Source organism: Lysinibacillus sp. LK3 (assembly GCF_001043675.1).
GTDB classification, from domain to species: domain Bacteria; phylum Bacillota; class Bacilli; order Bacillales_A; family Planococcaceae; genus Lysinibacillus; species Lysinibacillus capsici.
The window spans coordinates 173,014-230,684 of the sequence record NZ_LDUJ01000007.1; the positions used below are offsets into that span (position 1 = coordinate 173,014).

Here is a 57,671-nt window from a genome sequence, read left to right on the forward strand (position 1 = left end):
TGTATCAAAAAATGATGTTTTTTAGACTTATCTTGGTCGTTCATCAGGAAACGATGAAGACTCTAACACATACCTGCCTTCTCCTTCAGGACTTGAAGAGGAGCTAGAACTAGAGCTTGATGAGGATGAAGATGAACTTTCATCATTAAGGCTCCAATCTTCTTCATAGTCTAGTGGATGGACACTAATACAAATTGTTGTTTCACCCATTACCTCAACAACTACTTCACGTTCCACTACAATTTCAAACTTTGTACCACATGGAGAGATAATCGCTTCAATACAATTTGGTTCTTGTATCACACGTACACGAACATCATCACCAACGCTAATTTCACCGTCTCGATAGTGAAGCTTCACTTTGTCTTTATAGTGAATCGTTTCAGAAAACACAGCTGTTTTCGAATGATTACTATAGGCATACCAAACATTGACATCAAATTTCCCTGTTACTTCTACAAATTTCCCGACTCTTTTTGCAGAGCAAGTGTGATTGATTACCCAGCACCCTAAAATACTTGTCGGTTTATTTGTTGGTGATAATGTTACACGTTCTTCCGTTCTCTTCTTCCCTTTGGCAACTACTGCTTTCGTCACGATTTGTCGTAAACGTTTCAGCGCAATTCCTCCTTCGACTCTTTTCACTCCATCATATGCAGGTAGCGCCCATTGGGTGAACATATATTTTTAGAGAATGAAATGGATCATTTAAAACTTTTCGATGAGAGGTCTATTATAGCAGCTGAATGCTTCAATAGAAGAAGACGTAAAAAAAGCTCGAATGACAGCATTCGAGCTTTGATTTCTATAATCTGTTAAGAGCAGCTACCTGGTTGACTATTTTCTACGTATGAACCCGTTTCACCACGAAGAACATCGCCACCAGTTGAGCGAATAATTTCATTTGTAACATTATTTGCGATCGTATTTGAAACAAGTTGCAATAAATCATTCACATCGCCTTGTGATTCTTTAAATTGTTGCACAACTGGGATGGCATTAATTTCTTCCTCGATTTTAGCAATTTTATCTTCAATCATTTTTAATGCTTTTTCTTTCCCTAGGTGTTGGAAATTAACCGCTTGTTTTTGTAAGCTTTTTAAGCTTGCAATACGTTCACGTACTTGTTGATTTTCGTTAATTTGCGCTTCTGCCTTTTTGAAAAATTCAACCTCTGGCGTATTTGCAATCATATGTGCAATTTCATGTGATTTTTTAATTAAATCTTCTTTTGTATATAAGACTTGTGTCATTTATGCTTCCACCTTTTCATTTTTTACGACTTCCACAAATTCACCAGTAAGTGAATAGGATGTAGTCTCTGTTATTTTTACTTTCACTAATTGACCAATTACTTCTGCTGGTGCTTTGAAGTTAACTAAACGATTTTTCCTCGTATAGCCCGCTAACACATCGTCGCGTCGTTTACTTGTGCCTTCAACTAATACTTCTACAACCTGACCATTTAAACGCTCTAATGCTTTGCGAGAGTATTCACCCACCACTTCATTTAAACGTTGAAGACGCTCTTTTTTCACCTCTTCAGGTACATTGTCAATCATTTTTGCAGCTGGTGTACCTTCACGCGGCGAATAAATATACGTAAAGGCTGCGTCAAAGCCAACTTCACGGTATAAGGACAATGTTTCCTCAAACTGTTCCTCTGTTTCATTCGGATAGCCAACGATAATATCTGTTGTTAAGGTTACTTCAGGTATTGCCGCTTTAATTCTATCCACTAAACCAAGGAAATGCTCGCGTGTGTATTTACGCGCCATAATTTTTAGCACGTCATTCGAGCCCGATTGTACTGGTAAATGGATATGCTCCACTAAGTTGCCACGCTTTGCAAGAACTTCGATTAAATGGTCATCAAAGTCACGTGGATGACTCGTTGTAAATCGAATCCGAGGAATATCGATCTTTCTTAATTCATCCATTAAATCGCCAAGACGATAATCAATATCCTCAAAATCTTTACCGTAAGCGTTGACATTTTGCCCCAATAACATAATCTCTTTGTAGCCCGCTGCCGCTAGCTCACGAACTTCAGCAATGATTTCCTCTGGTCGGCGACTGCGCTCTTTACCACGTGTATATGGAACGATACAATACGTACAGAATTTATCGCAACCATACATAATATTAACCCAAGCCTTAATGGAGCCAAGACGTTTCTTCGGCAGATTTTCAATGACATCGCCTTCTTTAGACCAAACCTCTATGACCATTTCTTTTGACATGTAGGCTTCTTTTAAAATGTTTGGCAGACGGTGAATATTGTGTGTACCAAACACCATATCAACATGTGGGTAGCTTCTTAAAATTTTATTAACCACAGATTCCTCTTGCGACATACAGCCACAAACCCCTATTAGCATCTCAGGGTTTTTTCGTTTATATTTCAGCAGGAAACCAAGTTCTCCAAATACTTTGTTTTCTGCATTTTCACGAATAGCACATGTATTTAGCAAGACAACGTCAGCCTCTTCAATCACCTCTGTTGGTGTGTAGCCTAGCTGCATAAAAATCCCGGCCATTACTTCTGTGTCATGCTCATTCATTTGGCAGCCATAAGTACGAATATAGAAGGTGCGATCTTTGCCCATTCCTGCGAACTCTTCTGCAATGCTAAAATCCTTATGATACTTCACATCTTCTTTCCCACGTTTTTTAGCATCTTTTAAGGATGGAGCTGTAAAGACCCTCTCAAAATATTTACTATAATCCTTTTCAGGCTTGTCTTCTTTTTTTGGTTGATTGACTTGTTGATTAGCTAAGCGTTGTTCCTCATTCATCGCAATCAGGTAACTCCTTTCAAACGAAATCCATGCACTTGAATTCCCATTTTATTATTATACTGAATAGTTGATACTTCCTACAAGGTTTGCGCCTCAAATGTCGAGGTTTCGACTTAATTATATGAAGATAGGCGTAATTATCCATCAGCTCTGGCGTTCTATCCTGAAAGTTTTAATGTCCTATCCATCAGTTCACATTTGCTAACTATTGCTCTTATTAAAATACTTGCTGTATTTTACCTGTAAATATGAATGATACAATTTCAGCTTTATCCAACGCTTGATATTCATATCTTCTTTATATAGTAATGCATCCGTGTATTGCCCTTCTTTCATTAATTGCTTTGCTTCTATTTTTAATTTTTCATTCTTCATGTATTTAAATAGTGTTTTTGAAGGAAGTAATGACCATACATGCTTCGTCTGGACATATGTTCGTTCATGATTAACCTGGTATAAATAATCATCCACCACATATTGCATTAAATTATACCCGCTTGCGGTCACATAGTAGCTTGAAGCCCCTGCTCGCAAATTCATTTCAAATAGCTTGTATTTACCGTCCCTTGCATCATATTTCATATCAAAATTAGCAAAGCCCGTATAGCCGATGTCCTCTAAAAAATGCCGAATGGATTCCATTAGCTGTTCATCATAATCGATCATAACAGCTAAAGAAATACCTTTGTTTTGTGGAGATGGATCTTCGAGTAGCTTGTTGCTAAGACACATTAATTTTACTTTTCGATCTCTTCCTACATATACATCTAGAACACGGATATAGGAATCGTCGCCTGGAATAAATTCTTGAACGATTAAGGTGTCTTGATAGCTAGAACGATAAATACAGCGAATAATGTGCTGCATCTCATCTGCATCATGCACTAGATATATTTTTTTCTTTTCAGGAAAGGAACAGTTCGTATAGGCAACGGTATTGGAGGGTTTAATAATAATGGGATACTGGATTGGAATTTCTCTATTTGGATGATGTTCCTTTGTTATAATGATGGTTTTGGGGTATTTTAACTGATATTTATCACAAAGCCTGTAGAACTTCTCCTTTGTTTGCACCCTATTTAGTAAAGCCTGATCAATGTAAGGTAAAATAAAGTACTTTTCAAGCTGCTCTTTATTTTCAATGATAAGCTCTGCATAGTAGCAGTCACAAACTAATAAAATCAATTTCTTTTGTTGGCACTGCATGGCCAATCCCACTAGCGCTTGTACAAAACGGGTAGGATCATCTAAATGTTCAACGTATTGAAAATCCAGAATACCGCTATTCTGCGTGGCAATTCCCTGTGAGCCTTTCAAAAGGAGTGAGCGCATCGTCCTCCCTTTTTTTGCTGGCTCAATGACAAGACTTTTCATGCGGTAGGCTGCATAAAATGAGCGTGCTACCCCGTACGCATGCTGACCCGATTGTATAATAATAGGTAAAAAGGGTTGTTCTTTAATAGATGTCAATCTGAATCGCCTCACATTATAAAAATGAATTTAATCATTTGTATGCGAGTAAAATTGTACTTATGTAATACGAATAAAAGGCACTACATTGAAGCTTTAGTGCCCTTTACTCAACCTATAACGTCATCATTTTTTTCACTCTCTGTTCAAAGGAGGCAATAGCTTGAACGCCATAACCCTTTAGCAGCTCTGTATTGGCAAATGTATATTTACCTAAATCATCTGGGAAATGTGCATCAGAGGATACAGTAAAAGCAACTCCATGCTCAAGTAAGGTTTGTAAAAAACGAGGACCCGGGCACATTTCCTGTACAGGGTAACGATAATACAGCCCGGCATTGATTTCAGTGGCGGTTTCAGTAGACGTTAGTGCCTTTGCAATACGTTTATACCAAACTTCAAGAAACGCACGATCCTCCACCTGATAATTAAATACTTTAAAATTATCTAAATGGGCAACAAAATCAAACATATTGGAAAGAATCATTTTCTCTACTACTTTAAAAAAACGCTCATAATTTTGTTGTAAAGAGGGTTGATCCATTTGCTCAAAAAGATACTTTGTTTGTGGATTATCAAAGCCCCACCCATCAACAAAATGAACAGAACCAATTACATAATCCCAAGGATAACCTGCTAGCAAAGCAGTTAATTCCTCCTCACCACCAACAAAATAATCTGCCTCTATACCAAGTCTCAGTGTAATGCCATGTTGACGCCATTTTTCCTTTGCCTGCTGAATGGTCGTCACAAAAGCATCCATATTTTCTGTCATCACACGATCCAGCCAATAGCGCTGAATTTGTCCAATTTTACTTTCATCCAGCCTCATAAATCGCTCAAAATAGGCACGCGTTTCTTGAAAACGATATAAGTGATCGACAATCCCCACCTCACGTAAGCCGAGCTGCTTTGCCTGTTCAAGATATAAATCCAACCATTCCTCACTATAACAGCCATTTTTCACACGCCTTGCTAGACGCTGTAAATGACAAGTTATTTGTTGTTTGGAGCCTTTTTCCGTTTCATCATCCGGATAAAAAAACTCCAGTGCCTGCGATGTACGCTCTAGCCAGCGAAATGAATAAGGTCCCTCTTCTAAATGTACGTGATAATCTATTGTCATCCACTCTTCCCTCCATTACATATCGTCCATTTTTCCTCATAAGCCTGCCATTCTAATGGACAAGTGCTTTCGCAAAGAATTTCTGTACATTCATCAAGATGACAGATTTGAAAAAATGATTTGCCATTAATTTTAGATGCATCGGCTAATAAATAACTCACTTTGCTATGCTTGAGCATTTTCTTTGAAATAAGAGATTCATCCAAATCGTAATCATAAACAATGCCCTCACTCATGCCACCACACGATAAAAAGGCCTTATCAAAATTCATATTATCTAGCATTTCTAACGTCATAGCACCTGCAACAGAAGATTGTTTTGGATTCGCCGTACCTCCTAGTAATATGACCTTGCCTGTCATGCGTCGTTCTTCTATGGCTAAATTAAATTGAATAGCTGCTGCAATTGAATTCGTTACAACTGTTATATCTTCCACAGCTAGTAAAAAATCGGCTATATGTACTGTTGTAGTACCTGTATCTACTGCAATAGTATCGCCGTCGCAAATGCGTTTTGCAGCAATACGAGCAATTTGTCTCTTTGCGTCCTTGTGCATTTGTAGCTTGCGTAAAAATACCGGTTCATTACGTACATTCGTATATTTAATAGCCCCGCCATGAACTCTTGATAATAAATGCTGTTGTTCTAATTCATCAAAGTCTCGGCGAATTGTTTCTGGTGCTACCTGAAGGGCATCGGCAATATTGGCAACAATAATTTTCCCTTCAGAATCTAATTGTTTTAAAATAAATTCAAATCTTTCCAGTTTAGCGTAAGTCATGATAGCGCAATCACATCTTCTTGTGCGACATAACACTTATAGGATTTTCCCATTTCAATCGAATACCCTTGTTGATGCAGTTGTTCCATTGTAAACGCCATTTCTCCTTCAAACGTAGTACGAATAATATTGCCGCTCATTAATGATTGTTTGGCAACCCCAAAGAGACATAAGTCCCCATCTCGTTGATCGAGATGTAACGCCTCAGGTCGTATAGCAAATTTCGTGGCTTGCTCTATTAAAGATGCTCCAAGCATTTTTTCTAAAGTTTGGCGTGGAAAAACATTATAATGACCGATAAAATTAGCAATAAATTCATTATTTGGTTTCGTATAGATTTCCGTTGGCGTACCATTTTGGGCAATGCTGCCATTATTCATGACAAATATTCTATCCGAAACAGCCATTGCCTCTTCCTGATCATGAGTAACTAGAATCATTGTCATATTTAATTTTCGCTGAATTGCTCGTAAATCTACTTGAAGTTTTTTGCGAATTTGAGCATCGAGCGCACTAAGCGGCTCATCTAATAACAGTACTTTAGGTCGGACAATTAATGCACGGGCTAGAGCAACACGCTGCTGTTGACCTCCCGATAATTCTTTCGGGTACGCATTAGCTTTCTCACTTAGATGAACAAGCGCTAGCATTTCATGAACACGCTGCTCTATATCTGCCGTATTAACTTTTTGCATACGCAAACCAAAAGCAACATTTTCGAGCACAGTCATATTAGGAAAAAGTGCATAGGATTGAAAGACCATACCCACTTGACGATCCTTCGGTTGTACGCCACTCATATTTTTTCCTTCAATCAAAATCTTACCTGCCGATGCATCTGTTAAGCCTGCAACAATACGCAAAATCGTACTCTTTCCACAACCACTAGGACCTAATAGTGTGATAAATTCTCCTTTTTGAATTTCCATATGAATATTGGTTAAGACAGATACTTGTCCATATTTTTTATGAAGCCCTTCAATAACAAGATAATTCATAGATTTGTAGCACCTTTCGATCGTTTCGTTACGATAGCAATGACGAATGTTAAAAGACCCATTAGCACGAGATAGATGAAAACAACAGCACTAGCAATATGTCCACTTGTGCTAAGCTTTTTCATTAAATAAATTTGAACGGTTTCAAAGCGAGAACCTACAACAAGATTAATTAAGACAAACTCACCAAATAAGACAGAGAAGGATAACAATGCCCCTGCAAATAAGCCTGGATAAACGGTAGGCAGTAAAATTTTTGTGAATGCCTGCCTTTTGGATGCGCCTAGTAATTGAGCGGCATCAAGTAGCTGCCTCGCATCTATATTTCTTAAACTATTTCGTGTACCTTGATAGATATAAGGAAGAATTCCCACAACATAGGCACCTAAAACAACAAATATCATCGGTATACCTATTTGGCTATAAACGCGTATAAGCCCTACAGCTAAAATGATTCCTGGAAAAGAATACACCATCACCACTGCCATCTGTATCCATTTTTCATATCTTGGAAAGTATAGGACGATGACGAAAATGGCTGGCACAATGACAAGGAGTGCAATGCTAACTGCCCCCCCTGCTAAAAATACTGAACGACCAAATGCCTGAATAAAATCGGTATCCTGAAACAATGTGGAAAGCCATTTTAGTGTGAGTCCTTCTGGCAATATCGTTTTATTCCATTTTGTTGCAAACGCATAGAGCATTGTTGCTAACACAGGTAATAGTAAATATCCCACGAGCAGAAGGAAAAAGAAATCAGCCAAACCACGCTTTTTCATTTTACTTTCCTCCTTGTTTTAGAGATGCTCCACTCACTGATCAGCATGGCCGTTACCATTGTCACTGCTAATATAACTGCAATGGCACTGGCTAGCTCTGGCTGAGCAAAAATATCACCTTTTATTAAGGAGCCTATACGAATCGCCACTAAATTATAATTACTACTTGTTAATGCATAAGCAGAGGCATACGCGCCCATTGCATTGGCGAACAATACACTAAAGGTTCCCACAATTCCTGGGAGCATAACAGGGAGACCAATTTTCATCCAAAACTGCCAGCTAGATGCACCAAGAAGAGCTGCCGCCTCCTTCCACTGTTGCTGAATTCCATCATAAATGGGATATAGAAGCATTAGTGATAATGGCAGCTGAAAGTAAATGTAAATAAGTAACAAACCGCTCCAACTGTATAATGAAAAGGATGTCAACGCCTCAATATCCCATTTGTCAAATAACAATGTAAATAAACCACTATTGCCAAGTAAAACGATAAAAGCAAATGCTAGCGGAATACCTGAAAAATTGGAGGTTAAGTTCGTAAGTATTAAAATCTTCTCCCGTACTGGCTCTGAAAACTTCATCATGGCATAAACTGCAAACAAGGTGATAAGTAACGCAATCATAGCTGAGATAACAGATAAAGTAATACTATTTTTAAAACCTTGAAGAATGTAGTCGTTCGTAAAAATTGATTCATACTGCTTCAGAGTAAAGCCCTCACTATTTTGAAAGCTTGTAATGAGCATATATAGGAGCGGTACTAAGAAAAACAGTAATAGTAATACAAGAAAAGGCGAAAGCCAAGCAATGGATTGCCGCTTCGATATCAACACACTCACTTCTTTCTATAAATGACTTGCGGCTCATGGGGATAATAGCCGCTCCTTATAATAAGAGCGACTACTATTATTTAAACCTCTTTTGCTGTAAACACACCTTCTAACAGGAGTGGTACCATATCTTCAGCAGGCTTGATATTTAATAAATGACAGCACAGTGGTGCAACTTGTAATTGAGAAATAATGCCTTCTTTTATGCCAGCCTTTACAGCATCTGAAATGACAAATAGCGGGACATGACGATCCTCATGTGTGGTACCGCCATGATTACCATCTCTTGTCATGCCATGATCAGCCGTAACGATAACCTCATAGCCCAGCGCCATACACTTTGGAATAAACAAGGATAGTAAAGCATCCATCGCTAAAACTCGATTGCGATATTGAGCAGAATCTGCCGTAAATTTGTGACCATCATCATCAACATTCATTGGATGAATATACAGGAAATCAGGCTGCTTTTGAGCCATTAACCATGCTGCATCGGCAAATACATGACTATCTGGATAATGATCCTCAAAATAGAACATACCATTGTCAATTGGTAAATGTGTATCGAGTTGTAGCCTGTCCTCCATATGATTAAATGGCGCTCTATTATAAAGCTCACTCACCCAATAATAGGCGGAGGCTGCTGTAGTTAAACCATGCTCCTTTGCGATATGAAAGACACTTTGCCCTTTCGATAAACGCACTGTCATATTGCTGGTAACGCCATGTACAATAGGGGGTGTACCTGTTAAAATCGTCTCATACAATGGTCTTGATAAAGAAGGCACCTCTGAGCAAACCTTATAGCGAGCAGCTACCTGACGCTCGACTAAATGGTGCAAGAACCCCATATGTGTGCAGGCTGTGTCAAAGCGCAAGGCATCGATAACAATGAGAACCACTTTGTTATTTTGCATGGATTAACACCTGCTCTTGATAGAGTTGAGGGATTTGCTTTGTTGTATCTTCCCATTTCTTTTGGTCTTTAACAGGTTGTGCATTCGTATACATATCAGCAGGTAATAGTAAATCTTTTACATCCTGTGGTAATTTCACTCCGTCCCGAATTGGACGCGCATAGCCTTTTGCTAAATTTTCTTGACCTGCATCAGATAAAATATATTCACGTGCTAGCATGGCAGCATGTGGGTTTTTGGCATATTTATTAATTACCGTTGCATAACCAGAAGTGACAGATCCCTCCTTAGGTATCACTACATCAAAGCGGTCCTCATCAATTTGATGACGATAACCTAATGCATTAAAGTCCCATAAGATCGCAACATCTATTTCACCTTTTTCTAGGTTTGCTACTGATGGATCTCCCTGTAGACGTCCTTGCTTCGCTAATTCAGCAAAGAAATCTATACCTGGCTGGATGTTGGACTCATCTCCACCAAATGCTATAGCCGCTGCTAAGATGGCAAACTGTGCTTGGTTAGCTGTTAATGCATCCCCAATACTTACTGTGTAATCTCCATTTTTTAGGTCTTCCCATGATGTTGGAGCATTCTTCACATTATTTTTATCTGTCAAAAAAGAAATGGTTCCTGTATAGCCAACAATCCAGTGTCCTTCATCATCTTTAGCCCAATCAGGTATTTCATCCCAATAAGACGTTTTGTATGGTAATGTTAAGCCCTTGTCCTTAGCGATTGGTCCAAAAGCAATCCCGACATCTCCAATATCTGCCGTAGCATCATCCTTCTCTGCTTCAAACTTCGCTAACTCCTCTGCACTCGACATGTCCGTATCCTTGTGTTTGATGCTATATTCGGTCCCGAGTTCCTCCCAGGTTTCTACCCAGTTCGCCCATGTATCTGGCATACCGACAGAATTAACAGTGCCCTCTTCCTTTGCTTTTTCTGTAATGTCCTCAAGCGATAAATCCTTGTTTACCTCATTTGCACTAGATGAACTGTCAGAACAAGCTGCCAACATGGAAATAGTTAATGCACCAATTAGACCTTTTTTCCACAGTTTTTGAATTGCCATGTGTTGGACCCTCCATTTGTTTTGCTTTATTTTTATTTGCTTACAAACGTTATGTTATAAAACAAACATTAAGCAAGTATGGAGGTGTTAAGAATATTTAGTAAAAATTATTGAGGAATTATAAATATCTATGAATTTAATGAATAAATGAAGTAGGCTTGTAAAGCTAGCGGGGGAAGATAAGAAAAATCTAAGTATGTGTACGTTTGCTTTACAGACGTACACATACTTAGATTATGTGGAGAGACCTAAAAAATCAGCATATGTATGCGGCTCATTTTCCTTGAGAATTGTTAAAAATGTAAATGCCAATTGCACAACTGACCACCATCTCATATTGTAGGACATTTCAAAACGAGAGGGCTCTAATGAAAAGACATCTTGAAAAATATCTAACGGTTCTATTTGCTCATCCTTTAAAATGGATAGAAAGCCAAGAAATAACGTATGATCTTTAACCTCAATCAATTTGTCCTCTACAAGAGCATCAATATTTTCAGGGTGTTGAAAATTACATTGTGTAGCTACATAACGTTCTAAATCCTGAGCACGCTTTCGGTCTTCACGTTCCTTTTTTTTTGCAATAAAATCAATGACGTTATTCACGTACATCGCCTCTTTTTTTCTTTTATTGTAGCATTTTTTTAAAGAATATTGCCTGCACCGCCCCCTACAATTTTTACATGAAACCTTTAATTGTGCTTTTACTTGCGGTTGATCGCTAAATACTAGCGAATCCAATAAAAAAAAGACATCTTATAATTAAGACGTCGCAATGGTGATTATCACTTTTCCTCCTCCCGTTATGGAATCATTAGCCAACGTTAGTGTTCCACCATGTTTTTGAATGATGGACTCGACAATATAAAGACCCATGCCATGATGATTTGCTGTATTTCTACTTGGATCTCCCCGATAAAATTGCTTTGTGGCTTCCTTTACATCTTGCGGTGAAAAACCAGCACCACTATCTATCACAGTAAAATGAATAACATCTGCCTCTCCCTGAACAGATAATGTGACTTTGCTATTATATGGCGTGTGCTCTATAGCATTGACAATCAAATTTAATAAAGCCCGATAAAAAAGCTCCTCCTCTATCATAAAGACATCAGGCAGTTTATCCTTTTCTACACTAACTTCAATATTTTTTTCTAAAGCAAGTGCCTTCATTTGCTGTTCTAGCTGTTGAATAAATGAAGCCATCTCTACAGTTGTTTTTACACCACCAACACTTTGCTCCATATTGGAAATATCTAATAATTGCTTTGTGAATTTTTCAATTTCTAGTGTATTTTTTAATATATAAGTGTTGTATTCTTTTTGTACTTCATCTTGAACAGTATCCAATAAAAGTTCCGCATTTCCTCGAATAATCGTAAGAGGTGTTTTCAAATCATGGGCAAGGGCAGAAATTTGTTCTCTGCGTGCGCGCTCTGCTTGCCATTGTTGTGTCAATGAAGTATTTAATGCTTCCTTCATCTGCTCAAAAGAAAGTGCAATATCATCAATTTCTCGAATCCCAGATGGTTTTAAATGAAAATCTAAATTTTGATGTTGGATTTTTTCAATGGCTTCTTGTAAGCCCATCATTTTTCGTTTAAGTCTTCTGCCGAAATGCACAGCAAGCACCGTTGCCTGTACGATAACGCCCATAATAAACAATAGTAAAACCGTTAATTGAGGATTAGGTAAATATTTTCTCATAACAGGTGTGCGATACTCAGGGACTAAACCATAGCGTAAAATGCACACTTCCTGTTCTCGCTCAACGAACGCATAAAATCGAGCATTACTTTTCGTCTCTCCCCTCTGCTTTAAACGCCATGCATGGGAAGCCTCTTTTTCTGTTAAAGTACCAGAAAGAAATTCACCCTTATTAGAAATCACTGCGTAGTCTACAAGATCAGGGATCATCTCGTCCGTTACCGAGCTGCTTGTAGCAATTCTGTCTTTTGCTAAAGTGATTTGTGTCTCTGCATAATTTGCAGGTAAAATAATATTAGCTGAAAAGGCAAACATAAATAGACCGATTAATAGTGCCACTAATAAAATGATACCTAAGCAAAGAAAGAATAAATATCTCAGGAAAAATGTATGAAGATGTGTTCCTTTCCTCGGTTTTATCGTCTCCATTTATAGCCGATCCCCCAAACCGTATCAATGACTTCTATGTCAAACGCATGTAGCTTTGACCGAATATTTTTGACATGCTCTGTTATCGCTGTACTGTCACTTTTGCCATCAAACCCAAAAATCGTTTCGTATATCTGCTCTTTTGAGAAAACCTGCCCGCGATGACGTGCTAAAAATTCACATATTTCATACTCACTTTTAGTTAGCAGAACGCGCTCATTCTGAACAAACAGTTCTTTACCAGAAAGATTAAAGTGAACTTTATCGCTATAAAGGATGTTCCGCTTCTCTCTGCTTTCCCTTCGGATATGCGCATTCACCCTTGCCCGTAGCTCTCCAATGCCAAACGGTTTAATCAAATAATCATCTGCGCCTAGGCCTAAACCATACATCACATCTTCTTCTAAGGATTTAGCTGTAAGAAAAAGAATAGGACAATCTACAGCATGCCTAATTTGCCCACACAATGTAAAGCCATCCATAATAGGCATCATCACATCAAGCAAAATTAAATCAAAGGAACCTAAATCCATCTTGCCTACTTCTGTCGGTTTAGACACAATGGTTACCAAGTGATCATCTTTATAAAGTGCATTTTTTATCAGCATTAAAATATCCACTTCATCATCCACTACTAATATATTTGCCATAATTCACCCTCTAATTTTCAGATGCTCTACCTTCCCATCTCCAAAACCATAAACAAGACAGCGTAAAAGTCAATAGGATACCCCCTAAGCACGCCATTATGCCCGTCTGGATACTTGTTTCGAGCAATGTTAAATTTGTTCCTGTCGATGATAAAATCCATAAAGAAACAAAATGACCGCTCCATCCATAAGGTAAAAAGGGCCAAATACGATCCCCTAAGCCTGTAAGCAATAGGGCGACCAGCAGAGCTTCTACAATACCTAAACCAATCGAAGCGCCTTTACCAAATTGGAAGCTTACAAACAAATGTAACATATAGAAAATCACATGACTGCCGAATAGAATACAAGCAGCCATACTATAAAATGAATAGCCCAAATCTACTTCATGTAATAGTTCTCTAAAGCCAAAACTAAAAATAGCTATAGATAGAAAGATGGCTCCAATGCTAAACAATAATAATAAGATAAGCTTGCTCATATATGTCTTTATTTTTATGTTTGTTGTAGCTAGCATACCTTGGAAACGACCAGCGTTTGCTTCCTGCTCAGATGCCATAGCACATACTAATCCTATTATAATTGGTAGTCCACAAGCCAGCCCCTGAAAATAGGCAGTTACTTTTCCTTGAAAATTCCATGGCGAATAGGAGTAGTAGGCTAAAAATAGCCCAGAAATAGCAAGGGGGACAAGTATATGTGTCAGCAAAAAAGGTGTTCGTTTTGTTTTAAGGCATTCCACTCTTAATAATCGTAACATGTCCATCCGCTATTTCGCCTCCCTTTTTGTGAACCACTTCGCCGTAAGAAAGCTAATCATCATAAACCAAGCTAATGCTATCAGTAAGCCTGGAAGTATAACGCCTTTATCCAATAAAGGACTACCTTGTGGTACTAATAGACCATTTGGTAATATGCCAAGTGTCGAACATAACAAACGAGGACCAATCGCAAATGGATAGTAATACCACATTTCCCCATCTGCAAAGGCAACAATCCCTACGATATTGGCTACTACATTGAGTAAGATGGTCAAATAGGTACCTAGTTTAGCTGCTAAGAAAAGACATAAAGGTATTTGCCACAAAAACGTCAGGAAAATAACAAAAGTACTTAGTAAACTGCTGGCTATTGGTAAACTATGACCAAATAGCAAGCCTCCAGCCGTGATTCCTCCAAAGAAAATAATCGTAATCAGAAAAAGCCATATGCTTGATGTTACTATTTTTCCTAGCCAAATCCTTTTAAGATCAAGTGGTAAGGCAAGAATACTATGGTATTTTATTTTTTTATCCTTTTCGATCACTAAGGCACAGCAAATCGTCAGTGCACCTGGCAGAAGCATCGTATACCACCAGTTATAAGCTCCTGTTTGAAAATATTCACCTCCCATAAGTACAGCGCTTATAAGTAAGGTTATAAGTGGCGTAAGCCAAAGTAATTTGGGAATAAAAGTTCGCTTCCATTTTAATTGTTCCGCTTTCATAATGGCTATCATGCTAGTAACCCACCTTTCTATTGGTGGCAACAACCTGCATGAATAGTGATTCTAATTCCTGACCTTGCGGTGCTGGTCCCTGATAGCCAAGCTTGCCATCAGCAATAATGCCAATGTCATCCACAACCTGTTCCACCTCTGACAAAATATGACTAGATAAAATCACAGTGATGCCTTGCTCTGGAAATGAGCGAATAAGCTGACGAAGCTCCTGTATACCAATAGGATCAAGTCCATTTGTAGGTTCATCTAAAATTAACAGCTTTGGCTTGTTTAGCAGCGCAATCGCTATACCTAATCGTTGCTTCATTCCTAAGGAAAACTGCCCCGCCCGTTTTTTTCCTGTATTCGTTAAATCTACAATTTTTAATACTTCTTCAATACGACTTTGCGGTAGACCTAATGCTATCGTGCGAACTTGTAAATTTTCCGTTGCTGTTAAATTATCATACAGGGGAGGTGTTTCAATTAACACGCCGATGTCCTGTAAATCATTTCGTGTCCATGTATGTCCATTAAAAATGATATTCCCAGCATCTGGTCGTAACATACCTGTCATCATCTTTAATGTTGTGGATTTCCCCGCTCCGTTTGGTCCAAGTAAACCGTAGACCGTATTACGTTGGACTTCTAACGCTACATTATCCACAATTTTTTGCCCTTTAAACGACTTATTAAGATTTTCTGTCTTTAATATCAAATCTTTCATCATTAGTCATCATCCTTTCGATGACCTTAGTGTAAGAAACAATTATAAGGATTTTATAAGGATTCAATATCAAAATACTCGCGGTAGCTATGCGTTTACCCACGATGGATCACTAAATACTCGCGATTCTTTCATCAAGCATAAAAAAAGCATTTGGAATGACTTCATTCCAAATGCTTCGATCTCATCAATTTTACATAAATTCTTTTACTAAATCATTAAAATCATTTTCGCTCATTTTGATATCGATATCTGTTAATGGTAACTCAGAGTAGCCAGGTACTTTTTCTTGATACGACGTTGTTTCCGTATCATGATAAATAATGCCTGTTACTAACCCCTCGTGTTCCATCACTGTACGCATTGCCATACCACGATCTGAGTGATCATAACCTTCAACATCTGCTAATTTTGTTAAATTTTCTTTAAACCAATCATATGTGTTCACTTTGTTATACGTTACACAAGGTGAAAAGACATTGATAAATGAGAAACCTTTATGGTTAATACCAGCTTCAATTAGTGCTGTTAATTCTTTAATATCTGTAGAGAAGCCCTGCGCCACAAATGTTGCACCACTTGTTAACGCTACCTCTAATGGTTTCAATGATGGCTCAATCGCTCCACCTGGTGTAGATTTTGTAATAAATCCAGCAGCTGAACGTGGAGATGTTTGACCTTTTGTTAAACCATAAATTTGGTTATCCATTACAATATAAGTTATATCAATATTACGGCGGATAGCATGAATTGTATGCCCCATACCAATAGCAAATCCATCACCATCACCACCAGAAGCGATAACATGTAAATCACGATTAGCCATTTTCAAACCCTGTGCAATCGGAAGTGCACGACCATGAATACCATGGAATCCATAAGAATTGATATACCCTGAAATTCGACCTGAACATCCAATTCCTGAAATGACAGCAAGTTCATTTGGTTCTATGCCGACATTTGCAGCAGCACGTTGAATAGCTGCTTGTACTGAGAAGTCTCCACAGCCTGGGCACCAGTTTGGTTTCACTGTATTACGAAAATCCTTAAATGTTGCCATTAGCGAGTCAACTCCTTCACACGATTTTCTAATTCACCAGGCAAGAATGGTGTACCATTATATTTAGTGATTGTCGCGATTTTATCGTGACCACCCACATTCATCTTCATAATATTAGCTAATTGACCTGTATAGTTATTTTCTACCACGATCACCTTTTTCGCTTGTGCAACAAGAGGTGCTATTTCTGAAGATGGGAATGGGTGAATTAAACGAATATGGGCATGATTCACTTTCATTCCTTGTGCATTCAGTCGTTCTTGCACTTCTTCAATAGCTCCTCTTGTTGAGTTAAAGCCTACTAATAAAATATCGGCTTCCTCATGTGGTGCATTGACAAAGACTGGGTTATCAAATTTCAAGCTCTCTAATTTGCGGAAGCGTTTATCCATTTGAGTTTGGCGATTACCCGTTGCCTCAGATGGCTTCCCTGTTTCATCATGTTCAACACCTGTAACGTGATGAATACCATGCAACGTACCTGGTAAGACACGAGGTGAAATGCCATCTTCTGTATCTTCGTAACGCTTGAAGTAGGCTTTATCTGCCGCTTCCTCAAGATCATCCATCACAATTTTACCGCGACGAATTTCAATTTTATTATAATCAAATGGCTCAACAGATTGTTTACCTAGAGATAATTGTAGATCTGTCATTAAGATTACTGGTAATTGTAATTCCTCTGCAATGTTAAATGCTTGGATCGTATCAAAGAAAGCTTCCTCCATTGTAGAAGGTGCAATGACTACTTTAGGAATTTCTCCATGAGTACCGTAAAGCATAGCCATCAAGTCAGATTGTTCTTGCTTAGTTGGTAACCCAGTTGAAGGGCCTCCACGTTGTGTATCCACTACTACTAAAGGTTGCTCTGTCATACCTGAAAGACCAATTGCTTCCATCATTAATGAAAGACCAGGACCAGCAGAAGCTGTAAAGGAACGTACACCGCCAAAATTAGCGCCAATAGCCATTGTTGCTGCTGCAATCTCATCTTCCGTTTGGATGACCGTTCCACCGAATTTTGGCAATTTTTTAATCAAGTATTCCATAATTTCAGACGCTGGTGTAATTGGGTATGCTGCCATAAAGCGTGTCCCAGCAGCTAATGCACCAAGTGCTATCGCATCGTTCCCAATCATAAACATACGACGTTTACCATCTGCAGGTGCAAGCTCCCATTCGCCTATACGATCAACTAATAGCTCATTCATAATTTGACGACCACGTGTAATGGCTTCCATATTTTTTTGTACGACTTCTTCGCCCTTTTTACCAAAAATATCATCGACAACATTTTGGAATACTGCGTCTTCTAGGTTTAGCAATGATGCAGTTGCGCCGATAGCCACCATGTTTTTCATTAACGAAGTACCAAGCTCTGCTGCTACTTCTGTAAACGGTACTGCAAATAATGGTGCTTTTGAATCCTCTGGTTTAACAGGATCAAATTTTGCATCAGCTAAAATAATACCCTTTTCTGTAAGCTCTTTATAATTGACATCAATTGTTTCTTGATCGAATGCCACTAAAATATCTAAATCATCCGCAATTGAACGTACTTCTGTTGGACGAACTGTAATTTTATTATTCGTATGGCCACCTTTAATTCGAGAAGAGAAGTGACGATAACCGTATAGGAAATAACCTAGACGATTCATTGCCATTGAGAAAATCTCACCTGTACTCTCAATCCCTTCACCCTGTTGCCCACCGACTTTCCATGAAAGCTGATGTAACATGTCAACAACTCCTTAAATCCAATGTGTACTATTATTTTTCCTTCATAAGTTTAACACGAAGAAACCGTCTGGACTATTGTTTCTCCACGATTTAGGCGAAAATCAGACCTTTGACTGAAAATCCTGTTCATAAAGTTGTAATTTTCAAATCTAAGCAAAATCACGCCCCTATTTCAAGTGACATCTATCATATGTAAAACAGGAAAACGAAAAAATGCTCCGCCACCATATTATGTGACAGAGCATTTTACTTCATTACTTTTTTATCGAATACGTTTTTCCACTAGCAGCTTTAATGCTGTTCGTTCTTCTCCAGCAATCAAAATATCGGCAAACGCCGGCGCGCAAATTAAATCTGTGCCACTTGGCGCTACAAATCCGCGTGCAATGGCCACTGCTTTCACGGCTTGGTTAAGTGCACCTGCCCCAACTGCTTGCATTTCTGCCTGCCCTTTTTCTCTGATTACCGCGACTAATGCACCTGCAACTGAATTTGGATTAGAGCGTGATGATACTTTTAATGAATCCACAATTATTCCTCCCCGTTTCGCGAATAGTGTTTACGCTCAACAACTCATGTCCCCCTTTTTGGACCTCAAGTTATTGTCCGTAGCACATTTTATGCTCCGCAAAACGGAAATAGACTAGTTTGACAAAGAAACCTATATCCCCGTAAAAGAAACGTAAAAAAACATTCTTCGACTTATCTACCCTTGAAATGGATAGTCTTCATTTATATAAATGCGTTCACAGGCAATAGCTTTTCCTGTTCGATCATCCATCTCTACAAAGAAACCACTCAAAACCTCTCGCCCTTTTTTCGGAACTTCAAAACGAGATGGCATGTTTGTTTGGAATTTATAGATGACACTTTCCTTCGTCATACCTAAAATTTCATCGTACGGCCCTGTCATACCAACATCCGTGATATAAGCCGTACCTTGTGGGTAGATTCTTGCATCTGCTGTTTGCACATGTGTATGTGTCCCAACAACCGCTGAAGCCTTTCCATCTAAATGCCAACCAAGAGCGATTTTTTCACTAGTCGCTTCAGCATGAAAATCCACGAAGACAAGTGGAGATATTTGTCGAGCCTCTGCAATCAATTGATCTGCCATTGCAAACGGATCCTCATGTGGCGGTAAAAATACGCGACCATGTAAATTAATGACAGATAATGTCACGCCATTTTTAGAAATCTGAACCATACCTTTACCAGGTGCTTCACTTGAAAAGTTTGCCGGACGGATTAAGTAATCCGCGTCATCAATAAAATCAAAAATATCTTTATTGTCCCATGTATGATTCCCCATCGTAATAACATCTACACCCATTTGTAGCAAGCTATTATAAATATTACGAGTAATCCCTCGTCCTGCCGCAGCATTTTCCCCATTTGCAATCACAACATCTGGATTATACTTCTTTTTTAAGCGAGGTAAATATTTTTCCACCGCATCTCGACCAATTGAACCAACAATATCACCAATAAATAGAACTTTCATTATGCAAGACCACACTTTCTCTAAATAACATCTTTTAGTTTACCATCTTTGCTTTGGCAATCGCAAAGTAAAATGCAAGCCTTACCACATTTACACATTTAAATGCCCGTTTATTTAGGATTTCTGGATGGGAAATTGTGCATCTTTTTTATTAGAGGAGTCCCCATTGGTATTGAGTTGCCCTATAAAAAAAGCGCCTAATTTCCATCTACTCATTATATATGTTATACAAATGGAGCAACTGAGACTGACAATAAATGAAATGGCAATGACAGAAAATACACTTAATGTTTCGATAAAATTCGTTAAAAAAATTTTAAGTAGGCTATTAACTAGGGGATGTAATAAATATATACCGAAGGAATAACGACTAATAAAAATGATAAATTTCGGCATTTTTCTTCTGTTACTCGCGATGAAAAATAACAGAAAAGCTACACTGAATGTATAAAGGATAACGTCTATTCTCTTTGAATGAACTTCCGTAATAATACCTGATAATTGAGTGGTTAGCAAAAGACTTACTGTGATTAGTAATACTGCTAGTAACAAATAACGAAAACGCTGTAACCACGATAGAAATTTATCATAATTTTTTCCACAGTAATAAGCTACTGCAAAATAAGCAATCCACGCAGGAAATGGCATCTTATTAAAAAAATCCCATTGTAAACTAGTATACGCTAAATCAGGAAAATACTTAAATGGATCCAAAAAATTAAAAAAGGCTAAGTAACCAAAATTAATGATAAAAGCAGTCATTATTACTTTATAGGCAGGGTATCTTGAGGCAATAAATTTCACAAAAAATGGATGAATGATATAAAACTGAAAAATGATCACGATAAAATAACCATGGAAATCACCTTCCAAATAATTTAGTAGTAGTTTTTTGGCAAATTCAATAGAAGGCGATTCAATTGATTTAAGAACGGCATCAAGTAGTCCAATAAAAAGAAATGGCGTTAACATATATTTATAACGTTTTACATAAAACTTTTTCGGCAAACGATCTGAATAGGAATAGGCAATGACAAACTCTGAGATAAATATAAAAAGAGGTGTCCCGAACATAAAGATCAGCTGAATAGATGTCAGGATTACGAATAGTGGACCTTCTTCTATGTCATACATGTTCAATGCCAACGTAACACTATGCATTAACACAATCCCTAAGCAAGCAACGTATCGTAATAAATATATTTCTTTGACTTCTCGCTTCATCACCCTCACCTGCCATTTCAAAGGAATCAATTTGCCTTTCAATTATGCTACTTACCTTACTCAATGCAGGGATAAAATTATTTACTATTGGTAGTTGTTCTCTTTAATTGCACCAAAATATCTCGCATTGTTTGAGGCTCAATAATAAAATTACCTACTAATAAAATAAACATCGTCCACAAGGAAATACATATAGCGGCTACAAGCCATGAACCTGCAGATGTAATATGGAGCTCGATAAAAAATATAAATGGTATTGCTGCAGTAAGTGCAAAAATACTATTTTGCACAATTTTTTTGACAGTATCTTTAGGTGAATTTTGTAAAATCTTTTTAGAAGAATAAATGATTAAATCATAAGTACGATAGCCGTATGAACAAATTCCTCCCAGTAATATTCCTTCTGCGCCAAAAAACTGTACAAAAACAAGAGAAACTACAAGGTTGATTAATGCTTCCATAATGGCACGATTTTTCGTCTCTCTAAAATGGCCTGCAGCATTCACTAACGTATTGGCAGGAATCCGAATTGTATTCGCTACTCCTACAATGACAAACAATATTGCTAACCAGGGCCTTATGTAATTGGCATCTTCAATCCCTGCTGTATAAATCTTTATAAATGGCAATATTAAAATAGCTGTACATGTGTAGCTAAAAGCAATGATGCCATAAAAAATATATTCAAAGTGATGAAAATATTTCCGAAGAACGTCCTTATCCTCTTTGACAAGAATGTCTCCAAAAGCTGCTAATATCGCCCCTGAAAAAGTGGATATAAACAATGTGACTGCATTAAACACCATACTATAAACTGTAAACACACTGACTTCTGTTAAGCCCAGAAAAATCGTTATTAAAATAAACGGCGTGTTAAACACCACTAACGAGGCAATTTGATGAATTAAAGCATCCCATTTATCTTTAATTGCTAACGTATTCGCTTGTTTTTTACTATTGAAATATGGATATTTCTTTTTAACATACAATCTTAAAAAAAGAACATCCAGTAGCAATATGGCACTTGAACTAGCAACAACAATGACGATGGAAAAACCAAATGCTATCAAAGTAACTGACAATAGTGCACTCGCAAAAAGCAACATTGTTTGAATGCGAAAAATAACAAAGCTTTTTTGATCTGCCGACAGTAGAACTAAATATTTCCCTATAAAAAAATACTCCCACATGCCACTAATCCCCAAAATAAGTACCATGTAAAGAGCCGTTCGCGGATTCACTTCATCTCCTACTAATAACGGATAACAAATGGCCAAAATGGCGACTAATCCAACAAAGACATAACCCGAACGTCTATAAAAAAGATTAGTCGCTGAAAGAATTCCATTTATTTGGTCTTTATCACCCTTGGCTAGTGGCTTATAAAGTGCCACTATCGATGCATTACCAACCCCAGCCTCTACTATTTTTAAATAACTTAAAAATTGCTTAATCGACGAAACAAGCCCGTTTGTAGCAGAGCCGTATGTTGTCATAAATAGTCGAGGTAAAATGAAATTAATAACCGCTGCAACAACTTGTAGTAATACATTAGACATTAAATTTAAAACTACTCTCTTAGTTCTCATGCTGATAAGCACCTTTTCTTTTGGTAAAAGTAGGAATTAAACCTTTGCAATCACTGATCCGCCGATTAAGCCTATTCAACATGAAAAGTAAAAGAATTTGTTTTTTCTTTAATAACCAAGTATAGATCTTTGATTTGAGCGGCATATTTGTCATCCGAATCGCATGCAACGATCCATGAAACGCTTCATGAATCAACATTTTCTTAATAAAGGTACGCTTTTCATGTAAACGCTTATGGTTGAATCTATTCAATTCATTATTCACCGCTGCCATCACTAAATAAGTAAAATAATACTGAAGTTGTTCAGCAAAATTAGGAACCTGGTCTGCTTTCCTATACTTTAAAACTTTCAATTGTTCATACAACACAAGTATTTTTTTAAAAAACATCTGATCATAACTAGCCGTCATGGAAGAAGAATGCTGACGGTAATGGTAGAGATACTGATTTTCTAATATATAAATACTTTCTGCATCAAGTAAGCTAGGATATGTACAAGCAGCATCGTCCCCCATGCAAATTTGATCATCCACATCAAAGAGATTTTTCTCTAATAGGTCTCTTTTAAATATTTTGTTAGATAAAGATGGGTATAAGCCAAAACGGTAATACTCGCCCGAATATAGCATAATTGGATATACTTCTTTTTCCATTCTATCCTTCCTGTACAAACCAGGCGAGACAAGCTGTGATCTCTTCACTTCTTGGAGTGGATAATTTTCTACAATGTCACAAATAACAATATCTACATCAAAAACACGTGCAGTATTACATAATGATTTATACATATCAACTTCAATCCAATCATCACTATCTACATAACCAATATACTGTCCTTTGGCGACCCTTAGCCCTGCTTTACGGGCACTGACAGCACCACTATTTGCTTGATGAATGACGGTAATTCTTGTATCAGATTCGGCATATTCATCGCAGATTACTGAGCAGCTATCAGTCGAGCCATCATTTACTAATATCAACTCAAAATCTACGAATTCCTGTCTCAGAATACTATCAAGACACATTTTTAAGTAAGGTTCCGTATTATAGACGGGGACAATAATGCTTAAATATGGCACTCACCTCACCTCTCATTCATAGTAGCTCCCTTACTTTTACTCATAGTCAGTGCAAACATAATTAATAAAATATGATATGGAAAATAATCCATGACAAATGAATCAAGTCCTATATTCGCTATTAACATGATATAGAGAGGAATAGCATTGATTGAAAGGATTTGAAAGCCTGGTTTATTCATAATTCCGACATTCTCTCTAAGTACTTTATAGAGGCTTGAAATGTATAGTACTGACAAGACTATTCCGATTAAACCTATATAATAGGGAGTTGATAAGTACATTGTATGTGCCATCTTTACCTTCGCAAAGCTTGTGCCAAAGCCTGCACCCAAAACAAATACTTTCGTGTTTTGAAGGATTTCATTTACAAATAGGCTCCAACTACTCACTCGACCAGTGGTAATGGCATCTGTCGATATTCCTGACCCAAAAAACCGAATCCAATAAATTTCGAATAACTTCTCGTAAAAAAAATAGAGGGCACCCCCACAAATAATCACGATAAAAGACGAAAATTTAATAGCAGTCTTCACATTATTTTTAGTGAAGACAATAAATGTCATCATAATGAAAACGATTAATGTAATAATAAACATTTTGGAATATGTCAGTATGCCAAAAAATGCTAATATCACGAGTAATACAATTAACTTTTTCTCCTTTTTTCCATCCAGATTAAAAAGCACTAATAAACAAGCCATAGCTATTAATACTTGCAAACTAAAGTAATTTGGATCTAAATCTAAACCCGTAAATCTTGTACTAATCGAGTTCATTGTCTTCACTGTATTCACAATGGTCATTGACTCTATGAAATTATCAATTTCTGGGATAGAATAACTAATCAATCGAACGATTGAAGCAGCTAGTAAACCCGATGCATAGATATACGTATACCTTCTGAAATATGCCTTATCATCGAGGGTCAATATTGCACAAAAGAGCACACTATAATTCAACACAAAGCCTAAAACTGCAATAAGATTACCACCACTAACTATCGTTACGGCCACCGTATAAAATGCAAATAAAAAATAGGTTAATAGGAGTCGTTTTGAAATACCTTGCTTTTGTAAAAAGAGCGTCAAAATACTTAACAAAATATAGAAAGAACTAAGTACAACAAGCAGTGAGTATCCTGATATATCGAATTTAATGACATACACCCACGAAATAAAAAACAATAAATAGTCAATTCGATGCTGCTGCTTATCTAGCAGCATCGCCAAACTAGTTAAAAGGAAGAAGAGCCAGAGAAATAGATTACTACCTGTATATATTTTGAATACGACAAAGATACTTGAAATTATACAAATGAGCACACTAAAATTCTTAGATTCTATCATGTACATCAAACTCCAATACTAGTTGCTCTTGAGCTTTTTTGTTTGTGTAGTGATTTTCCTCTATGTAATTTTTCATATTGTGTAGTAATTCTGTATTTTTCATAACACTAGAAATGACTTGAAAGATGTCTTGAATGTTAAAGCCTGTTATCAATCCGTTATGACCATTACAAATTTGTTCACCTGCTGCGGCAAAGTCCGTTGTAATAACAGGCGTTTGTACAATTAATGCCTCCCCAATGACCATTGGATAGCCTTCGTAGGCAGATGTTAAAACGAATACATCACTACATTTTATAAATGGATAGGGATTTTTCATTTCTCCTACAAATTCAACTACATCCTCTACACCTAGTTGCAAAGCTAATTGCTGATTTGAAAGTAGGTCTGGTCCATCCCCTAAAATGCGCCAGCGAAAATTATTTATAGAAGCTTCCTTTAACAACTTACACAGATGTGGAATAAGGTCGAACCTTTTTGTACTATTTTCAATTCGCCCGACAGATATTAAATCCAACTCGCTTTTATGAAACGGTGTATATTGACATGCCAGTTCTTTAATCTCTTCGATTGGAAAAAAATTATAAACCACTTGAATTTTATGGTGATATTGTGGAAGAAAATTTATTAAATTTTCCTTACATGCTACTGAAACACATAACAATCGATCAAAATTTTTATAGGTTTTGACACAAGCCTCATAATTAAAATTCGCTTTAATGGGATCTGTATGAATCCATGCGAACTTACGATCTGCTATCACAAACTGATCTACAAATAAATTGGTCCCCTTATTGAAGTATTGATTGGGTACATCATTAAAATAAGATATGGCGATATCATAATGACAATTATTGCGATGTTTTTTAAAAAGTATCGAATAGAAGTTGTGGGAACCGATTAATCGAACAACTATCATACACACAATGCGTAAAATAATATGCCATACGTTATTTCTTTTTTTCACTTCAGCAAAAGGTGTAGCAATTAGTTGTAACAGTAAGTTCCCTGTAGTTACCTTCACATTGGAGGGAATATCGTTCATTAATTCCCCTCCACTAAATGTGAAAATATCTATCTCATATTTCTCGTAGGGGCTGATTTCTTTTATCATATTAATTAATGCCTTTTGGATACCACCCATTTGAAAATTTTGTGCAACAAATAATATTTTCATATTAGTCCCCCTAAAAATACTACTGTAAATTTTCATATTGCTCTTCCGTTTGTGGATAAAAATTGGATCGATAGCCGCTACGAGCTACTCCCTTTGCTGCTCACACTCCGCATAGCTTTTATAAATTACTGTATAAATCTGTTATCCGTTTCTCCATTTTCGCCCAGCTGTAACCTTCTTGGTACAGTGCCTTCATTTCACGAGAAATTTCTGGCCATTCTTTTCTACGCTTTACCAAATTCTCAATTCCGTTTTGTAAACTCTCTCTATTGTAATCAATAAGTTCTCCAAAATTATTTGTTGCAACTACTTCTGACATTCCCGTATTTTTCACCATAATCAAAGGCTTACCAAGCATTAATGCTTCATAGAATTTATTAGGTGCAGCATAATAATGGTTAGAGATGGTAGGATCATAAATAGCCGTCATAATGTCACAACTATTTTCTAACTCTATTGTTTTTTCATAGGGTAACTTACCATAAAAGTGTATATTGTCATGCTTTTTCGAAGCTTGCAGCAATGTATCAGCTAACTTACCAAATCCACCAATATGCAGCTCATAACTTGGCGTATTTTTTACTACTTCAACCAATTCACTAATCAATCGATTTTCAGTAAGTATACCTACATAGACTATTTTTACTTTTTTCGGATTCAACTCTAAGCAATCATTGGAATCTATATAACGTGGAGTATTATATATGACCTCTATTTTTTTAGGTGAAGCTTTAGCAATCTGTTCTTTGCGCTTTTCTGTACATATAATGACTGCATCCACACTATTCATAAGGCGTATATCTAGACTAGCAATGACCTTTCCAATAATCTCCGGTCCATAAAATGGTGATGTATACGAATCAAATACGTCGTAGATTACTTTTTTACGAAGTAATTTCCCACATATTGTACCTATTAACGCTGTATCAAAATCACAAGCGTGAATCATATCATACGTATTTTTATGGCGAAGTAACCATTGAAAAAGTTTAAGTTGAAAATTTATAAATGGGACTAAGTTCTTTTTCAAACCTCCTCCAAATGTTGCCGGAATACCAAACCTTGTAATACGAATTGCCTGTTCACCTTCTAACAGCTGGTTCTTTATTTTATATTTTTTATCTCTATCCCAAGCTAAAATGTGAACCTTCCAATTATTTTTCGCAAGGCAATGTGCTTCCTTTTCAACCCTTGGATCTGGAGAAACAGGGTTACTCCTCATAAAAACAACTCGCATCTCATATGCCCCCCCTTAAACACTGAATGTCTCTAGTGCTTCAGCTACTTTTTGCTTCCTTTTATGTCCTTACAACTTAAAGGTGCTTTCCCATTTTAAAAAAACTTCCACCATTTTTTTGTGAAAGTATCATCTGGTTCATATACAATTAATGGAAGATTATTAATGATTCGTTCGTTATTTTCAAGCAAAAATTCTACCATATCCAAATCTTTTTGTTTTTCTAAAAATCTAAGTCCCTTTTCAAATAAGAAAGGACGTGTATTTAAGTTATGCACATCTGAACCGTATGTATGGACAAGATTCGAGCGCACTAAATTTAGCGAAAGTTTTTGGACGGTTTTGCCAAACAATCCTGCTAAACTCCCTGATGTAATTTGTGCAAGTGCTCCCTCGCGTATAATTTGTTCCAAATGACTTGGATTTTCTGAAATGACTCTATTTCGCTCTGGGTGTGCAATAATTGGTGTTATGCCTGCTGTTAATAACGAGTAAATGATATCCTTTGTATATTTGGGAATATGATTAGAGGGAAGTTCCAACAGCAAATAATTGGAATTTGCTAATGTATGTAATTGTTTTTTTTCATACAATTCTAGAATGTTACCTGCCAAGCGTACCTCTTGTCCCGTGTAAAGTTTTAACGGCATATTACGTTGGTCAATTGCCATTTGTAACTGTACAATTTGCTCATTCACGACATCAAAGGGGACATTATACAATGGATGTAAAGCATGCGAAGTGGAAACAATCGTTGAAATCCCCTCCAAAACTGCCTGCTCAAATAAACAAAGTGTCTCTTCAATCGTTTTCGGACCATCATCGACATCAAATAATATATGACTGTGCATATCAATCACTGTACTTCACTTCCCTGTCTAGATACTTGAATTAACGATAATATTGCTCATAATATTGATGGAGTGGCATTTTATAGTTATTTAATACTACGCCTAAAATATTTGCTTTTGAGGCTTCAAGGCTTGACTTTGCTTTTAACACACTTTCATTTTCTGCAACTCCACTGTTCACAATTAATAATGTACCATCACATTTATTAGACAAAATTTGAGCATCTGTTACAGATAATAGGGGTGGCGCATCAAAAATAATGATGTCAAACTCTTTCTTTAGTTCCTCAATTACACTCCCCATTAAGGTAGAAGCTAGTAACTCTGCAGGATTGGGGGGAATAGGCCCACTTGTCAAGACATATAGATTAGCAATATCTGTATTATTGACGACTTCGGAAATTGTAAAATGTCTTGTTAGTAAATTTGATAGACCTCTAGCATTTTGCAATAGAAACGTATAATGCATTGTTGGTTTTCGTAAATCTGCATCTACGATGACGACCCGTTTTCCTTCTTGTGCGAAAACAACACCTATATTGGCTGCATTGGTTGACTTTCCTTCACCTGGTGTTGCAGATGTTACTAATATTGTTTTAATTTCTCTATCAGGCATTGAAAAAGTAATATTTGTTCGGATTGTTCGAAATTGTTCAGAAATAAAAGAATGGCCATTTGCAATCGTCACAAGTTTTCGTGCCATTTTCACTAACTTCTTCTTTTTCTTTTTTTTCCAAAACATTATGATCCTCTCCTCGTTTTACGAGATTTTATCCTAGTGCTTTTATTGTGAGCATCACTAATTTGACTAATCAAGCCAATAATCGGTAGTCCTACTAGCTCTTCAATATCTTGCTCCGTCTTGATTGTAGTATCTAAGCTCTCTATTATGATGATGATAGCAGCACTTAAAACAAAGCCAATAAATGAGGCTGCTACTATATAAAGGGTTTTATTTGGCGCAATCGGTACAGGTTCCTTATCTAATTGTGCAACTGACAAAATATTAACATTATCAACCGTCATTAAAACTTGGATCTCCTCTTGAAACACATCTGCTATTGTATTGGCAATTTCGACAGCCAACTCTGCTTGCTTGTCTACAACATTAATATTGACAACTTGTGAGTTATTGGCACTAGATACAGTAATTTGATCCATTAAAACTTCAGGTGTGACATCCAAATCTAGCTTATTTATAACTTTAGATAAAATAGCAGAACTTGTTATGATAATGTTATACGTATTAATAAGTCGGAGATCTGTTTCAACCTGTTGTACACCTAAATGTGGTTGCTCTATATTTTTTTGATTAACTAAAATTTGCGTTTCTGCCTCATAGGTAGGTTTTAACACAAAGATGCTAATAAAGGCTGTAACCAACGCTGCAAAAAGTGTAAAACTTATGATAAAAAGAAAGTTTTCTCGGACTATTTTCAATATATCTTGTAATGTGATTGTTTCTTTCAATGCTCTTCACTCCTTGTCAAAACATAAACCAGTTGTAAAAATGGAGTATAACTAAGCTGTTAATTTTTAAAAAGTATTCATGTTGAGGCTAGTTCACTATGCTTTATTCCATACTATATTGTTGGAATCATCCATTTATTCTTACTGGGTAGATCACATCGAATTTATTCACATACAAAAAGGCACCCCCTGACCTTGGTCAAGGGATGCCTATTATTTTAATATTTATTTCGCGTATTCCACAGCACGTGTTTCGCGAATAACTGTTACTTTAATATGACCTGGATAATCGAGTTCTTCCTCAATACGTTTGCGAATATCACGCGCAAGACGATGAGACGCTAAATCATCAATTTTTTCAGGTTGTACAATAATACGAATTTCACGTCCAGCTTGAATCGCATAAGATTTTTCTACGCCATCATAGCTTTCTGAAATTTCCTCTAACTTTTCAAGTCTGCGGATATAGTTTTCAAGTGTTTCACTACGTGCACCTGGACGAGCAGCTGATAATGCATCAGCTGCAGCGACTAATACCGCAATAACAGATGTTGCTTCAGTATCACCATGATGCGAAGCAATACTATTAATGACAACTGGGTGTTCCTTATACTTTGTTGCTAATTCCACACCTATTTCAACGTGGCTTCCTTCAACTTCATGATCGATTGCTTTTCCAATATCATGTAATAAGCCTGCACGACGAGCCAATGCTACATCTTCACCAAGTTCAGCAGCAAGTAATCCTGCTAAATGTGCGACTTCAATTGAATGTTTTAGGACATTTTGTCCATAGCTTGTACGATATTTCATGCGGCCTAAAATTTTCATTAAATCTGGATGTAAGTTATGAATACCAATTTCAAATGTAGTTTGCTCACCTGTTTCGCGGATTTGTTCATCCACTTCACGTCGAGCTTTTTCCACCATTTCCTCAATACGAGCTGGGTGAATACGACCATCCTGTACAAGTTTTTCAAGTGCAAGTCGAGCTGTTTCACGGCGAATTGGATCAAAGCCTGATAATATAACCGCTTCTGGCGTATCATCAATAATTAAATCAATTCCTGTTAACGTTTCCAATGTACGGATATTACGGCCTTCGCGACCAATAATACGTCCCTTCATTTCATCATTTGGCAAGTTCACAACAGATACAGTTGTTTCTGCTACGTGATCTGCAGCAAAGCGTTGTAATGCTAATGATAAAATTTCACGTGCTTTTTTATCTGAGTCTTCTTTCGCACGTGTTTCAGCTTCTTTCGTCATCACAGCAATATCAGTTGATAACTCTTTTTCTACTTCATTGAGGATAATTGATTTAGCTTCATCCCTAGTTAAAGCAGAAATACGTTCTAACTCTGTTTTTTGTGATGCCATGAGCTCGTCCACTTTGCTCTCCATCTGTTCAATATGCTGTTGTCTTTCAGCTAGAGCTTGTTCTTTGCGCTCTAAGCCAGCTTCTCTCTTATTTAGAGCATCATCTTTGCGATCAAGATTCTCTTCTCTTTGCAATAAACGGTTCTCTTGTTTTTGAAGTTCTAAACGACGTTCACGAATGTCATTTTCAGCTTCAGTACGAAATTTGTGAGTTTCATCTTTGGCTTCAAGTAGTGCTTCTTTCTTCATTGCCTCCGCTTCTCGTTTTCCTTCTTCAACGATTGTTTCAGCGACATGTTTAGCACCAGTGATTTTTGAGTCATTCACTTTTTTCATGTAGATATAGCTAACAGCGGCACCAACGATGAGTCCAAGCAAAGCGGAGATGATAGTAATTCCATCCATATGAACACCTCCTCTTGCTATTTGGGTATTACAGTTTCAGTCGGCGCATACATCTATGTCGCCTTAGCTAAAATGCACCAGATTTTGTTAAAATTTATGCAAAACCCGTTTCATTGGCCAAAGGCATTATCTTCATCCAGTAGGCGTTTAGACATCCATTTTAAAGGATATTTCACTATAAAACATTTGCTAAATGAGGATAAAATGTACTGCCTATTTAAAGTCATAATTCAGAAATTATACATATTTAATTGTATAGCTAGCCTCATGCTCTGTCAAGGATAGTCAGGCGTATGTTCGCCACCTTAGCCAAAAAAAGTAAGTCCTATCCATTCAGTGAATTTTTTCCCTATTACTATTTCACTAGAAAATTTTTCATGTTAAATACAATTAATAAAAAAACAGTACATAAGAAATAAACACATAGCCTCTCTCTTATTATGTGTAAAAATTTAAGAATATAGACAAAAAAATGCATTGCCCCCTCAATAAAGTGGGAACAATGCAATCATTAATTATTCTTCTTCCAGAAGTAACATTAATTCTTCATCCATCTCTTCTTCATCATCATGGGCAGCAATTGTATAAGAAGAAGCTGCAATACCATAAGAAGCTCGGATTTTATTTGCTATGTCTTCTAGGACAGCAGTATTTTCTTTTAAATACTGTTTAGCATTTTCTCGTCCTTGACCTAAGCGCTCATCGCCATATGCATACCAAGAACCACTTTTTTGTACAATGTCTAATTCTACGCCTAAATCGACTGTTTCGCCTTCTTTAGAAATTCCTTCTCCATACATAATATCTACTTCAGCTGTACGGAAAGGTGGTGCTACTTTATTTTTTACAATTTTAATTTTAGTACGGTTACCAACAATATCATTACCTTGCTTAATAGCTTCTGCACGTCGCACTTCTAAACGGACAGAGCTGTAGAATTTAAGCGCTCGTCCACCTGGTGTTGTTTCTGGATTACCGAACATGACACCGATTTTTTCACGAATTTGGTTAATGAAAATAGCAATCGTTTTTGATTTATTAATCGCACCTGAAAGTTTACGTAAAGCTTGAGACATTAGACGTGCTTGTAAGCCGACATGAGAGTCACCCATATCCCCTTCAATTTCAGCTTTTGGCACTAAGGCAGCAACAGAGTCAATAACGATAATATCAATAGCTCCACTACGCACTAATGCTTCTGCAATTTCAAGTGCTTGCTCACCTGTGTCGGGCTGTGATAATAATAGCTCATCAATATTCACACCTAATTTTTGTGCATAGATTGGATCTAATGCATGCTCCGCGTCGATAAATGCTGCTTGTCCACCTGATGCCTGTACTTCAGCAATGGCATGTAGAGCAACAGTTGTTTTACCAGATGATTCTGGACCGTATACTTCAATAATACGTCCACGTGGATATCCACCGACTCCTAATGCAGCATCAAGTGCAAGTGAACCACTTGAAGATGTCGCAATTTCTAAATCGGTTTTTTCACCGAGTTTCATGATGGAACCTTTACCAAAATTCTTTTCAATTTGTTTTAGAGCCTGTTCTAAGGCTGCTTTACGATCACTCATTCATTTTCCTCCTTCGAAAACTGTTCACTGTTTTTATCTATCTCTACTATACTTGTTTTTGAGAAAACACGCAAGAAAAAAGCGAACATTTATTCGATTTTTCTTCAAAATAAAAATTTGGATAGTTTTCCTCTACCCAAATTCCTATGTTCTACTCTATTTTAATATCGTTTTGTGTAGCCACGTTCTTCTAAAAGTTGCATTAAATAATGGCATGTAAATTTCACCGCACGGAGTCGATTCGTATTCCGCATGCCTGATAAATGAAGTAAATATGTAAGCGGCTCCTCGTCATTTATGGCAATACCAATCCAAACCGTACCTACTGGCTGATGATCATGTGCAGTGGGACCTGCTTCTCCTGTAAGACCAATCCCAATATTTGTAGCAAATTTCTCACGAACAGCACTTGCCATTGCCGCTGCACACTCAGCACTCACAACACCATGTGTATCAATTAATTCTTGTGAAATGCCTAGCTGTTTTACTTTCGCATCTGCTGCATAGGTAACAACGCCTCCTATAAGTGCATTGCCTACCCCTGGAATTTCCGCAAGTTCAGATTGAAATAAACCAGCAGTTAAACTTTCTGCAGCCGCAATTGTTAGCTCATTATCCAGTAGCATTTCTACCGTTTTTGAGGCAAGGGAATCATCATCTACACCATATTGATAATCACCAACAAGTGCTTGTATTTCTGCAACCTTTGCCTTAATAAGCTGGCCAGCTTGTTGCTCTGTTGCGGCTTTAGCTGTTACGCGTAACGTTACCTCACCATCAGAAGCAAGTGGAGCAACTGTTGGATTGGTTTGTGCATCTAAAATATTTTGAACTTGTACTTCAAGCTCGGCCTCACCAATTCCATAAAATCGCATAACATGTGATGCAATGATCCCTCCATCATTAAGCATCGCAGCAAGTTTAGGTTTAGCCTCAAATTGAAACATTGGTTCTAACTCTTTTGGAGGTCCTGGTAATAAAATATAAGTGCGATCATTTTTTGTGAAGATCATACCTGGAGCCATTCCATGGTGATTAGCTAATACTTCACTCCCAGCTAAAATTAATGCCTGTTTACGATTATTTTCCGTCATTGGACGTCCTCGTTTAGCAAAAAATTGCTCAATATACGTCAATGCTACTTCATCAAGCTCAAGAGAAACACCAAGATGACGTGCAATCGTTTCCTTCGTTAAATCATCTTTTGTTGGACCAAGTCCTCCCGAAAAAATAATGAGATCTGCACGAGACTCTGCCACTTCGATAGCTTGTTCTAAACGCTTTGCATTATCGCCTACTACGGTATGATAAAAAACGTTGATGCCAAGCTCGGATAGCTGGCTTGAGATAAATCTCGCATTTGTATTCGTAATTTGACCTAATAATAGTTCTGAGCCAACCGCAAGAATTTCAGCATTCATGATCCCAAGACCTTTCTTATTTAGACTCAAGTAATACACGTCGATTTAGATAGAAATAATCCCATCCTGACCAAAGTGTAAAGAACAATGCAACATAGAGCATGATTGTATCAAATGGAATACCAACCAATGTAAAGATTGTATTGTGTAAAAGAGCAGCAGCAATCGCTACAATTTGTGCCCAAGTTTTAATTTTACCAAGCTGATTGGCAGCTACGACTTCTCCTCCACCTGCCAAAATCAAACGTAAACCTGTTACAGCAAATTCACGACTAATAATAATGATAATTACCCAAGCAGGTGCCATCTTAAGCTCGACCATTAAAATAAAGGCTGCTGAGACAAGTAACTTGTCAGCTAAGGGATCTAAAAATTTCCCAAATGTCGTTACAAGATTATACTTACGTGCGTAATAACCATCCACCCAATCGGTTGTTGAAGCAAAGATAAAAATAAGTGCGCCTATAAAATGATGAATTGGCATCTCTGCACCAAAAAGTGATAATGTTCCCCAGCCAAAATCAAACATCATAACAATGACAAAGAATGGAATAAGTAAGATTCGAGAGATGGTAATTTTATTTGGAATGTTCATTTTTCTAACACCTTTCATGATGAAAGAAAGTAGTCATCATGTGATGACTACTGTTCTTTATTGAAATTGATGACGATATTTTGCGTTACAATTTGTTGTGCATACGTTAGAAGTTCGTCATTAATATAGATTTTAGCTTGCGTTGAATTACCGAGACGAATACGAACATAGTTTTGTGTTGAGGCGTCAAATTCAACTACTTCCCCGGCATTATAGACACGCGTATCTGTTAAGATTTCTTGTTGCTGTTGATTGCGAATACCAACAAATGTAGGGCCTGATATTTCAATTTTCAGTTTCATTGTATCTGTCCCTGTTAACGTATAAGAAGTTGTCGCTCCATCTGCTTCAACAGTACCCGCGGAAATTGTTTGCTTCATCTCTTCAGTTTGATCAGTGTCATCTTCATCAGTTGGTGTTTCTTCTGTAGCTTTTGTATCTTCTTTATCATTTTTCTGTGCATCTTTATTTTCTTGTTCTTTTTTATCCTTCTCACTATCAATTGGCTTGACATTTGTGTCATATTCAATTTCAGGAGTTGGATTTACTTCTTCGCTTGTCCCTGGACTGTTTTTTGATTGCCATAGCACCCATATAGCCACAATAATGACTACAATAAATAAAGCAACAATGATTTTTGGCATAGCCTCCATCATTTTATTCGAAGGGCCTTTCGTTACTTTTCTTCTGCTGGGGCTATTCGTCATCGATTGACTTACTTGATCGTTTGGAGTGCTCGGTAGTTCATTTTTATATGTCTCTAAGATTTCTTCCGCATCCAACCCAACAGCTTCTGCATATTGTTTGATAAAAGCTCGTACATAAAACGAACCAGGCATAATGGAATAATTGCCCTCTTCAATTCCTACTAAATAACGTTTTTGGATTTTCGTTATTTCTTGTAAATCGTCTAAGCTGTAGCCTTTAGACAGTCTCGCCTCTTTCAGTCGAGTCCCTAATTCTGCCACTAATAACACCTACTTTAACATCAAATTAAAAATTAAATCCTCCAAAAGAATCGGATTCGGACATATGATTTTTTTCCATTATTTCATAAGTAATTTCTTCATCAGTGTGATGACGTAGTTCAATAATATAATCAAAATCCTCTATTTTATATTCAGAATGCTGAACAAACATATCTGGATGCTCTACAACTTTGATACAAGGCATATTCATCATTTCACGCACTAATTGCAAATGTTTCTCATCAGATGAACGTCGAGTCACAATACCATCTAAAATAAAAATATTGTTACGACTAAATTCATCTCCCACAAGCTTATTACGAACTGTTTGCTTAATCATTGTAGATGATAAAAAGATCCATTTTTTATTGGCACAGACACTGGCGGCTACTATGGATTCAGTTTTTCCAACACGTGGCATGCCACGAATACCAATCAGCTTATGTCCCTCTTTTTTAAAGAGTTCTGCCATAAAGTCGACTAAAATACCTAATTCATCTCTTACGAAATGGAATGTGTTTTTTTCATCTGCATCTCGAGGAATATAACGACCATGCCTAATGGCTAAACGGTCACGAAGTTTTGGTTGTCGAAATTTGGTTACGTTAATATGTTCCATTGTCGAAACAATTGTACGAAAACGCTCAATTGCCTCATCATTGTCTGTATGCACTAACATACCACGTCGATCCTCATCTACACCATTTATTGATATAATATTGACACGAAGCATCCCTAAAAGTGAAGCAATATCTCCTAATAATCCAGGGCGATTCACCTGAATTTCATATTCAAAGTACCAATCGCTCAACACACTCGTTCCCTTCCTATTAGTTAACGTAAAAAATCCTTTATAAGTTCCATCATAGCTGATTTTTTATGTAATGGAAAGTTAGAATACATGGAATTACAGCGTTATTTACTAATTTTTTTTGAAGACTGTTAAATAGGCTTACATACGTTCCCGTTTTCACAGATAAAAAGTTTATTGTATAGCAAAAAGAGGAGATTGGCTCTCCTCTTTTATTTACTGCACATGCTTATTTTGTACAAGCTTAATGACACAATTCGCTAATGCATGTTTTTCATCTTCAGAGGCAACGCCCCATAAATCCGACAGCACTCGCTCTTGTTCGTTTTTAGGATCGACATTAGTCGCCAAATATTCCCCAATTTGGACAGCAGCCGTTTGAATCATTTTCTTCGGCATACCGCTTGATTCAGCTTGCATAACGTTTTGTCCTAAAAACGATGTCCATTTTTGCCAGTTTTCTAAAATGGTCATATTCTTCCTCCTCCTTTACACAAGTAGTATGTGCAAAAGAGATTATTATATGTACCAGCCTCCATTTAATCGTACGATTTGTCCTGTCACATAATTAGCTTTACCAGACAAATAAAAACGTACCATTTCAGCCACATCTTTTGTTTGTCCAATGGAGCCTAGTGGGATATCGTCCAAAATGTATTGAAGCTCTTCTTGATTTAGATGGCTGTTCATTGAGGTATTTATAAAACCAGGAGCAATAGCATTCACTCTAATCCGAGATAATGCCGCTTCTTTTGCATAGGATTTAACAAAAGCATGTTGCGCACCCTTAACAGTTGCATAAAGTGCCTCCCCCGCTGAGCCAGCTTCTCCCCAGATGGAACCTATAAATAGTACATAGCTCACTTCATGCTTGCGAAGTTTTCCAGAAAGTAAAGCTGTTAGTCTCATAGGATTTTGAACATGAACACGCCATAAAGCATCCATATCCTCAACTGTCGTATCTTCGAGCAATGAATAGTGGGCTTGTCCATTGGCAAAAACAATAGCCTGCACATTGAAAATTTGCGCGGCTACTAATTCTGCTCCATTAACAATTGAAAAATCCCCCTGTACAAGCATAAATTCTTGTGCAGGGAAATTTTCGGAAAGCATTTCACATAATCTCTGTGCCGCATTTTGATTGTTTGAATAATGTACATAGATAGACCAGCCGTCCTCAGCTAAGCTTTGACAAATGGCATGACCGATATCACCTGATGCACCTAAAACAAGGGCAAATTTTTTCACTGTGCATCCTGCTTACTTGGCAGAATTTTAAAGACCGTTTGCTGTGTTTCACCTTGGATAGAAGCAAATGCTTTTTGTAAATCATCCACAGTTAATGTCTCAAGTACTGGTACTACATCAAATAAATTCATGTCATTAAAGGAATATCGTGTGAATTGGTTTGCGATAAACTCGATCGAATTTAGTGCACGTAGGAAGAACCCAATTTTTTTGCGTTTTATACGATCCAAACCAGCACGATCAAACTGGCTATTTCCTTCATATTTTGCTAATTCGTCCATAATCGTTTTTGCCAATTTATCAGGCTCTGCTGAATCTGATCCGATCATGGCAAACCCAAAGCCATTTTCTAAGGTAAAATCAAAAGCATATGTCTCATCAATTAAACCTTCCTCGTAAACACGTTCATAAAAATCAGAGGTACGTCCAAAAATAAGTTCAAGTGCAATTTGAACCGACAACTCATGCTTTAACATGTCCTGACCTGATAAATTAGTGTCTTTCGCTTTTAAACCTACATAAATTTTTGGTTTTTGAACATCCATATTTAATGTACGTTCTTTAATAGCTACCTCTGATGGTTCTATATCAAAGAAGCGTTGAATAGGCGTTGGTTCTGGGAACTCTTTTTTACCTTGATTCTCACGAATAAACGTCATCATTTCTTCTGGTTCAACAGCACCAATCACAAATAACAACATATTCGAAGGATGATAAAACGTATTGTAGCACGTATATAAGTGCTCCGCTGTAATGCCATCAATCGATTCAATTGTACCAGCGATATCAATCTTTACAGGATGATGATGATACATATTTTCGATTGTGCCAAAGTATAGACGCCAGTCTGGTTGATCATCATACATTGTAATTTCTTGCCCGATAATTCCTTTTTCTTTATTGACAGTAGCTTCTGTAAAGTATGGTTCTTGGACAAAATTCAATAATGTTTCTGTACTTTTATAAATATTGTCAGTAGATGAAAATAAATAAGCTGTACGCGTAAACGATGTAAATGCATTCGCAGAAGCACCATATTCGCTAAATTTTTGGAAAACGTCTCCATCCTCTTTTTCGAACATTTTATGCTCTAAAAAGTGTGCAATACCATCTGGTACAGTAATACTTTCTGTTTCACCAATTGGCACGAACGTACGATCGACAGAGCCGTACTTTGTTGTAAATGTAACAAATGTTTTGGAAAAGCCTTTTTTCGGCAATATATAAACATCTAAGCCATTGTCTAGTTTTTCATAATAAAGTATTTCATCTAATTGTTTAAATTCTATTGTTTTCATTGTGCGGCTTGCTCCTTTCCACATAAGAAATAGACCGCTTCAAGCTGCACTTGCTTTGCCATTGCAACAACATCTTCTTTTGTCACAGCTTTCCACTTATTTGCCCAGGCTTGAACTGAGAATTCTTCAGGTAAATCCTTATATTGATCAAAAATTTCAATTTGACCTCGTGCCGAATCTAAGGATTCTTTTAGCTGATTCGTCAGCATAGCCTTTGTTTGCTCCAGCTCTAAATCTGTAATGTCCCCAGCCTGCATGACGGCAAGTTGTTCTTTAATTAAAGATAGCGCTTTTTCTTCATTTTTAGCTTCAATCCCAGATACAACAAATACAAGTCCATAATGCGAAGCATAGGAACTAGAAGCATAATAAGCAAGACTCTCTTTTTCACGAACATTCATAAACAACTTAGCATGTGGATATCCACCAAAAATCCCATTAAAAATTTGCATCTTAGAGAAATCTGCATCTCCAAATCTAACAGGTGTGCTAAAGCCAATATGAAGTTTACCTTGTTTCATTTCATGCTGTTCTCTTACATAATCATTGTTTGGATGTTGTTGAGGGAGTACTGTTGGAACTTCCTCAGGAGTACGATCCTTAAATGGTAGCGCTTTTTTTAATTTCGCAACAATTTCCTCTTCATTAATGTCTCCAGCTACATAAATATCGATTTTGTCGTTAGCTAGCATCGATTGATAAGCCTCAAATAATGAGGCAGGGGTAATCTTTTGAATTTCTTCGACACTACCATTCGCTGAAATTGATGCTGGCTCATTTGGTCTCAGGATTTGTTGTAGACGGAATTGAGCAAAGCGAGATTTATCGTCAAAAATAGATTCAATACGTTGAATAACTGTCTTTTTCTCACGCTCAACAACGGATTCCTTAAAGACACCATTTTCTAGATTAGGCTCAAAAATAGCTGTATGCAATAAACCAAGGACTTCGTTTAAGACACTTGTATTTGCTAGATAATGATCATTAACAGTCTCTACATTCATAAGAACCGTATGCTCATTTCCGCGCTTCGATGTATCAAAATACAAAACTGTACCATACAAGTCATCTAAAAAGCTTCGAAAAGCAGCAGTTGTCTTATATTTAGCATTACTGTGCTGCAGTACATTTGTTAATACTGTACGCTCTGATGCACTTTTAGCCGTTAATGCTCTTCTCCATTTAATTGAAAAATTTACGGTTTTAAATTGGGTCGTTTGTCGGATATGCAAATTGACACCTTTTGCAAAAGGTATTGTTTTAAACATATGAAACCCTCCTATCCTTCTTAATATAACGATGTACTACACATACTATACATGTCTATTGTCTATAATTGCAAAAGGAATCCAAAGTATGTATGGGAAAAATTAAAAATTACGCCAATTATAATAAAAAAAGGACCGAGCATAGTGCCCAGTCCTTAAAATGCTTTTCTTAGCGTTTACCTTTAATATAAGGTTGTCCACTCGCTTTTGGAGCGTTTGCTTTACCAATAAATCCTGCTAAAGCAAGAATTGTTAACACATACGGTAAAATTTGTAGATATACTGCTGGAACATTCTCGATTAGCGGAATTTGATTCCCTGCAATACTTAATGTTTGTGCTAAACCGAAGAATAAGGCTGCACCTAGTGCTCCAATTGGATGCCACTTCCCGAAAATCATTGCGGCAATAGCCATGAAACCTTGACCAGCAATTGTTGCATGTGAGAAGTCGTGTGTAATTGTTTGTGCATACACTGCACCACCAAGACCACCTAATGCCCCTGAAATCATCACGGCAATATAGCGCATTTTATTTACATTTATACCCATTGTATCTGCTGCCATTGGATGTTCACCCACGGCACGCAAACGCAAGCCGAATGGCGTTTTATAAATGATAAACCATGCCCCGAATGCTACAGCGAACGCTAAAATAGATGTGCTGTAAACATCATGGAACAGTAAACGACCGAAGAACGGAATATCCTCTAAGTAAGGGACACCGAAACGACGAATCGGTTGGTCAATCATATCTGTTTGACCTTTATCATAAATCATTTTTACTAAGAATACGGTTGCAGCTAAACCTAGTAAGTTAATAGCTACCCCTGATACCGTTTGATCGGCACGGAAAGAAATAGAAGCTACAGCATGGAAAAGCGAGAACACAGCACCAATCACAACAGCTGCTAGCATTGCTACCCAAACTGTTGCTGCCCCTAATGATGAAGCGAATTCTAAATTGACAAAAATACCAACAAACGCACCGACAATCATTAAGCCTTCTAGCCCGATGTTGACAACACCAGAGCGTTCAGAGAATACCCCACCGATGGCCGTAAAAATCAAAGGTGTTGCATAAAGAATCGCTGAAGGGATGATGAAATATAACATTTCTAAAAAGCTCATGTTATTGTCCCTCCTTTTTCTTGCTCAGCTTTTGTAAGCCTACTCGAATAATATAGCCTGATGCAACGAAGAAGATAATCAATGCAATAATAATGGATACGATTTCTTCTGGAATTCCCGCAGCATTTGGCATATTTAATGCACCATATTTTAAAGAACCAAAAAGGGATGCCCCAAACACTACTCCAAGTGGTGTATTGGCACCAAGTAGCGCAACGGCGATACCGTCAAACCCAATTCCCGTAAAGCCAGGTTTAATGGATGCGTTTTGGAATGTCCCTAAAGCTTCCATCGCACCACCCAGACCTGCAAACATACCAGAAATTGTCATAGCTAAAATAATATTTTTATTGACACTCATACCTGCATAATCAGCGGCATTTTTGTTAAAACCTACTGCTTTTAGCTCGTAGCCTCGTGTTGTTTTTTCTAAAATGAACCACATCACAACTACCATTAAAAGTGCAACAATGATCCCATAGTGAAGACTTGAGTTGTCTGTAAGCTCTCTTAAAAACGGAGAACGTAAAGAAGCTGACTCATGGATACGTTCTGTTTTAAAGCTGCCATCGGACAATTTTTTAATCACTGCATTTGCAATATAAAGTGCAGTGTAGTTCAGCATAATTGTCGCAATAACTTCGTGAACTTTAAATTTCGCTTTTAAGAAACCTGCAATAAAGGCCCAAAATGCACCTGCAGCAGCTGCTGCAAGCAATGCTAATGGTAAGTGAATGATTTTAGGAAGTTCAAACGCATAACCTACCCATGCAGCGGCTAACCAACCTAAAATTAGCTGACCTTCAACACCGATATTGAAGAGCCCTGTACGGAATGCAAATGCTACCGCAAGACCTGCTAAAATATATGGTGTAATTTGACGAATTGTGTTCCCGATTGAATATGAATCTCCAAAAATACCTGTCCAAAGAGCGATATAACCTTGCACTGGGTCATAGCCACTGACTACCATAACGATAGCCCCTACAATTAAACCGATAATGATAGAGATGATAGGAACGAGGATATTAATGACACGATTTGACATTAGTCGTTCCCCTCCTTCGCATCACGCTTTATATTTTTTTTACTTTGTCCTGCCATTAGTAAGCCTAGCTCTTGTTCAGTCGTTTCTTTCGGATTTAACTCATCAACAATTTGTCCATCATAGATAACAGCAATTCGATCCGAAACATTCATCACCTCATCTAATTCAAATGAGATTAACAAAACGGCTTTCCCTTTATCACGTTGCTCAATTAGACGAGAATGAATGAATTCAATAGCTCCTACGTCAAGTCCACGCGTTGGTAGAGCAGCAATTAGTAGATCAGGGTTACGGTCAATTTCACGACCAATAATTGCTTTTTGTTGGTTACCACCAGATAATGCACGAGCTGGTGTCATCTCTCCATTACCAGTACGCACATCATACTCTTTAATGATTTGGCGAGCTTTCTCTGACACCTTTTTATAGTCCATCACAAAGCCCTTCGCTATTGGAGATTGGTAATATGTTTGCAATGCAATATTATGACCAATTGGGAAATCTAAAACTAATCCATGCTTATGACGGTCTTGTGGAATATGTCCTACGCCTTCCTCTGTAATTTTACGAGGCTTCATGTTAGTAATATCTTTACCATTCAGCTTGACTTTACCACTTTTAATTTTGCGTAGACCTGTAATGGCTTCTATTAACTCGGATTGACCATTACCATCAATACCAGCAATACCTACGATTTCACCTTTACGAACATTTAAATTAAGACCTTTAACTTTATCAATATTTCGATAGTCTGTAACAACCAAGTTCTCAATCGCAAGCACTTCGTCAGTCGGGGTCGCATCCGTTTTTTCCGTTTTGAATTCAACCTGACGGCCAACCATCATTTCTGCAAGCTGATCAGGATTTGTGGCAGCGGTTACAACTGTGCCAATCCCTTCTCCCTTACGGATAATCGTCACACGGTCTGAAACTTCCATAATTTCTTTTAGCTTATGCGTAATTAAAATAATGGATTTACCCTCTGCGATAAGACGGCGCATTATTTGAATTAATTCGGTAATTTCTTGCGGTGTTAATGATGCAGTTGGTTCATCAAAAATTAAAATTTCGGCACCACGATACAATGTTTTTAATATTTCTACACGCTGTTGCATACCAACCGTGATATCCTCGATTTTGGCGTTCGGATCAACATCTAATCCATACTTTTCAGAAAGTGCTTGTACTTTCTTAGCCGCATCTTTTATATTCACAATTCCCATTTTAGTAGGCTCAGTGCCTAAAATGATATTTTCTGTTACCGTAAAGTTTTCTACCAACATAAAATGTTGATGCACCATGCCAATCCCTAAATCATTGGCAATATTCGGGTTTGTAATTTTTACAGCCTTCCCACGTACACGAATTTCGCCACCCTCTGGTTGATACAAACCAAAAAGGACGTTCATCAAAGTCGATTTACCTGCACCATTTTCACCTAGCAATGCATGAATCTCGCCTTGTTTCAGTTGGAGGGTGATATTATTATTCGCCACGAAATTACCGAATTCTTTACGGATTTCTAGCATTTCAATCACATAATCCAAATTTGTCACTCCCTTAATAGGCACTATTATTAAGTATTTTCATCTTAGCGTATAGTATCTGCTGCTACATGATGGATGGTACAGATAAGCCATACGTCCAGTAATAAATTTTCTACTAGAGGCTATATTTTATTACCGATTTAATATCCCACCTATAGAGGTAGATGTTTTGCTAAATTAATACAGGAAAGGTCATCGTTAGAAACCTTTCTTCTATTAACTTGTTACCATCATTATTCAAATCATAATTACTACCTCTATAAGGTTTCTATAAATCTAGTTAAATAGAGTATTGCGAATAATCTAAATATAACGATAGATTGAAAAATCATCATAAGGTCCTTCTAAGAGTCCCTTATGATGATCAAAAGATGAATTATTTTTCCACTTTTTCTGGAACTTTGATTTCACCCTTAGCAATTTTTTCTTTATATTCGTCGATTACTTTTTGTACATCTTCTGGAATCGCACCGCGAGAATCCGCAAGTTTAACGCCGTCTTCAGCTAAACCGTAAACAAGTGTTTCTCCACCTGGGAAATCACCATTTTTCGCTCTATTTGAAATATCTACTACTGCTGTATTAACACCTTTTAACATAGAAGTTAATGTAACGTTTGTTTTATCGTCTACTTTACCTTCTTCGTATTGGTCAGCATCTACACCGATAACCCATACATCAGCATTTGGATCTTTCGCTTTACGCTCTTTTGCTTCAGAGAATACACCGTTACCAGTTGCACCAGCAGCGTGGAAGATTACATCTACACCTGAAGAATACATGCTGTTCGCTGTAATTTTACCAAGATCTGCTTTATCAAAGGCACCAGTATATTTTACTTGAATATCGATATCTGGGTTTACTGCTTTAGCCCCTTCAACGAAACCAGCGTGGAAACGGTTAATAACTGGAATATCAACGCCGCCTACGAAGCCGATTTTACCTGTTTTAGATGTTTTCGCTGCAGCAACACCTGCTAAGAAAGCACCTTCTTGCTCTTTGAACAGTACGTTTACTACGTTGTCTGCTTCTACTTCAGCATCGATTAATGCAAAGTGGTTATCTGGATTTTCAGAAGCAACTGCATCAATTGCATCAGCCATCATGAATCCGATACCAAATACTAAGTTAAAGTCACGACGAACTAAGTTGTTTAAGTTTGTTTCATAGTCAGCATCTGAAGCTGATTGTAGGTAGTCAAAACCACCATCACCTTTTGATAAATCATGCTCTTTACCGTAAGCTTGTACACCTTCCCATGCAGATTGGTTGAATGATTTGTCATCAACGCCACCTACGTCAGTAACCATCGCTACTGAGAAAGCTTCTTCTGTGCTTTCGCCACCTGAAGCATTGTCATTTTCTTTCGCTGGCTTTTCGTCGTCTTTCGTACCACAAGCACCTAAAATAGCACTTGCCGCTAATACTGATGTTAATACTAAACCAAATTTACGTTTTTTCATTTAATTAACCCCCCAAAGGTATTGTAATTAGCAGGAAAAAATTTAGAAATGTTCTACACCCGTTTACGAACTACATGGAAGCTGAATTTATCAGCTCGGAAATAATTTTTTGAATAGAGCACTACTTGATCATGATCATCATAATGCAATTGCTTTAACACTAAAAGAGCTGTCTCACGTCCACAATTTAAAATCGGTGAGGCTTGTTCATGATACCCAACTGGATCAATATAGGTTACAGCATAAGCTACATGAATTTTGCCAGATTGCTCAAGTGCAGAGAACAGTGAAACTTCTTTTTTTTCGACAAAGTCAGTAGGCAGGAAGCTTGCAGGTAGCCTGTCTATGCAGTATACTACTGGCTCACCATCCGCTGTTCTGACACGTTCAATCGTGAGTATTTTATCGTCGCCATCACTTTGGAAGCGTTTTAAATCTTCCTCAGAAGGCACATGCTCAGTCGCTTTTAAAAATCGCGAACCTGGCTCCATACCTGCTGCCTCGATCATAGAAGAAATACTAGATAAATGCTCGATGCCTGATGTAAACAACGGCTTCGGGTTGACAAAAGTCCCAACCCCATGTCGGCGCACAATCACATTTTCCTCTTCCAACAGTCGAAGTGCTTCTCTAAGTGTTGCTCGACTGACTCCTAGTGATTTCGATAATTCAAATTCTGAAGGCAGCTTTTCATTTTCTTTAAAAACGCCAGCCTCGATGTCAGATTTTAAACGATCGATTACTTGAAGATAGAGATGACGATGATCTGCTTTAATAGTCACATATATCACCACCAAAATCAGAGATCAGACATCTGATGTACAACATTCCTACTAATCGTTCATAAATATAACATTTTTGCAGAATGAAATAAACAGTTTTGAGTAAAATCTGTTATAGAATTCATTCTTTCTTTATTTTATCTGCAAATTTTTGGACAAAAATACAAATGCTCTCGCCATTTTCGTCTTCATTTTTTGCTTAGTTATCGTATTGGTGAACAAGTACTTGACGAGGTTTACTACCCTCTGGAGGCCCAACAATACCGCGTTGCTCCATCTGATCAACAATACGTGCAGCTCTTGAATAACCAATACGGAAGCGACGTTGAAGCATAGAGACAGATGCTGTTTGCATATTGACAACTAATTGGACTGCTTCATCATACAAATCATCTGTTTCCTCTAAAATGGTCTCTTCTTCAGTAGGAATCATCTCCTCCTGATACTGAGCTTTTTGCTGTTCTATAACAAAATGAACGACTGCCTCCACTTCTTGATCTGATAAAAAGGCACCCTGCACCCTTTTTGGTTTAGAAGCTCCAGCAGGTAAAAATAACATATCGCCTCGTCCTAATAATCGTTCAGCTCCACCCATGTCTAAAATTGTTCTTGAGTCAATCGCGGAAGAAACTGCAAAAGCAATTCTGGATGGAATATTTGCTTTAATGACACCTGTTAAAACATCTACACTTGGTCGTTGTGTGGCAATAATCAAATGAATGCCAGCTGCCCTTGCCATTTGCGCTAAACGTGTAATCGAATCCTCTACATCACTTGATGCGACCATCATCAAATCCGCTAACTCATCTACAATAACCACAATATAAGGTAGCTTTGGATGCTTTTCCTCTGTTTGATCATTAACCTTTTGGACATGTGCATTATAGCCCTCAATATTTCTTGTACCTGTATGAGAAAACAAATCATAGCGGCGTTCCATTTCAGATACCACTTTTTTCAGTGCTTGCGAAGCTTTACGTGCATCCGTTACGACAGGCGCTAATAAATGTGGAATCCCATTATAAACGTTTAATTCAACCATTTTTGGGTCTATCATCATGAGCTTCACTTCATGCGGTTTTGTACGCATTAGTATGGATACAACAATGCCATTTATGCAAACACTTTTCCCACTACCTGTAGAACCAGCTACAAGTAAATGTGGCATTTTATTGAGCTCTGCTAATACAGCTTGTCCTGTAATATCTCGACCAAATGCTACTTGTAATAATGCTTCAGGCTTAGCACCATCTTTCGATTCTAATACCTCACGAAGTGTTACAATGGCTACCTCACTATTAGGTACTTCTATACCAATCGCAGATTTCCCAGGAATTGGCGCTTCCATACGAATATCTTTAGCTGCCAATGCTAATGCAAGATCATCTTGCAAATTGACAATTTTGCTTACTTTCACACCGATATCTGGTAAAATCTCGTACTTCGTAACAGCAGGACCTAAATGCACCTGTGTCACCTTTGCCTTTACGCCAAAACTTTGTAATGTCTGCTCAAGCTTTTTGGCATTTGCCTGAATCACTGAATATTCACCACTTTGATCATGTTGTGGAGGTAATTGTAATAAATTATATGATGGGAGCTGATAATCTGCATTTTCTACTGCATCTGTGCCCTGAATCTGGACATCATCCGATGCTTCTTCAAGTTCATTTTCCACCATGTGAGTTGTATCAATCACTTCTCTTTCCTGTGAAACATTCTGTGTAAAAGCAGAAATAATTGGTTCATGTGGTATTTCTTCTTCTTGTTCAGGCATATCTATAGATTGATTAACAGCTGCTACTTCATCCCCACTCTCTACTCTTGAACGACGATTATTTGGTTTTTTCGGTGTATTTTTTTTCTTATCATGATGCTTTTTTTTCCATTTACCAAATATATCTGGCGTTTTTTCTGCTAGATAAGGCACTAATGCTTTACCAGTGACAAGAATTAAACCAATAAAGAAAATAACCCAAGCAACAACTTTTGCCCCCGAGGCTTCAAACAGCACATGAAGCCCACTAAATAGTAGGGCACCAATCATGCCACCCCCTAAAGCATTACTACGATGAATGATACCATCTGTATTAATCAAAATTCGCCATGATTCACGTAGCACAGAATCAGATAGTAGACCACCTGATTTGGATAGTTGTTCAAATAATATGCCATGACTAAAAATCGTTAAGCTCATAACAATGAGGAACATGCCAAGTATTAATCGATCCTTTATCCCAACTTTTTTACGACCAATCATCATTAACAATGCAACAAATATAAGCATAAATGGAACAGCAAAATGTAAATTACCAAAAAGGAACATGGCGATTGTTTGTAGAATCCGCCCGATCATGCCGTATTCAAAAATCATAATGACTGCTAATGCAATTAAGAGCAACCCTAATATTTCGTACATAAGCGGATGCATTTCTTTTTTTTCTGTTGTCGCTTTACTTTTAGTAACTTTTTTTCTCTTACTAACTGCCATCAAATTCACCTTCTTCTGCAATCCATTCTATATATGTAGCGAATCATCACATGTAGAACTTGAATATTTCAAAAAAAGGATTTTCCACCGCAATTGGGAGAAAATCCTTTATCATTTATTTTTTCCTCAAAGCATATACGATGAGCTTGTTCAATTAATATTCCATAATAATAGGAATAATCATTGGGCGACGTTTTGTTTTTTGGAATAAATACGTATTTAGCGTATCTCTAATTTCTTGTTTTATGTTCGTCCATTCAAAGGTTTCTTTCCCAACGTACTTTTCTATCACATTCCTCGCAATGTCAGAAGCCTCAATCATTAATTCCTCTGATTCTCGTACATAGACAAAGCCTCGTGATAAAATTTCTGGCCCAGAGGCAATTTTCTTTTGTGCTCGATTTAATGTTACCACCACAATGAAAATACCATCCTGCGATAATAATTTACGGTCACGAAGGACAATATTACCTACATCGCCTACACCAATACCGTCAATTAAGACATTACCAGCTTGTACACGACCACTCATGCGCATTTTATTATTTTTATATTCTACGATATCCCCTTTATCAGCGATAAAAATTTGGGATTTTTGCATACCTAGCTGTTGTGCTAATTTAGAATGCGCAATTAGCATACGGTATTCTCCTTGTACGGGAATAAAGTACTTTGGTTGCATCAAGTTTAGCATCAGCTTTAAATCTTCTTGGCTACCATGTCCTGAAACATGGACATTTTTGCTAGAAGTCAAAATTTCAGCGCCTGCTTTTGACATAGAGTTCATTGTATTCGCCATTTGAACTTCCATGCCAGGAGAAGGTGTAAAGGTAATTAGTACCGTGTCACCTTGTTTAATTTTAATGTCACGATGGTGCTTACGGACAATTTTTTCTAAAGCATCGAGAGGTTCTCCTCTGTTGCCTGTTGCAATAATGATAATTTCATCATCTTGATATTTTTGCATTTCCGAGATCGGAATAATTGTATCTTCTTCGACTGTTAAATAACCAAGCTGTACGCCTAAATCAACTGCCTTTTCCAATGGTTTGCCCACAATTACAACCTTACGGAATGATTTCTGTGCTTGAGCAAATACTTGTTGAATTCGAATAAAATTCGATGCGTAAACAGCTACTAAAATACGACCTGGTGCTGAGTGGAATGTTTTTGATAATTGTTCTTCAATGACAATCTCTGATGTCGTATATCCTGGTCGCTCAGCTTCGCAAGACTCAGATAGTAAAATGAAAACGCCGTCTTCTCCTAGCTGTGCCATTTTTGCTAAATCAGGTTTAAATTTACCTGTCGCTGACTGATCGAATTTAAACTCTCCTGTATGAACAATCGCGCCTTCAGATGTATGGAACACTACCCCTAACGAATCGGGAATACTATGTGTTGTGTGGAAGAATGTTACATACGTTGAGTTAAAATTCATACGACTACGGTTTGTTACTTCAAAAAACTTCACTTGATGTGGTGCAGGTAATTCTTTTAAATGTTCCTTTGCTAATGCAATAGTTAATTTCGATCCGTACACAGGTGCCTTTATTTTTTGTAATACATAGGCAATTGAGCCAATTGCATCTTCATGACCATGTGTTAAGAAAATACCTTTCACACGTTCTTTATTTTCTTCTAAGTAAGTAATGTCAGGAATCACGATATCTATACCTAGCATTTCATCTTCTGGGAACATTAAGCCGCTATCCACCACAAATAGCTCTTCATCAATTTCTACTACGTACATGGCTTTCCCAATTTCGCCTACACCACCAAGAGGGATGATGCGGATTAATTCATTTTTCTTTTTTGTCAATTTATTTCCTCCTAAAAAATATCCCGAACAGCAACCACTTAACATTTATTATACGGTTTGCAAAGCTTTTGCACAAATTAAAAATACATGTTTCACGTAGGAAATAGATTTTCCTGCTATTTGCTTATTACTAGCAGATGGAAAACAAATATTGGCTATCCTGTATAAATAGAGCTAAATAAGTATTTGTAAGGACGAGGAGTTACAAATTTTGTACATACTTTTTATTTATAAAATATAAAAAACGAGGCTGAAATGCTATCAGCCTCGCTCCTATTTATCTAAAACTTTTCGCTTTTTCTTGATACGTATCCCAAATTCGGTCAAAATTAGCTTTCTCTTCATCTGTCATTTCCATCATCGGCAAACGAACATTGAGTGTATCAAATCCTAATTTTGTCATCGCATATTTAATCGGTGAAGGGTTGGGCTGAGCGAACAGCGCACGTACTAAAGGTAATAAGGCTCGGTGAATTTGGGCTGCTAGCTTATGATTTCCTTCTTCAAACGCTTTAATCATTAATTGCATATCATTGCCTACCACATGGGCAGCTACAGAAATAACACCTGCTCCACCAATGGCCATTAGTGGGAGTGTTAAACCATCGTCCCCACTATACACTAAGAAATCATCAGCTGGATCAACATTCTCAATAACATCACCCATCTGATCTAAGTTACCGCTCGCTTCCTTAATCCAAGCAATATTAGGAATCTTGCTTAATGCAACAGAAGTTTCATAGGCAACATTGACCCCAGTACGCCCTGGAACATTATAAAGCATAACAGGGAGACTAGTTTGTTTAGCAATGGTTTCAAAGTGAGCATAAATCCCACGTTGATTTGGCTTATTATAGTAAGGAGCTACAAGCATAATGCCGTCTGCTCCATTTTCTTCTGCCTTATGTGTCATCGCGATAGAGTAAGCTGTTTCATTATCCCCAGTACCTGCAATAACTGGTACGCGACCTGCTACTTTCTCTACGGTAAAGCGTACAACTTCAATTTTCTCTTCTGTAGACATAGTTGGGTTTTCAGAAGTCGTACCACAAGCAACAATACAATCAGTACCATTGTCTATTAAATGATTAATAATACGTTCTAGTTCTGGATAATTAATCGTGCCATCATTTTTGAACGGCGTAATCATTGCCGTTCCAATTCGACCTAAATTCATCCTTACACCCCTCTTATAGTAAGTTATCCTCAAGCATTGCTTCTGCAATTTGGATAGAGTTTAATGCGGCGCCTTTTAATAAATTGTCAGAAACGATCCATAGATGGAACCCTTTGCTGTTGTCTAAATCTTGACGGATACGTCCTACAAAAGTAGCGTCTTCCCCTTCTGCATAAATAGGCATTGGGTAAGTTTGTGTTGCAATATCATCTTGTAATACCACACCTGGTGCGTTGCGTAATACTTCGAAAATCTCTTGGATTGACGCGTCTTTCTCTACCTCAATATAAACAGATTCAGAGTGACCTGAAACGACTGGCACACGAACACAAGTAGCAGCTACTTTTAGCTCTGGTGCATGCATGATTTTTTTCGTCTCATTAATCATTTTCATTTCTTCGTATGTAAATCCATTATCTGTGAATTTATCGATTTGTGGAATGACATTACGAGCAATTGGGTAATGACGTTTATCACTACCAGACGGTAAAATATTTGCTTCTACATCTTTACCTGCATCCCAGTTTTCGCTTTGTGCCTTTAATTCTTGGATCGCAGAAATCCCTGCACCTGATACTGCCTGATAAGTTGAAACAATTACTTTTGTTAAACCAAATGCATGACGAATTGGTTCAAGCGCAGCTACCATTTGAATTGTCGAGCAGTTTGGATTCGCAATAATTCCCTTATGCTTCGCTAAGTCGCCTCGATTCACTTCAGGCACGACAAGCGGTACCTCTGGATCCATACGAAAATGGCTCGTATTATCAATAACTACTGCACCACGCTTAGCTGCTTCTGGTGCAAGCACAGCTGATACTGAACCACCAGCTGAGAATAAAGCGACATTGACGCCTTCGAAAGCCTCAGGTGTCGCTTCTTCAATTGTATATGTTTCCCCATTAAATTCGATTGATTTTCCTGCTGAACGAGCAGAAGCTAGAAATTTAATATGTCCAATCGGAAATTTACGTTTAATCAACTGCTCCATCATTTTCGATCCTACTGCACCTGTTGCCCCAACAACCGCAACTGTTAACTGCTTTGTCATCTGTCATCTCTCCTTGAATACATGTTCCATAATGTGTGCTATTGTATCACAAAAATACTGAAAATTGTGTGTAATCTCTTATTTATTTGAAATATTGTATCAACAGCGGTTGTAATTGCTTTTTCTGCGTAATTGCTGCATGAACAGTATCCACCATTTGCTCAAAATCAGCAATTAAAGAATTTGGTTTGGAGTGAGGGGCATCCTGACCAAAGGGAATAAAATATATATTTTTGGCATTTAACAGTTTCATAATATTTATGCCATTTAAGCCTAGTGCATCGTTTGTGGAAATACCTAAAACTACAGGCGAACCATTACGCAAAGTAGCCTTTGCTGCCATTAACACAGGACTATCTGTTGCCGCATTAGCAAATTTACTTATGCTATTGCCTGTCATGGGGGCTATGACCATTGCATCTAATGGATTGGATGGGCCAAATGGCTCCGCCTCTTTTATAGAAGAAATAACTTTTTCTCCTGTCAAAGCTTCTATTTTGGCAATCCACTCTTCACCTGTACCAAAGCGTGTAGCTGCATGTAAAACGGAATGGGTAATGATTGGAATAACTGTTGCTCCGACATCAATAAAATTTTGGATTTTAGGTACTACATCTTCATACGTACAATGAGAAGCAGTAATACCTAAGCCAATTCGTTTCCCCGTTAACAATTTTCTTCCTCCTCTATTGCCTTGCACAATATTGTAGCAGCATCATGTGCAAAGTATTTCCCAGGCAATGATGGCAATAGTACATACGTTTGTAATTGATCAGAATCTATATCTAAACATCCTGGCTCTGAAGCCAAGTCATATAAAACAGTTGGAACATGCTCTATAAAAGACTCTGTAATCCATTTAGCAGGAATTGTATTAATAAAAATGCCATCTGTAATAGACCATTGGCGATCATCTAAATTCGTGGCTTTATAACCATAAGCTTTTGCTTCACTCACTTGTACAACTGAACGTGCAACAATATGAACATTTGCACCCATCTTAACTAGTAAAGAGGCGAGCATTTTTGCGATGCGACCAAAACCTGCGATTGTGAAATTTTGTCCGTAAATACATTTTTGCTCGAGTCCGTAAAACGTGGCGATAAATCCCTCCGCTGTTAATCGAGCATTTTGCCAAATAAATGATTCTTGTTGTAAATAGCAAATAGATTCATTTTTCTCTAGTAATTGCTTCCAATGCATTGTTAATCGACCTGTATAAAATTTCACTTGTGATATACCATAGAGCTGCTCAACTTCTATTTTTAATGGAAGAATAGGTAATACGATTTTATTAGGCTGGAATTCTAAAACAAGTTTATTTAACTCTTCGTTCCATACAGTTGTTCTTTTATAAAATACTGTTCTCGATGGACTTCTTAGCATTGTAGCTAGTTCCTTTAATCGGGAGTCCTCACCGATAACAAGCCATTTTTCGTTTTCCAAAAGCTCACCTCACTGTAAATATTCTGACTGTACTGTAGATGTCTTATTAAATAAAATACGATCTTCACCAATTAAAATAATTTCGTGCCAAGGTATCATTTCACTAACTTTCATTTTCTTTTTTTGGAATGGTAGTTTATCTTTCACAATTTCAAAACCATGTATTTTCCCTGTTTGCACATCTAATAGGCATTCTGTATGTGCCAGGATGCCAAAATGTACGCCACCCTCAATTTGAATTAACTCCTTATCCACCATCTCAGATAGTAGCATGCCTCATCTCCCTCCTTGAGCCGTTACCTCAATATATGCGGACTTTTTGCAAATCGTGACCCCTACCTAAAGTACGAATATGTTGCATTTTTATCGCTTTCTGTATATAGTGTATATATACAGTTATAAGAGGTGATGATTTGTGCATATCCATTTAAGTAATGCGAGTGAAAAACCTATTTATGAACAAATCACCATACAGCTCAAAGAGGCTATTTTAGCTAATAAATTACAGGCTGGTGATGCACTACCGTCTATCCGCGCTTTAGCAAAGGATTTAAAAATAAGTGTGATGACCACTAAACGTGCCTATGCTGATTTAGAGCGAGATGGTTTCATTGAAACAGTCGCTGGTAAAGGGAGCTTTGTCACAGAACGAAATCAAGACTTTCTACGTGAGGAGCTATTACGGCAGGTAGAGGGGCATTTGCAAAAGGCAGCAAAAATAGCGAAAACCGCTGGACTTTCTGGTGAAGAATTACAAGAACTACTATCTTTAATGTTAGAGGAGGATAAGTAATATGAATGCCATTGAAATTCATGATCTACATAAGGGCTTTGAAGGCTTTTTTCTTAAAGATATAAGTTTTTCCGTCCCACAAGGCACGGTAATGGGTTTTGTTGGAGAAAACGGGGCTGGCAAATCAACAACGATAAAATGCATGCTGAATTTAATAAAAAAAGAATATGGCGAAATTTTGCTATTTGGCAAAGATCATGTCGAACACGAACTATCGATAAAAAACGACATCGGCGTTGTATTTGACGATTTACATGTACCAGAAACGCTAAATGCGACGCAACTCGACAAAATCATGAGAAAAGTATTTCAAACATGGGATTCAGACTATTATTTTGAAAGATTAGCTCAATTTAAGGTGCCAAAGAGGAAGAAGATAAAGGAACTATCACGAGGAATGAGGATGAAGCTATCAATTGCCTTAGCATTGGCACATCATCCAAAATTATTGATTTTAGATGAGCCAACAAGTGGATTAGACCCTATTATTCGGGATGAAATTCTGGATTTATTTTTAGCATTTATGCAGGATGAAACGCACAGCATTTTATTTTCATCGCATATTACAAGCGATTTAGAAAAAATTGCTGACTATATTACGTTAATTCATAATGGTGAGATTTTATTGAGCGAGAGTAAAGATGCTCTATTATATGAATATGGTATTTTCAAAGGTAACAGTGAGGAAGTAAACGACTTGCCAGAGCATGCTATTCTAAGAACCCGTCCTGGTGCGTTTGGAATAGAAGCATTAGTTCTGAAAAATGAAGTAAATGAGGCTTTCAGACTTGAAAGGCCTTCTATAGAAGATATCATGCTATTTTTCGTGAAAGGTAGTGTTTAAATATGGTAGGACTTATCCTAAAAGATTTAATGACCATTCAACGACAAATGAAAGCACAAGCATTTGTTCTTATATTTCTTCTTGTGATGGCGATTTTTATGCAGCAAAGCGCAATGCTTCTAGCTGTTATTGTTTTTATTGTTACGATACAAGCGATAACTGCGCTTAGCTACGATGAACAAAGTAAGTGGGATAAATACGCTAATACTTTACCAATTTCTAAAGCGGATATCGTTTTTAGTAAATATATACTCAGTGTGATGTTAATGATTTTCGGACTTGTTATGGCATTACCTATCCTATTTTTTATCAATTTTTTTACCAATAACGACATCACTTCAGAATTTTTCCTAACGTTTAATTTGATCATAACATCGGCGCTCTGTTTATTAGCCGTATTACTACCTATCTATATTAAATTTGGCTCTATTAAAGGAAGAATAGTCCTCATTGCGTTTTGTTTTATTCCTGGCTTCTTAACGGGGATGTTTAAAGAATATATCCCTGATATGACTCAAACGTTTCTATATTTAAAGCAATATGTCTATTTAGCACCTTTGGGCGGGCTAATACTGCTCTGCCTCTCCTCTCTAGTTTCTACTGCTATTTATAAAAGAAAAGAGTTTTAGGAGGGATCTCATGCGAGCACTGTTGTTACAAAGAATTGTCGTACAAAAATGGACTATTCTTTTTACAATGACGATATGTTTACTTCTTCATTTTGTACATTTACCTTTTGTAGATAGTCCTTCTATCGGATTATTTGTTGTCGTTATTTCAGCCAACATCGTAGATAATTTATATAGAGGCGACCGTCAAGTAAAGTGGACAATGTATGTCAATACGCTACCTCTATCAAAGAAAACACAATTGCAATCCGATTTTTTATTTTGCTATGGCCTTATTGCATTGCTCTTTATTATCCTTGCGCCTATGTATTTCTCACAACCTGATGCATCTGAAAATTTTATCGAGCATCTTGCTATGTACTTTGCTTATATAAGTAGCGCCTCTTTCCTCATCTGTAGTCAATTTTATATTCA

56 protein-coding genes (1 of these 56 running past the window's edge) are annotated in these 57,671 nt (G+C 37.3%); 4 read left to right on the forward strand and 52 right to left on the reverse strand.

Annotation, left to right across the window (positions count from 1 at the left end):
* Window positions 1-27 precede the first annotated feature (27 nt).
* The 52 genes from cotE to VK91_RS05535 all read right to left on the reverse strand — a co-directional run bounded on the left by cotE (window position 28) and on the right by VK91_RS05535 (window position 55,264).
* Entirely contained in the window at window positions 28-681 is a 654-nt protein-coding gene (cotE, locus tag VK91_RS05280) for an outer spore coat protein CotE (protein ID WP_175400709.1), read from the reverse strand.
* A gap of 134 nt (window positions 682-815) precedes the next feature.
* Window positions 816-1,253 carry a RicAFT regulatory complex protein RicA family protein gene (locus VK91_RS05285; RefSeq protein WP_048391473.1) on the reverse strand — a complete coding sequence of 146 codons (438 nt, stop codon included), beginning with the start codon at window positions 1,251-1,253 and terminating at the stop codon, window positions 816-818.
* Window positions 1,254-2,798, reverse strand: coding sequence for a tRNA (N6-isopentenyl adenosine(37)-C2)-methylthiotransferase MiaB (miaB, locus tag VK91_RS05290; RefSeq protein WP_048391476.1), 1,545 nt, complete (start codon window positions 2,796-2,798; stop codon window positions 1,254-1,256).
* A gap of 204 nt (window positions 2,799-3,002) precedes the next feature.
* A complete protein-coding gene (locus VK91_RS05295; RefSeq protein WP_048391478.1) occupies window positions 3,003-4,271 on the reverse strand; it encodes an ATP-grasp domain-containing protein in 1,269 nt (422 codons plus the stop codon).
* Window positions 4,272-4,386: 115 nt separating this feature from the next.
* Window positions 4,387-5,397, reverse strand: coding sequence for a histidinol phosphate phosphatase domain-containing protein (locus VK91_RS05300; RefSeq protein WP_048391480.1), 1,011 nt, complete (start codon window positions 5,395-5,397; stop codon window positions 4,387-4,389).
* Window positions 5,394-6,179, reverse strand: coding sequence for a DeoR/GlpR family DNA-binding transcription regulator (locus tag VK91_RS05305; protein ID WP_048391482.1), 786 nt, complete (start codon window positions 6,177-6,179; stop codon window positions 5,394-5,396). The genes VK91_RS05300 and VK91_RS05305 overlap by 4 nt, the downstream gene beginning before the upstream one ends.
* On the reverse strand, window positions 6,176-7,177 hold the full coding sequence (locus VK91_RS05310) for an ABC transporter ATP-binding protein (protein WP_048391484.1): 1,002 nt from the start codon (window positions 7,175-7,177) through the stop codon (window positions 6,176-6,178). Before VK91_RS05310 ends, VK91_RS05305 begins: the two co-directional genes overlap by 4 nt.
* Window positions 7,174-7,959: an ABC transporter permease gene (locus VK91_RS05315; protein WP_048391486.1), complete on the reverse strand. Its 786-nt coding sequence runs from the start codon at window positions 7,957-7,959 to the stop codon at window positions 7,174-7,176. Before VK91_RS05315 ends, VK91_RS05310 begins: the two co-directional genes overlap by 4 nt.
* Window positions 7,956-8,801, reverse strand: coding sequence for an ABC transporter permease subunit (locus VK91_RS05320; protein ID WP_181574653.1), 846 nt, complete (start codon window positions 8,799-8,801; stop codon window positions 7,956-7,958). Before VK91_RS05320 ends, VK91_RS05315 begins: the two co-directional genes overlap by 4 nt.
* 71 nt (window positions 8,802-8,872) lie before the next feature.
* Window positions 8,873-9,709, reverse strand: a complete 837-nt coding sequence (locus VK91_RS05325; RefSeq protein ID WP_048391489.1) for an alkaline phosphatase family protein — start codon at window positions 9,707-9,709, stop codon at window positions 8,873-8,875.
* Entirely contained in the window at window positions 9,699-10,787 is a 1,089-nt protein-coding gene (locus VK91_RS05330) for an ABC transporter substrate-binding protein (protein ID WP_048391491.1), read from the reverse strand. The genes VK91_RS05325 and VK91_RS05330 overlap by 11 nt, the downstream gene beginning before the upstream one ends.
* Window positions 10,788-11,021: 234 nt before the next feature.
* A complete protein-coding gene (locus VK91_RS05335; RefSeq protein WP_231595587.1) occupies window positions 11,022-11,399 on the reverse strand; it encodes an ELKS/Rab6-interacting/CAST family protein in 378 nt (125 codons plus the stop codon).
* A gap of 150 nt (window positions 11,400-11,549) precedes the next feature.
* Window positions 11,550-12,923, reverse strand: coding sequence for a cell wall metabolism sensor histidine kinase WalK (locus VK91_RS05340; RefSeq protein ID WP_048391495.1), 1,374 nt, complete (start codon window positions 12,921-12,923; stop codon window positions 11,550-11,552).
* Window positions 12,911-13,573, reverse strand: coding sequence for a response regulator transcription factor (locus VK91_RS05345; protein ID WP_048391497.1), 663 nt, complete (start codon window positions 13,571-13,573; stop codon window positions 12,911-12,913). Before VK91_RS05345 ends, VK91_RS05340 begins: the two co-directional genes overlap by 13 nt.
* A gap of 10 nt (window positions 13,574-13,583) precedes the next feature.
* Window positions 13,584-14,339: a lantibiotic immunity ABC transporter MutG family permease subunit gene (locus tag VK91_RS05350; RefSeq protein ID WP_048391499.1), complete on the reverse strand. Its 756-nt coding sequence runs from the start codon at window positions 14,337-14,339 to the stop codon at window positions 13,584-13,586.
* Window positions 14,340-14,342: 3 nt separating this feature from the next.
* Window positions 14,343-15,071, reverse strand: coding sequence for a lantibiotic immunity ABC transporter MutE/EpiE family permease subunit (locus tag VK91_RS05355; RefSeq protein WP_048391501.1), 729 nt, complete (start codon window positions 15,069-15,071; stop codon window positions 14,343-14,345).
* Window position 15,072: 1 nt separating this feature from the next.
* A complete protein-coding gene (locus tag VK91_RS05360) occupies window positions 15,073-15,780 on the reverse strand; it encodes a lantibiotic protection ABC transporter ATP-binding protein (protein ID WP_048391684.1) in 708 nt (235 codons plus the stop codon).
* Window positions 15,781-15,973: 193 nt separating this feature from the next.
* Window positions 15,974-16,840, reverse strand: coding sequence for a 2-oxoacid:ferredoxin oxidoreductase subunit beta (locus tag VK91_RS05365; RefSeq protein ID WP_004224896.1), 867 nt, complete (start codon window positions 16,838-16,840; stop codon window positions 15,974-15,976).
* Window positions 16,840-18,579, reverse strand: a complete 1,740-nt coding sequence (locus tag VK91_RS05370) for a 2-oxoacid:acceptor oxidoreductase subunit alpha (RefSeq protein ID WP_048391504.1) — start codon at window positions 18,577-18,579, stop codon at window positions 16,840-16,842. The genes VK91_RS05365 and VK91_RS05370 overlap by 1 nt, the downstream gene beginning before the upstream one ends.
* Window positions 18,580-18,842: 263 nt before the next feature.
* Window positions 18,843-19,109: a stage V sporulation protein S gene (locus VK91_RS05375; RefSeq protein WP_004224903.1), complete on the reverse strand. Its 267-nt coding sequence runs from the start codon at window positions 19,107-19,109 to the stop codon at window positions 18,843-18,845.
* Between the two features lie 177 nt (window positions 19,110-19,286).
* Window positions 19,287-20,084, reverse strand: coding sequence for a TIGR00282 family metallophosphoesterase (locus VK91_RS05380; RefSeq protein ID WP_048391507.1), 798 nt, complete (start codon window positions 20,082-20,084; stop codon window positions 19,287-19,289).
* Window positions 20,085-20,198: 114 nt separating this feature from the next.
* Window positions 20,199-21,308: an acyltransferase family protein gene (locus VK91_RS05385; protein ID WP_048391509.1), complete on the reverse strand. Its 1,110-nt coding sequence runs from the start codon at window positions 21,306-21,308 to the stop codon at window positions 20,199-20,201.
* A gap of 77 nt (window positions 21,309-21,385) precedes the next feature.
* A complete protein-coding gene (locus VK91_RS05390; protein ID WP_048391511.1) occupies window positions 21,386-22,897 on the reverse strand; it encodes a lipopolysaccharide biosynthesis protein in 1,512 nt (503 codons plus the stop codon).
* The gene (locus VK91_RS05395; RefSeq protein ID WP_048391513.1) at window positions 22,887-23,978 is read right to left on the reverse strand and encodes a glycosyltransferase; all 1,092 of its coding nucleotides are present in this window, start codon (window positions 23,976-23,978) and stop codon (window positions 22,887-22,889) included. Before VK91_RS05395 ends, VK91_RS05390 begins: the two co-directional genes overlap by 11 nt.
* A 5-nt stretch (window positions 23,979-23,983) precedes the next feature.
* The gene (locus VK91_RS05400; protein ID WP_048391515.1) at window positions 23,984-25,327 is read right to left on the reverse strand and encodes a hypothetical protein; all 1,344 of its coding nucleotides are present in this window, start codon (window positions 25,325-25,327) and stop codon (window positions 23,984-23,986) included.
* Complete coding sequence (locus VK91_RS05405; protein ID WP_048391518.1) at window positions 25,314-26,504, reverse strand: glycosyltransferase; 1,191 nt, start codon at window positions 26,502-26,504, stop codon at window positions 25,314-25,316. The genes VK91_RS05400 and VK91_RS05405 overlap by 14 nt, the downstream gene beginning before the upstream one ends.
* A 118-nt stretch (window positions 26,505-26,622) precedes the next feature.
* On the reverse strand, window positions 26,623-27,741 hold the full coding sequence (locus VK91_RS05410; protein WP_048391519.1) for a glycosyltransferase family 4 protein: 1,119 nt from the start codon (window positions 27,739-27,741) through the stop codon (window positions 26,623-26,625).
* A 95-nt stretch (window positions 27,742-27,836) separates the two neighbouring features.
* Window positions 27,837-28,592: a CpsB/CapC family capsule biosynthesis tyrosine phosphatase gene (locus VK91_RS05415; RefSeq protein ID WP_341865298.1), complete on the reverse strand. Its 756-nt coding sequence runs from the start codon at window positions 28,590-28,592 to the stop codon at window positions 27,837-27,839.
* A gap of 40 nt (window positions 28,593-28,632) precedes the next feature.
* Window positions 28,633-29,334: a CpsD/CapB family tyrosine-protein kinase gene (locus VK91_RS05420; RefSeq protein WP_048391523.1), complete on the reverse strand. Its 702-nt coding sequence runs from the start codon at window positions 29,332-29,334 to the stop codon at window positions 28,633-28,635.
* Window positions 29,334-30,062, reverse strand: coding sequence for a YveK family protein (locus VK91_RS05425; protein WP_048391525.1), 729 nt, complete (start codon window positions 30,060-30,062; stop codon window positions 29,334-29,336). The genes VK91_RS05420 and VK91_RS05425 overlap by 1 nt, the downstream gene beginning before the upstream one ends.
* A 225-nt stretch (window positions 30,063-30,287) precedes the next feature.
* Window positions 30,288-31,847, reverse strand: a complete 1,560-nt coding sequence (rny, locus tag VK91_RS05430; protein WP_004224930.1) for a ribonuclease Y — start codon at window positions 31,845-31,847, stop codon at window positions 30,288-30,290.
* Between the two features lie 515 nt (window positions 31,848-32,362).
* On the reverse strand, window positions 32,363-33,427 hold the full coding sequence (gene recA, locus VK91_RS05435) for a recombinase RecA (protein WP_004224934.1): 1,065 nt from the start codon (window positions 33,425-33,427) through the stop codon (window positions 32,363-32,365).
* Window positions 33,428-33,588: 161 nt separating this feature from the next.
* Window positions 33,589-34,848, reverse strand: a complete 1,260-nt coding sequence (locus tag VK91_RS05440; RefSeq protein WP_048391687.1) for a competence/damage-inducible protein A — start codon at window positions 34,846-34,848, stop codon at window positions 33,589-33,591.
* Window positions 34,849-34,864: 16 nt separating this feature from the next.
* Complete coding sequence (gene pgsA, locus VK91_RS05445) at window positions 34,865-35,443, reverse strand: CDP-diacylglycerol--glycerol-3-phosphate 3-phosphatidyltransferase (protein WP_004224936.1); 579 nt, start codon at window positions 35,441-35,443, stop codon at window positions 34,865-34,867.
* Between the two features lie 47 nt (window positions 35,444-35,490).
* Window positions 35,491-36,420, reverse strand: a complete 930-nt coding sequence (locus VK91_RS05450) for a RodZ family helix-turn-helix domain-containing protein (RefSeq protein ID WP_175400707.1) — start codon at window positions 36,418-36,420, stop codon at window positions 35,491-35,493.
* A gap of 16 nt (window positions 36,421-36,436) precedes the next feature.
* The gene (locus VK91_RS05455; RefSeq protein ID WP_026023397.1) at window positions 36,437-37,222 is read right to left on the reverse strand and encodes a DUF3388 domain-containing protein; all 786 of its coding nucleotides are present in this window, start codon (window positions 37,220-37,222) and stop codon (window positions 36,437-36,439) included.
* A 216-nt stretch (window positions 37,223-37,438) separates the two neighbouring features.
* Window positions 37,439-37,696: a DUF3243 domain-containing protein gene (locus VK91_RS05460; protein ID WP_004224939.1), complete on the reverse strand. Its 258-nt coding sequence runs from the start codon at window positions 37,694-37,696 to the stop codon at window positions 37,439-37,441.
* 45 nt (window positions 37,697-37,741) lie between these two features.
* Entirely contained in the window at window positions 37,742-38,470 is a 729-nt protein-coding gene (gene ymfI, locus VK91_RS05465) for an elongation factor P 5-aminopentanone reductase (RefSeq protein ID WP_048391527.1), read from the reverse strand.
* Window positions 38,467-39,768 (reverse strand): EF-P 5-aminopentanol modification-associated protein YfmH, encoded by a 1,302-nt coding sequence (yfmH, locus tag VK91_RS05470; protein WP_048391529.1) that lies wholly within the window; start codon window positions 39,766-39,768, stop codon window positions 38,467-38,469. The genes ymfI and yfmH overlap by 4 nt, the downstream gene beginning before the upstream one ends.
* The gene (gene yfmF, locus VK91_RS05475; protein ID WP_048391531.1) at window positions 39,765-41,036 is read right to left on the reverse strand and encodes an EF-P 5-aminopentanol modification-associated protein YfmF; all 1,272 of its coding nucleotides are present in this window, start codon (window positions 41,034-41,036) and stop codon (window positions 39,765-39,767) included. Before yfmF ends, yfmH begins: the two co-directional genes overlap by 4 nt.
* A 169-nt stretch (window positions 41,037-41,205) precedes the next feature.
* Window positions 41,206-42,165, reverse strand: a complete 960-nt coding sequence (locus tag VK91_RS05480; protein ID WP_048391533.1) for an ABC transporter permease — start codon at window positions 42,163-42,165, stop codon at window positions 41,206-41,208.
* Window position 42,166: 1 nt separating this feature from the next.
* Window positions 42,167-43,213 (reverse strand): ABC transporter permease, encoded by a 1,047-nt coding sequence (locus VK91_RS05485; RefSeq protein WP_004224945.1) that lies wholly within the window; start codon window positions 43,211-43,213, stop codon window positions 42,167-42,169.
* A complete protein-coding gene (locus tag VK91_RS05490) occupies window positions 43,213-44,760 on the reverse strand; it encodes an ABC transporter ATP-binding protein (protein WP_048391535.1) in 1,548 nt (515 codons plus the stop codon). The genes VK91_RS05485 and VK91_RS05490 overlap by 1 nt, the downstream gene beginning before the upstream one ends.
* A gap of 376 nt (window positions 44,761-45,136) precedes the next feature.
* The gene (locus tag VK91_RS05495; protein WP_048391537.1) at window positions 45,137-46,222 is read right to left on the reverse strand and encodes a BMP family protein; all 1,086 of its coding nucleotides are present in this window, start codon (window positions 46,220-46,222) and stop codon (window positions 45,137-45,139) included.
* Window positions 46,223-46,275: 53 nt separating this feature from the next.
* Complete coding sequence (locus tag VK91_RS05500) at window positions 46,276-47,004, reverse strand: GntR family transcriptional regulator (RefSeq protein ID WP_048391539.1); 729 nt, start codon at window positions 47,002-47,004, stop codon at window positions 46,276-46,278.
* 199 nt (window positions 47,005-47,203) lie between these two features.
* Window positions 47,204-49,495, reverse strand: coding sequence for a DNA translocase FtsK (locus VK91_RS05505; RefSeq protein ID WP_048391541.1), 2,292 nt, complete (start codon window positions 49,493-49,495; stop codon window positions 47,204-47,206).
* 154 nt (window positions 49,496-49,649) lie between these two features.
* On the reverse strand, window positions 49,650-51,317 hold the full coding sequence (locus tag VK91_RS05510) for a ribonuclease J (RefSeq protein WP_048391543.1): 1,668 nt from the start codon (window positions 51,315-51,317) through the stop codon (window positions 49,650-49,652).
* A 277-nt stretch (window positions 51,318-51,594) separates the two neighbouring features.
* Entirely contained in the window at window positions 51,595-52,494 is a 900-nt protein-coding gene (gene dapA / locus VK91_RS05515) for a 4-hydroxy-tetrahydrodipicolinate synthase (RefSeq protein WP_048391545.1), read from the reverse strand.
* Window positions 52,495-52,507: 13 nt separating this feature from the next.
* Window positions 52,508-53,545: an aspartate-semialdehyde dehydrogenase gene (locus VK91_RS05520; RefSeq protein WP_048391546.1), complete on the reverse strand. Its 1,038-nt coding sequence runs from the start codon at window positions 53,543-53,545 to the stop codon at window positions 52,508-52,510.
* 82 nt (window positions 53,546-53,627) lie between these two features.
* A complete protein-coding gene (locus VK91_RS05525) occupies window positions 53,628-54,218 on the reverse strand; it encodes a dipicolinate synthase subunit B (protein ID WP_004224962.1) in 591 nt (196 codons plus the stop codon).
* Entirely contained in the window at window positions 54,212-54,991 is a 780-nt protein-coding gene (locus VK91_RS05530; protein WP_004224963.1) for an NAD(P)-dependent oxidoreductase, read from the reverse strand. The genes VK91_RS05525 and VK91_RS05530 overlap by 7 nt, the downstream gene beginning before the upstream one ends.
* Before the next feature lie 9 nt (window positions 54,992-55,000).
* Window positions 55,001-55,264, reverse strand: a complete 264-nt coding sequence (locus tag VK91_RS05535; protein ID WP_004224966.1) for a hypothetical protein — start codon at window positions 55,262-55,264, stop codon at window positions 55,001-55,003.
* Window positions 55,265-55,406: 142 nt separating this feature from the next.
* Here VK91_RS05535 and VK91_RS05540 point away from each other — a divergent pair, with 142 nt between their 5' ends.
* The 4 genes in view from VK91_RS05540 to VK91_RS05555 are tightly spaced (at most 10 nt apart) and all read left to right on the forward strand, a layout consistent with a single transcriptional unit that may run on beyond the window.
* Complete coding sequence (locus VK91_RS05540; RefSeq protein WP_048391548.1) at window positions 55,407-55,784, forward strand: GntR family transcriptional regulator; 378 nt, start codon at window positions 55,407-55,409, stop codon at window positions 55,782-55,784.
* Between the two features lies 1 nt (window position 55,785).
* Window positions 55,786-56,628 (forward strand): ABC transporter ATP-binding protein, encoded by an 843-nt coding sequence (locus tag VK91_RS05545; protein WP_004224974.1) that lies wholly within the window; start codon window positions 55,786-55,788, stop codon window positions 56,626-56,628.
* Window positions 56,629-56,630: 2 nt separating this feature from the next.
* Window positions 56,631-57,257 (forward strand): ABC-2 transporter permease, encoded by a 627-nt coding sequence (locus VK91_RS05550; RefSeq protein WP_048391550.1) that lies wholly within the window; start codon window positions 56,631-56,633, stop codon window positions 57,255-57,257.
* Between the two features lie 10 nt (window positions 57,258-57,267).
* Window positions 57,268-57,671: the 5' portion of an ABC-2 transporter permease gene (locus tag VK91_RS05555; protein WP_048391552.1), read on the forward strand. It continues 211 nt past the right edge of the window; the window shows 404 of its 615 coding nt (coding positions 1-404); it begins with the start codon at window positions 57,268-57,270; its stop codon lies beyond the right edge, outside the window.

Bases quoted from the DNA above. Each gene is read 5' to 3' on its own strand.
- miaB (WP_048391476.1), bottom strand. From the start codon at position 2,798: ATGAATGAGGAACAACGCTTAGCTAATCAACAAGTCAATCAACCAAAA.
- pgsA (WP_004224936.1), bottom strand. From the start codon at position 35,443: ATGAACATTCCAAATAAAATTACCATCTCTCGAATCTTACTTATTCCA.
- VK91_RS05535 (WP_004224966.1), bottom strand. From the start codon at position 55,264: ATGCTACTATCTGAGATGGTGGATAAGGAGTTAATTCAAATTGAGGGT.
- VK91_RS05335 (WP_231595587.1), bottom strand. From the start codon at position 11,399: ATGTACGTGAATAACGTCATTGATTTTATTGCAAAAAAAAAGGAACGT.
- VK91_RS05505 (WP_048391541.1), bottom strand. From the start codon at position 49,495: ATGGCAGTTAGTAAGAGAAAAAAAGTTACTAAAAGTAAAGCGACAACA.
- VK91_RS05440 (WP_048391687.1), bottom strand. From the start codon at position 34,848: ATGAATGCTGAAATTCTTGCGGTTGGCTCAGAACTATTATTAGGTCAA.
- VK91_RS05385 (WP_048391509.1), bottom strand. From the start codon at position 21,308: ATGAAGCGAGAAGTCAAAGAAATATATTTATTACGATACGTTGCTTGC.
- VK91_RS05365 (WP_004224896.1), bottom strand. From the start codon at position 16,840: ATGGCAACATTTAAGGATTTTCGTAATACAGTGAAACCAAACTGGTGC.
- yfmF (WP_048391531.1), bottom strand. From the start codon at position 41,036: ATGTTTAAAACAATACCTTTTGCAAAAGGTGTCAATTTGCATATCCGA.
- rny (WP_004224930.1), bottom strand. From the start codon at position 31,847: ATGGATGGAATTACTATCATCTCCGCTTTGCTTGGACTCATCGTTGGT.
- VK91_RS05420 (WP_048391523.1), bottom strand. From the start codon at position 29,334: ATGTTTTGGAAAAAAAAGAAAAAGAAGAAGTTAGTGAAAATGGCACGA.
- VK91_RS05300 (WP_048391480.1), bottom strand. From the start codon at position 5,397: ATGACAATAGATTATCACGTACATTTAGAAGAGGGACCTTATTCATTT.
- VK91_RS05360 (WP_048391684.1), bottom strand. From the start codon at position 15,780: ATGAAAGATTTGATATTAAAGACAGAAAATCTTAATAAGTCGTTTAAA.
- VK91_RS05370 (WP_048391504.1), bottom strand. From the start codon at position 18,579: ATGTTACATCAGCTTTCATGGAAAGTCGGTGGGCAACAGGGTGAAGGG.
- VK91_RS05460 (WP_004224939.1), bottom strand. From the start codon at position 37,696: ATGACCATTTTAGAAAACTGGCAAAAATGGACATCGTTTTTAGGACAA.
- VK91_RS05310 (WP_048391484.1), bottom strand. From the start codon at position 7,177: ATGAATTATCTTGTTATTGAAGGGCTTCATAAAAAATATGGACAAGTA.
- VK91_RS05350 (WP_048391499.1), bottom strand. From the start codon at position 14,339: ATGGACATGTTACGATTATTAAGAGTGGAATGCCTTAAAACAAAACGA.
- VK91_RS05285 (WP_048391473.1), bottom strand. From the start codon at position 1,253: ATGACACAAGTCTTATATACAAAAGAAGATTTAATTAAAAAATCACAT.
- VK91_RS05405 (WP_048391518.1), bottom strand. From the start codon at position 26,504: ATGAAAATATTATTTGTTGCACAAAATTTTCAAATGGGTGGTATCCAA.
- yfmH (WP_048391529.1), bottom strand. From the start codon at position 39,768: ATGAAAACAATAGAATTTAAACAATTAGATGAAATACTTTATTATGAA.
- VK91_RS05340 (WP_048391495.1), bottom strand. From the start codon at position 12,923: ATGGAGACGATAAAACCGAGGAAAGGAACACATCTTCATACATTTTTC.
- VK91_RS05330 (WP_048391491.1), bottom strand. From the start codon at position 10,787: ATGGCAATTCAAAAACTGTGGAAAAAAGGTCTAATTGGTGCATTAACT.
- cotE (WP_175400709.1), bottom strand. From the start codon at position 681: ATGTTCACCCAATGGGCGCTACCTGCATATGATGGAGTGAAAAGAGTC.
- recA (WP_004224934.1), bottom strand. From the start codon at position 33,427: ATGAGTGATCGTAAAGCAGCCTTAGAACAGGCTCTAAAACAAATTGAA.
- VK91_RS05415 (WP_341865298.1), bottom strand. From the start codon at position 28,592: ATGCACAGTCATATATTATTTGATGTCGATGATGGTCCGAAAACGATT.
- VK91_RS05400 (WP_048391515.1), bottom strand. From the start codon at position 25,327: ATGATAGAATCTAAGAATTTTAGTGTGCTCATTTGTATAATTTCAAGT.
- VK91_RS05545 (WP_004224974.1), top strand. From the start codon at position 55,786: ATGAATGCCATTGAAATTCATGATCTACATAAGGGCTTTGAAGGCTTT.
- VK91_RS05315 (WP_048391486.1), bottom strand. From the start codon at position 7,959: ATGAAAAAGCGTGGTTTGGCTGATTTCTTTTTCCTTCTGCTCGTGGGA.
- VK91_RS05325 (WP_048391489.1), bottom strand. From the start codon at position 9,709: ATGCAAAATAACAAAGTGGTTCTCATTGTTATCGATGCCTTGCGCTTT.
- VK91_RS05305 (WP_048391482.1), bottom strand. From the start codon at position 6,179: ATGACTTACGCTAAACTGGAAAGATTTGAATTTATTTTAAAACAATTA.
- VK91_RS05380 (WP_048391507.1), bottom strand. From the start codon at position 20,084: ATGAAAGTTCTATTTATTGGTGATATTGTTGGTTCAATTGGTCGAGAT.
- VK91_RS05480 (WP_048391533.1), bottom strand. From the start codon at position 42,165: ATGAGCTTTTTAGAAATGTTATATTTCATCATCCCTTCAGCGATTCTT.
- VK91_RS05495 (WP_048391537.1), bottom strand. From the start codon at position 46,222: ATGAAAAAACGTAAATTTGGTTTAGTATTAACATCAGTATTAGCGGCA.
- VK91_RS05485 (WP_004224945.1), bottom strand. From the start codon at position 43,213: ATGTCAAATCGTGTCATTAATATCCTCGTTCCTATCATCTCTATCATT.
- VK91_RS05520 (WP_048391546.1), bottom strand. From the start codon at position 53,545: ATGACAAAGCAGTTAACAGTTGCGGTTGTTGGGGCAACAGGTGCAGTA.
- VK91_RS05345 (WP_048391497.1), bottom strand. From the start codon at position 13,573: ATGGCAAATATATTAGTAGTGGATGATGAAGTGGATATTTTAATGCTG.
- dapA (WP_048391545.1), bottom strand. From the start codon at position 52,494: ATGAATTTAGGTCGAATTGGAACGGCAATGATTACGCCGTTCAAAAAT.
- VK91_RS05550 (WP_048391550.1), top strand. From the start codon at position 56,631: ATGGTAGGACTTATCCTAAAAGATTTAATGACCATTCAACGACAAATG.
- VK91_RS05410 (WP_048391519.1), bottom strand. From the start codon at position 27,741: ATGCGAGTTGTTTTTATGAGGAGTAACCCTGTTTCTCCAGATCCAAGG.
- VK91_RS05390 (WP_048391511.1), bottom strand. From the start codon at position 22,897: ATGAGAACTAAGAGAGTAGTTTTAAATTTAATGTCTAATGTATTACTA.
- VK91_RS05355 (WP_048391501.1), bottom strand. From the start codon at position 15,071: ATGATAGCCATTATGAAAGCGGAACAATTAAAATGGAAGCGAACTTTT.